Raw genomic sequence first — 57671 nt, 5'->3', positions numbered from 1 at the left:
CATGGAATTCCTCCAGTACGTGAACGGAGATACCGACACCCGTCTTCCCCAGTTGCGTAGGAGCCATGGGTGGGAAGATCCGTGGAACGTCGAGACCTGGTGTCTGGGAAATGAGATGGACGGACCTTGGCAGATGGGCCACAAGACGCCCGACGAATATGCCCGGACGGTGACCGAGGTGGCCAATGCCTTCCACCGCTTCGACGACAAGCTGTCCCTCATTGCGTGCGGTTCCTCATCGCGGTCCATGCCGACGTTCGGACGCTGGGAGCGCGTCGTCGTCGATGCAGCGTTCGACAACATCGACATGGTGTCAGCCCACGCCTACTACGAGCCCATAGATGATGATGTCGCCTCCTTCGCCTGTTGCGCAGAGGACATGGAGAGGTACATCCGCGATGTCGTCGCCACCCTCGACCACGTCGCGGCCATGCATCACAGTGACCGTCGACTCAAGATCTCCTTCGACGAATGGAACGTCTGGTATCAGAGCCGGTTTGGTGGGGAGAATGCTATCGGCATGGAGCATGCGCCGCACCTCATCGAGGACACTTACTCGGTCTTGGACGCGATGGTCGTGGGCTCCCTCCTCATCACCCTGCTACGTCATACGGACAGGATTGGTGTCGCATGTCAGGCACAGCTTGTCAATGTCATCGCTCCGATTCGTACTGAAGAGGGTGGTCGCGCCTGGCGGCAGACGATCTTCCACCCATTCGCGTTGATGTCACGACACGCTCGCGGGGTGGTCCTTGATACTCGCTGCGAGGGACCGGCAATCTCCACACAACGGTGGGGAGGAGCCGGTCAGGTGTGGACCGTGGCGACGTGGGATGCCGAGAACCATGATCTCGTGGTCTTCCTCGTAAACCGTGACCTTCACGAGAGAGCTCGGGCACGGATCGATCTGCGGGCCTTTGGTGACTGCAAGGTTGTCGAGTGCCTCGCTCTCGACGATGAGGACATTGCAGCCGTCAACACCGCAGACCAACCAAACCGCGTTGAACCGCGCAACGCTACCTGCGACATCACGTCAGGAATTCTCACTTTCGATGCCAATCCGGCGAGCTGGAATTGCCTGCGGCTGAAGACCTCGTCTAATGAGGACAGCTGATTTTCGGAATGGGTGGATCGATGTCGATCTGACCAACAAGGAAGGAAGAACACAGCATGATTGAAAATCTGACACGACGGGGTTTCCTCTCTGGCACAGTGGCGGCCGGTGCGATAGTCGGCCTGACTGCTTGCGGTGGCGGCAAGTCTGCCGGGGGTACGGCGAGCGACCAGGCATCGGGCAGTGGCGGAAAGACTTACGACGGTCCCAAGGTTGAGCTCACCTTCTGGAATGGCTTCACCGGTGGTGACGGTACCTTCATGAAGAAGCTCGTTAACAAATTCAACTCCAGTCATGACAACATCAAGGTCACCATGCAGTCCATGCAGTGGGCCGACCTTTACAAGAAACTCCCGACCGCTGTCACAGCAGGCAAGGCCCCTGACGTGGCTGTCATCCACCTTGACTCGGTGGCGACCATGGCGGCCCGCAAATCCATCCAACCTCTCGACGACGTCGCCAAGGCACTTGATCTGAAAGGCCCCGACTTTGCGAAGGTGCCGTGGGTAGCTGGAATCTACCGCGATGTACGGTACTCGATTCCGCTCGACGTCCATCCCATGGGCATGTTCTTCAACAAGACCGTCATGGACAAGGCTGGGCTGGATCCCAATAAGCCGCCGCAGACCCAGGGCGATTACATGTCTGCATTGGAGACACTCAAGTCCAAGGGGGTTGCTGGGCACTGGGCATCACCGTTCCAGTTCACCGGAGGAATGAGCGTCTACAGCTTGGTGGCCCAGTTCGGTGGAGGACTCTTCTCGGAGGATGCCTCCCATGCGACGTGGCACGAAGAGCCGGGCATCAAGGCCATGACGTGGTGGATGGATTTGGTCAAGAAGGGGTATTCCCCAGCCAAGGTTGCCCAGGATGCGGACTTCGTCGCCTTTCAGAACGGGAAGACCGCTTTCAACTGGAATGGCATCTGGTCGCTTAACACCTTGGCTGAGAACAAGGCTTTGGAGTGGGGGGTTGCCCCGTTGCCACAGATCGGTGAGCTTAAGGCTGTCTGGGCCAACTCTCACCAGTTCACGATCCCGACGCAGCGCAATGGGAACTCAAACCGTGTGGATGCTGCCAAGGTGTTCGTCAACTGGGTTTCCCAGCAGTCGCTGGAGTGGGCCAAGGGCGGCCAGATCCCGGCACGTAACTCGGTCCGCGAAAGTGATGGTTTCGCCAAGCTGACTGGACAGTCAACCTTGGCCAAGCAAATCAACGACGTGGTGTTTCCCCCAACCGTCCCTGGCATCAATGATGTCATCGGTGAGTTCTATCGCGCTGTCAACGAAATCGTGCTTGGTGGCAAGGGAGTTGAGTCGACGTTGAAGGAATCCGCCAGCAGAGCCGACAAGATTCTCGAGGAGAACCGAAAGAAGTATCAGTGATGTCGGTCTCAGTGGAAGGAACTACAAGGAGGAGACGTAAGAGCGTCGAGGGTTCTGCGGGGGTTGCGTTAGTCTTTCTCGCTCCCTACCTCGTCGTGTTCACGGTCTTCGTCGCCGTCCCCGCAGTGTACGGTATCTGGATCAGTCTGCATGACTGGGACTTCACCCTCCCGGCGCGTCCTTGGGTGGGGTTGCAGAACTATGCGGATCTGTTTGACCCACAATCGGTGCAGTACGAGCAGTTCTGGCGAGGCATGGCGAACACCGGTATCTTCACGGTGGCGAGTGTGCCTTTCCTTGTAAGCCTTCCGTTGGGGCTCGCAATCCTGCTGAACATGAAGTTCCCAGGGCGGACGTTCTTCCGGGCAGTGTTTTTCGCTCCCTATGTGCTCGGTGTTGCTGTCATCGGTGTCATGTGGAGATACCTGCTGGACGGCAACTTCGGTCTGGTGAACGCCATTTTCCACACAAACATACAGTGGACCACCTCCCAACCCTGGGCCTGGATTGGTCTGGTCGGTGTCACGGTCTGGTGGACGATCGGGTTCAACGCAGTGATCTACATGGCCGGCCTGGCCAATATCCCTCAGGAACAGTATGAAGCCGCGGCCATCGACGGTGCTGGACGGTGGCAGCAGTTCAAGTACGTGACCATGCCAGGGCTGCGGCCCGTGCTGATCTTCGTTCTTGTCACAACGGTGTTGGCCAGTGCCAACATGTTCGGCCAGTCCTACACCATCACCCAGGGTGGCCCGGCTGAGTCGACACGGACCGCAATCATGGTCATCACCGACCTGGGATTCAGCCAGAACCGTGCCGGTCAGGCCGCCGCGGAGAGCTACATCCTTGCTGCCATCCTCATTGTGATTTCAATCGCGCAGTACTACGCCACACGCGATCGCAAAGAGGCGAAGGACCGACGTCGGTTCCGTCATACTGCCCGGTCCAGGAAGGGCGAACTGTCATGAGGAAGACATGGAGGAATCCGTTGTTCTGGGTAATGATGGTAATTCTTACCGTCATCTTCCTCGGGCCTCTCGTGGTCATGATCCTCACCTCGTTCAAGACGAGCATCGAGGCAAAGCAAGTTCCTGCCACATCCTTTCCACACACCTGGACGTTGCGTGCCTACCGGCAGTTGCTGTTCGTAGATGATGCGAGTCCGGTTCTTCGATGGGTACTGAACTCATTTGTGGCTGCGACGGTCAATTCGGTACTGACCTGTTTGTTTGCCGCGATGGCTGCCTACGCCTTTGCCCGGCTGCGGTTGCCCGGGAAGAACGTCCTGTTCGCAATCGTCCTGTCGACGATGTTCGTGCCGGGGTTCATCTTCCTCATGCCGAACTTCGAGTTGATGTCGAAGCTTCAGTGGTTGGACTCGCTTCCAGCGATCATCTTCCCGGGAACCGCAGGAGCTTTCGGAGTGTTCTTCCTCAGACAATTCTTCGTGGCGCTGCCGAAAGAGTTCGAGGAGAGCGCGATGATTGACGGAGCCGGACCATTCACGACCTTCTTCAAGATCGTGCTCCCCAACGCCAAAGGAGCCTTGGCGACCCTGCTCGTGCTGTCTTTCCTGGGCAACTGGAATGACTTCGTCTGGCCAATTTATGTGTTGTTCAGCGACGCGAGTCTCACGCTCCCAGTCGGTCTGACCCGCCTGCAAGGAAGTTACACAATTGACTACCCGGTCATCATGGCTGGTGCGACGATGGCAGCCGTTCCGGTTCTCGTCATTTACGTAGTCTTGCAGCGGTACATCATCGAAGGCGTTGCCAGCTCCGGCCTCAAGGGGTGAGGATGTGATGTCGAAGCGGCCTTTCGCAGCGCTTGTGCTGGGGTTCTGTCTGATCGTGATGGGTTGTGACGCCGGTAACCGACCGGAACCGACTCCCCGCGTGACTCCGGGGATTGCTGCCGGCCAGATCATCACCCCAGTGTCGCGGAGCTTTGCCGACACCTGGGCCGACCCGTCAGTCATCAGGGGTGTGGATGGCTGGTGGTACGTCTATGCGACGTCAGACCCGCTGCGTGCCGGAGGGGCCCCTGCCCTAGGGCATGTTGCCAAGACAAGGGACTGGCAGCACTGGACGTATGTCGGACCGCTTCTCACCTCGGAGAACATGCCCGACTGGATCAGTCCGGCAGCCGGACTCTGGGCCCCGGATGTTCGTCGTATCGGTGACCGATATGTCCTTTACTTCGCAGTGACGGAGACAGCTCTCAACGCCGGGAAGGACGACTCGGCGATCGGCGTTGCGACGGCTCCCTCTCCAGTAGGGCCGTGGACAGTGAAACCGGAGCCGCTCGTCCCTCCTCACTCCGATGGACACGACGGGTGGTTCTCGACCATTGATCCAACTGGATTCACGGATGTCGACGGTACTCATTACCTTTACTGGGGTTCGTACCGTGGCGGGATCTTTGCTGCGCGAACTGCTCCGGACGGCCTGTCTTTGGAGACAAAACCAGTACAGGTTGCCCATTCTGACCGGTACGAGGCTCCCTACGTCGTCAAACATGGCGACCATTACTACCTTATGGCGTCCTCGGCGAATTGTTGTGCCGGGCCGAGTACCGGGTACTCGGTCTTTGCGGGACGTGGTCAGTCGCCGTTGGGCCCATTCCTCGATGCTGACGGCATCGCCATGACAAAGTCGAACTCAGGTGGGAGCATCGTCGTGACCCAGAACGGTAACAAGTGGATCGGTGCCGGCCACAACGCCGTTTTCACGGATTCGTCAGGACAGGACTACCTCCTCTACCACGCACTGGATCGGGTACGGCCGTGGCTTGGGGAGGCCGGAGGGATCAATCGACGTCCGCTCCTGGTCGATCGCCTGGAGTGGATTGACGGTTGGCCGATGGTTAACGGTGGTGCGGGGCCCTCTGACACACCCAGCTCCGCGCCGTTAACAGCCTCTCTACTAGGTGGAGAACCGTGGAATGCCTCGTCGCAATTCACCAATGCTCATCCGATCGACGCTGGAGGGGTCAATCAGGCCATGCGAATCGAAGGCGAGCGCGTCGTCTCACGAAAGAGACTTCCGGCGGACGGCGTGCGCCTGGAGATGGATGTGCTGCCTAAAAACTCGATCTCTGTGGAGCTGGCGGATGACGTCAGTGTCGAGGTGAACGCGGACTCCGGTGTGCTGAGGGGGAGACGAGATTCGTGGACTGGGTCAATGGAGTTCCCGAAGGACGGATCGTGGCGAACCCTTGTTGTCACCATTCATGGGCCGCAGCTGCGCGTGGCACTGAGACCGGCGGGATCAAGCGATGCATCGGCCTCCTTGGTCTTTCCGAAGGGTCGTCAGTTCGAGGGCGGCCCCTTGAAAATCTCCGGCCACGGTCTCGTGACCAACGTCGTCGCGGCCCGGATCCACAGCATCCATGACGACAGGGCACCCCAGCCAACTCCCGTCGGGACACCGCAGCGGGTCGATCTGGTGGCCGCTGTGAACGGAAGCAACGTCGAGTGGGCATGGATTCGCCGGCCTTCTGGCGTTCATGCGAAGGGTGGCGCGATCATTTGGCCAGTCACCGACGGAGACCTCGCGGGGGAGGGTGCCTCAGGTGGATTGCTGCTGCGTGATCCACCGGAGGGAGACTGGATCGCTCAGGTGAAAGTCGGTCTGGACCTTGGTTTGGACATGGTCCGTAATTATCAGCAGGCCGGGATGGTGGTCATCAACGGTGATGACGACTTCATCCGTCTTGGTGCGGTGGCTGTCGAGGGAACGCGCATCGTCGAATACGGACGCGAGATTACCGATGCGGATGGGTTCCGCAGTTACGGTGGGGCAGTGGTCGGTCGACCTGCGGGCGTGACATGGCTACGTGTTGCCCATCACGTCGACCATGGCGGTGAGCACCTCTACCGATCGGCGCTCAGCCATGACGGTCGCCATTGGACGTGGGGCGCCACGTGGACGATGCCTGCGGCCTCTCGCCCACGAATTGGGCTGTACACCGGGGGAGGGGAAAGCCCAGCAGTGGAGGCCCACTTCTCCGATCTCATCTTTGTGAATGCGTCGTGGCCTTCCTGAGCACCTCCTGTGGATATGAGGGGTGGCAAGGCCGATTGGACGGCGGGTTCCCTGACTGGGGGTTGACGCGATCCCCGTGGCGCCTGACCACGGTCGGATCCGACCCCGTTGGAGGGTGGGACTGCAGCCTCAAACCTTCTCCTCTGAGGGGAAAACGTTGCTGGACAGTGCATCGACTACTTGGCGCGGTCGTGGAAACTTGGAGTCATGAGTGAGTCGATGAATGGTCCCCGTGAGCCGCGTGAACCCAATCCCTTCCAGCGTGGTGGTGGGGAGGGAGGCTATCCTTCTCGCCCTGACGACAATCGCCAGAGCTGGGCGCAGGATGCCTACTGGTCGCGCAGTAACGATTCCTGGGCGACCCAGGGAAATCCGTCAACCACCCAGCCTCCTCCGTGGGAGGCTTCTGAGCAGCCGGCCCCGAGTGCGGGTGACAAAAACCCCGACCCGGCGGAGGGCTCGTCGCGATCGGCCCGTAAGGGCTTTCGTGGCGGCACAGTTGTTCTCGTCGCCGTGCTGGCGGCGGCTGTTGGCGGCGTTTCCGGGGGCCTTGTCGATCGCTCCCTGACAAGGAACGACGCCCCGGCTGTGACGTCGAGCCCTGCAACCCCCAACAGCGTCACCAAGGTGGTTCAAGGCTCATCCTCCGCCCCGGACTGGACGGCCACCGCCTCCGCCGTGTCGAACTCGGTAGTCGCCATCACCGTGAGGACGGGCAATGGCGGAGACGAGGGGTCGGGAGTCGTCGTCGACACGAACGGCAACATCGTCACCAACAATCACGTCGTTGCCGACGCGGTTTCGGGCGGCCAGCTGACGGTTTCCATGGGCAACAAGACCTACGAGGCCAAGGTAGTTGGTACGGATCCATCGACGGACCTTGCCGTCATCCGGGTGACGAACCCGCCGAAGTCCATGAAACCGATCGGTGTTGCTGACTCCAGCAAGTTGACCGTCGGGTCTCCTGTGATGGCCGTCGGCAATCCGCTCGGCCTGTCGGGGTCGGTGACGACCGGAATCATCAGTGCCCTCAATCGTCCGGTCACCACCATGAATCGCAGTAACTCACGGGATCTGCTGGGATCTCGAGATTCGTCGTCGGGCGTGGTCGTCACGAATGCCATCCAGACCAGCGCAGCCATCAATCCGGGCAACTCAGGTGGTGCTCTCGTCAATGCCAATGGTGAGCTCATCGGGATCAACTCCTCCATTGCGAGCCTTTCGTCAAGCCACTCCGAGCAATCGGGCAATATCGGAATCGGCTTTGCGATCCCGTCAAATCTCGCCAAATCGATTGCCGATCAGATCATTGACACCGGAAAGGCAACTCACGCCTTCCTGGGCATCTCCGTGCGTGACGTCGCTGGCAGCAAGGATGGTGTCCAAGTCCTCGGGGCCGGGATCGCCACGGTCTCACCCAACTCGGCAGCTGACAAGGGCGGGCTGCAGCGTGGCGACGTCATCACCAAGATCGACGACACCGATATCGTGTCCGGAGAGTCCCTGGTCGGTCTCGTGAGGTCGTTCAAGCCTGGCCAGAAGGTCAAGATCAGCTACATCCGTGGTTCGCAGCAGGCCACCGCCGACGTCACCTTGGGTACGGCGAAGTCCTGATACGGGTTACGCGACGTGGGAAGGGCCCCACAGCTGCTGTGGCTTCGGCGCTCTTCCCACGGGCGCAGGACTGGCGAGTCACATCAGATCGAGGACTGCACGAGCAGTTGCATCGTCGACGACGAGGTCCGTCGCCACCCTGGCACGCAGTGCGGCCAACAGCCCGACAGCCTTGGCGCGGCCAGCGACGACACAGAGCCGACGCGGTATGCGCTGCAACTGGAATGGGGCCAATCCGGTCGCTCTCTTGTTGAACTCGACGTCATAGGCGCCGTCAGCCTTGAGGAGGACGGTGTTGACGTCACCAACAACTCCGGACCGCATCAAATTCGCCTTTTCCTCATCGGTGATGTAACCGGCGGAATAGACGTGGGAGGGGACTGGGCTGTCGAGGGCTCCCACGCCGAACACGGCGAGGTCGAGCTCGCGGTGTGCCTTGAGTACTGCCTGAACGGAGCGCTCCTGCCACATCGCGGCCTTCGTCGTAGCATTGTCGAAGAATGTCGGGACTGGGAAATGAATGACCTCACCCCCAAACGCGGCAGCCATTCTGGAAAGGATTGATCCAACGTAAGGAATCCCTGAACTGGTGGGGTTGGCCGACCCATTCATCTGTACGACGCGCACTCCCTTGACGTCCTTGGGGACGACATAATGGGTGACGGCATCCAGGGTCGTTCCCCAGGCAACTCCTATCGCGGAATTGTCCTCGACCATGTCCGTAACCATCTGTCCGGCGATCCTGGCCACCTGGTCCAGGCGGTGAATCTCGGTCGTTCCTGATTTCACCGGCACGACAGTGGTGTTGACCCCGAACATCCTCGTCAGGGTGGAATCCAGGCCGTTACGTAACCCAGTCGGCTCTGACAAGGTGATACGCACAACTCCGGACTGACGTGCCTGTTTGAGAAGACGAGACACGGTTGAGCGGGATGTGCCGAGATGGCTGGCGATGGCATCCATTGTCTCGCCCTGCATGTAATACATGGACGCTGCTGTCCATACGTCATTGGACAATTCGTTCATGCCTCTCCCCTTGCCATGCACATAAGTGCAGAATTGCGATTCTCCGGCGCCGTAGATGTTTGACTGAGCCACGTCCAGCCCCCACAGGGTCGGGACGACGGTCCCCGTTTGCTGAATCCTACGGGATCGACCGCCACCGGCGAGTAAATCGGTGTCAATGGATGACGCCACGACGAAGGAGTCCTCATGCTTCTCGAAACCGCGGTGCCCGCCGCGACGATCTTCGGATCTGAGTTCTTGGGCACCATGATCCTCATTCTGCTGGGTTGTGGCGTCGTCGCCAACAATCTCCTTCCCAAGTGTAAGGGCAATCCCGCTCCCGGTTCCCTCCAGATCAACTGGGGATGGGGCTTCGGCGTGATGTTCGGTGTCTACGCAGCCTACAAGACCGGCGGGCACCTGAACCCGGCCGTCACCATCGGCCTCGCACTTGCTGGTAAGGACCTGGCCAAGGGTATCCCCGCCACCGCGAGCAACATCATCATCTACATCCTCGCCCAGTTCGCCGGTGCCTTCGTCGGTGCCGTGCTCTGCTGGCTGGCCTACAAGCAGCACTACGACGAGGACTGCGACCCGGCCCTCAAGCTCGGTACTTTTGCCACCGGCCCTGAGATCCGCAACCCGCTGTGGAACACCATCACTGAGGCCATCGGTACCTGGGTCCTCGTGCTGTGGGTCATCATTTCCGGCTTCACTCAGGGTGTGACCGTTGGCCCGCTCGCCGTCGCCCTGCTCATCGTCTCCATCGGTGCCTCTCTCGGCGGCCCCACCGGATACGCCATCAACCCGGCTCGTGACCTTTCTCCTCGTATCGCCCACGCCGTCCTGCCGATCAAGGGCAAGGGTGGCAGTGACTGGGGTTACTCCTGGGTTCCGGTTGTCGGCCCGACCATTGGTGCCGTTCTTGCCGCCCTCACCTACATTATCTTCTGGCACTGAGTAGGTTTCTCACTGTCACACCAGAGCTGATTTCGTATCAGTCGCAACCTCTCGGACAAGTCAACGTAGACAAGAAAGGCAACAATCATGAGCGACGAGAAGTTCGTGCTCGCCATCGACGAGGGCACCACCTCGACCCGGGCCATCGTCTTCAACCACTCGGGCCAGATCGTGGCCGTCGGCCAGCAGGAATTCGAGCAGATCTTCCCGCGTGCCGGATGGGTTGAGCACGACCCGATCGAGATCTGGGAAGCTGTTCGCGATGTCGTCGGACTCGCGCTGACCAAGGCCAACATCAACCGCCACCAGCTGGCTGCCGTTGGAATCACCAACCAGCGCGAGACCGCCGTGGTGTGGGACAAGAACACCGGCGACCCGATCTACAACGCCATTGTGTGGCAGGACACCCGTACCCAGAAGATCTGTGACGAGCTGGCTGGCGACGAGGGTGCTGACCGCTTCAAGCACATCTGTGGCCTGGGTCTCGCCTCGTACTTCTCCGGCCCGAAGGTCAAGTGGATCCTCGACAATGTCGAGGGTGCTCGCGAGAAGGCTGAAGCCGGCGACCTGTACTTCGGCAACATGGACACCTGGGTGCTGTGGAACCTGACCGGAGGCACCGAGGGCGGCGTGCACGTCACCGATCCGACCAACGCTTCCCGCACCATGCTCATGAATGTCAAGACCCTCGAGTGGGACGACTCGATGTGCGAGGTCATGGGCATTCCGAAGTCGATGCTCCCCGAGATCAAGTCCTCCTCCGAGGTCTATGGCTACGGCCGCAAGAACGGCCTGCTGATCGACACCCCGATCTCCGGCATCCTCGGTGACCAGCAGGCTGCCACCTTCGGCCAGGCCTGCTTCGAGAAGGGCATGGCGAAGAACACCTACGGCACCGGCTGCTTCATGCTGATGAACACCGGTGAGGAGGCCATCTTCTCCGAGAATGGTCTGCTGACCACCGTCTGCTACAAGATCGGCGACCAGCCCACCGTTTACGCCCTCGAGGGCTCGATCGCCGTTGCCGGGTCCCTGGTCCAGTGGCTGCGTGACAACCTCAAGATGTTCGAGACCGCCCCGGAGATCGAGGCTCTCGCCAACACCGTCGAGGACAATGGCGGCGCCTACTTCGTGCCAGCCTTCTCCGGCCTGTTCGCACCCTACTGGCGTCCGGACGCCCGTGGCGCCCTCGTCGGCCTGACTCGTTACGTCAACCGCGGCCACATCGCCCGCGCCGTGCTCGAGTCGACCGCCTACCAGACCCGTGAAGTCCTCGAGGCGATGAACGCCGACTCTGGTGTGCCGCTCACCGAGCTGCGCGTCGATGGTGGCATGACCGCCAACGAGGCCCTCATGCAGTTCCAGGCCGACCAGGTCAACGTGCCGGTGGTTCGCCCGGTGGTTGCTGAGACCACTGCTCTGGGCGCCGCCTACGCCGCTGGCATCGCTGTCGGCTTCTGGGAGGGTGAGAAGGACGTCACCGCCAACTGGGCCGAGGACAAGCGCTGGGAGCCCAAGATGGACCAGGATGAGCGCGAGCGTCTGTTCCGCAACTGGAAGAAGGCCGTCACCAAGACCTTCGACTGGATGGACGACGACGTCAAGGAGTGATCCTGAGTTGATCCCGATGGACCGATGACACCTGGTGCCCCGTGCTTTCGAGCACGGGGCACCATTGCGTTTTTTGGGGGCACTCGCTTTCGCGGGTGACTCTGCAGTTGTCCTCTGCGGGGTTCTCGCGACGGGCTCCTGTCACACGGACCTTCCTTCACCGGCCCCTCATGTCAGACTGCACGACGACCAGACTGCACGACGACCAGACTGAACAACGACCAGACCGCACGACGAAAAGTGTCAGCTCGAGCGAAGGTCGTAAAATCCTGGCCTCGGAGGAGGGACGAGTTGGGGGTTTCGTCACTGAGGTGGTGCGGCGGCAGAGAAGGTGCCTCACTTGACGATGATTCCGTCGGAAACTGTCGGTCGGCAGTTGGGTCGCTGCCAGAAAGCACATGTCGGAGAGCAGATGGTCGCCAGCCCCGGGCGTCGAAAAACGTCGTCAGGACCCGGTGACGGTGATATCTGCGATCCCACCCTGGAACCGCGAGGTCGATTTCGGAGGAAGCTCCGTCAGATAGATCAGGAGATGACGGGCCTTCGTCTTGCCGGATGGTTTCAACGTGACCGTCGATCCGGCCCCCGGCACCGCCGCCACCTGGGTCCACTCCTTGATCGTCGTCATGGGAGCTTCATCGGAGGAGACATCACTGGTCGGCTGCCACAAGGAAATATCCGTGCCGGATCCGACCAGTTGCACCTTCACCGATGTGACCTTGGTGACGCGTCCCAAATCAATGACCAGGCCGACGCCGGGCTTCAGGTTCCCGAGCTTCGCAGAGTTGTGATAGACGACTGTGTGCCAAGCCGTCGACGGGTCGCCGTCGATCGCGTGTCTGACCTCGTCGTGGTTCTCCTTGGCGTCGCCACCGTCCTTTTCGGGATCAAATTCCTGGACGCGCGTCACCTCGACGGTGGTCGGCTCGCTGGATGCCTCCGGGACGTTGCTGCCAGAATGACGCACCCCTGCGATGATAAGACACACGATCATGACCACGCCAACGGCAGCCGTGAGTACCGGTGGCCATCGACGGTTGTGAGGGCGCGGTTTGGCCAATACCAGCTCGGCACTGCCGTTCTCCGAGGACTCCTGCCCAGCGGGGGAGAGCTGTGTGGTGTGGGGGTCGTTGTTGCTCGTCCACGGCACTGGCCCTGCCTGACGCCCCCACTCTCCGGCAGCCGCGTCCGGGGACCAGTACCCCTCGTCGTCAGGTCCGTACTCCTCTGCCCGTTCTGGCTCATCCTGGTCCGGCGCAAGAGCGGCGGATTCGTCGGAGCGCCATGGCTCCTCCCCGGCACGGGAAGCCGGTCCTACCGGGAACCGGATGCGACGCTCGAGGTCAGCGGCGGCGTCAGCTGAGCCGAGGGTCCGACGCAGGGAATGCGCAATTTCATTCGCGGTGCGCAATGGCACCTCGTCATAACGGGGAACCTGCGAGAGGATCTGGTCGCAGAGGACATCGAGGGCTGGGGAGACTCCGGCGCGGACCTCACGTGGGGTGAGCCAGCCGTGGGAGTCAGTCGGGGCGGGCGGCAGTCCCCAGGACATTGTCGAGGCTGGCTCGACGGACGGGCGGTGGCCACGTCCGACTGGCCAGCGCGAGACCAGACAGGCATAAAGAACCCGTCCGATGTCTGTCACGTCGGCGACCTCACGGTCCGGCCAGGGACGAGAATTGTCGCCCGGCCGAGGATGCAACGCGGCTTCGACGAGCAAGCCACTGATCTTGAGATTTCCGGTCGAGGTGACGAGCACCGTTCTGGGGTTGATGCGTTCGTGGAAGACCCCTTGGGCATGCAAGGGTGCCATCGCGTCGGCGATTTCATGGGCAATCCATGCCGCCTCCAACGCCGAGAGGGGCCCGGTCTCCAACAGCTCCTCGACTGACTTTCCAGGGGCGTATTCGCTGACAACCCATGATGCTGGTTCGCTTGGTCCGGCGACGATGGCGTCGAGGACTCGCAAGAAGCGCGAATCGGTGGCCACGGCGGCTCGCCGGGCCGCGTCCAGGACAGCGGGTGTGCGACGACCGTGCGGGGCCAGAGCGTGAATCAGGACCGGGCGGTGCAACTTGGTGTCGAAGGCTCGCCAGGTCAGTGAGGACTCGGGATGGGAGAGCTCCTGGTCGAGACGGTAACGCTCGCCCAGAAAGGACCCTGGGAGAAGGTCGGGGAGGTCATCCGCGGCATGGAGACCCGAGTCATACCGACCGCCGTGACGATCGGCGGGGTCTTCGAAAGACACTGCCACCTCCTGCCCGATCGATCCGAATGTGCATCGTCAACGATACCGATCCGTGCCGCGAACCCCAGGATTGTCACTCGGCGAGGTTGCCCTCACCGGTGGGGAGGTGATGCTCAGAATCGTCGTCCGAGGCCGTGTCAGGATCCTCTACTGTCGAAGGGGAAGGTGTGGTGTCAGAAATGTCATCGGAGGTCGAGCCAGCGGTGGGGCCACTGGTCTGGGACTCACCGTTGGATTCGGCCTGACGCCGGGAACTCGCGGTCACCTGACGAATGCGCAGCACCGTGGCGATGATGAGCACCAGCGCCGACACCACAATGATGATCCAGCCGACATCGTCCATCTGAGTCGCCTTGACAACGAAACTGGTCTGGGACCCCAGGATGCGTCCTGATGGAGTCGACAGGTGTGCCTGCATCTCAACGACTCCATTTGAGCTTGCTTTCGGGGCGAACCTGATGGTTTGCGTTTCCCTGGGCTGGATCGTGACGACCTGGGTGTCCGGGATGTCGATGCGCTGCGGGTTTTCTGAGAAGACGACGACCTTGACGTGAACCGTCTGTGCGAGCGAGTTCGTGACCGTCAGGGGAAAGTCATTGGTCGAGGAGGACATCACGAACTGCGGGGCTGAATGCAGGACCAGGCCCTTGCCGGCCATGGCGTCCGCCGCTGGGCGCATGACGTCAGTAGCCCATGCCTCACGATCCTGGAGTGACGACGACAACGACCTGCTGACAAATTTCGCCGAGGTCAAGGAGGTCGCCTCCGTGGGGGCTCCCACGAGGTCGGACCAGTCGTCTGAATCGATCCCGACGTCGTGCTGGACGCGCCACCAAGGGTCCTTCAGGGTGATGTCACCGGCGCGTGTTCCCGGTAGCCGAAGGCCCGGCTTGGCTCCAGTGAGAACTGCCGAGAGATTCTGCAGGTGCAGCCAACCGACCGGCGCAGTGGCTTGAACATCGTTGACGGTGGTGACGAGGGTGACCGCCGGAATCGACTCGTGAGTCATGAGGAGGGCCTGGGACAGCAGCATCCCGCGCCGCTGGGGATCGCTGTTGGACTGTGGATGGCCGTCGGTTCGGGCGGTGTCGGCCAGACCGATCACCTTGACTCCGGACTCCTCCCGGACGCCGTCACGAGCCGATGCTGCACATGTCAGAACCAGTGCGGGGGAGAGTTCTTTGGTGAGGGTCTTGAACGAGGACTTGTCGAGCTCAGCCGCTGGGTCGACGACTGCCAACGGTAACTTCGCGGCTGGATTCGAGGGGTCGAGTGCGTGTTTCACCGTCAAGAGGACGTTGGGGCGGCCCTGCCGAACCGCTCCAATGACATCGGCATTTCCGTACGGTAGGCGATATGCCTGGCCGGTGGTCAGTAATGGTTCGACGAGGTCGAGCCATTCTCTGGCTGTTTGCTGGCCCTTGCCCTCGACGGTGGTTGTGCCCTTGCCAGCCACGCGATATCCCGAGGCCATCGCCCTGACCTCGTCGATGAGACTTGGATCGACGAGAACTGTTGCGTTACGGGTGTGTGCCGCTTCAGCAAGAGGCTTCAGTCGATGGGTGATGTCATCCGCGAGCGACTCGTCGGTGAAGGTGCCGTCGATCCTGCGGGTGGGCATGGTCGAGAGCACGATGACGGGGGCGAGGTTCGCGCTGGTGTGAGCATCTGAGAGCACCGTGAGTACTCGTGCTCGTCCGACAGTTCTGCGCGACTGGTTCTCGGGGGACGCCTGCACGTGGACGCCGATCGCGTCAACGGCGTTGGGTGAAGTCAACCCCATCTGGGCTGGTGTTCCAGTCACGGTGAAGGACTCGCTGTCGCCTGGTTTGAAGGTCTGGTTGGCCTCTGGGTCAGTGATGTTGAAAATTGACGCCTCGTTGGGCTCCCGATACCACCGCATGCCAACCGGCACGGTGGCGGGGGATGCCAGCAGGTCAGAAAGGTCCCGGGTGTCGTTGATCTGGTCCTGGGAGCGCCAGAACGACGCTTGAACCCATGTCATCGACACCGAAGAGGTATTTGTCACCGTCCCCTTGATGGTGATGGGAGTTTTGGGATCCCCTGTCGGTGGGCTGACAGAAGTAATCGTCACCTTGACCAATTCTGTCGCAGTACGTGCCTGGGCAGGGGAAGATCCCGCGAAGACGGTCGTGAGGACCATCAACAACCCCAGCAGCCAAGCGGCTGGGCGAAGGCGGGAAACAGGTGACACGTTTGTCATGGTAGTTGGCCGGGGACGGGATTGAACCGTGGTCCGCGTGAGGTTCAGTGCTCTTGCTCGGCCCACCACGCCAGCAGTGCGGCCTTTGCCTCGCCAGGAGTGTGCGGGCCTTCGTCGAGGCGGAGGTTGAGGAGGAACTTGTAGGCCTTGCCGACCGCTGGGCCGGGCTTGATGCCCAGGGTGGCCATGATCTCTTCGCCGTCGAGGTCGGGACGAATCGCAGCCAGCTCTTCCTTGGCGGTGAGGTCGGCGATGCGCCTCTCGAGGTCGTCGTAGGCGAATTCCAGCCGCTCGGCCTTGCGACGATTCCGGGTAGTGCAGTCAGAGCGGGTCAGGATGTGCAAACGCTCCAGTTGGTCGCCAGCATCACGGACATAACGACGCACCGCCGAGTCCGTCCACCCCTGGTCGCCGTAGCCATGGAAGCGCAGGTGCAGTTCGACGAGTTTTGACACATCCTTGACGACCTGGCTGGGATAGGTGAGGGCCTTGAGACGTTTGCGGGCCATCTTTGCTCCCACGACGTCGTGGTGGTGAAAGCTCACCTTGCCGCCGGGCTCGAACTTACGTGTCGGCGGTTTGCCGATGTCATGCAGCAGAGCAGCCAGACGACCGGTGAGGTCGGGCTCGTGACCGCGGCGCTTCTCGAGGTCGATGGACTGGTCTAGAACTGTCAGGGAATGCTCGTAGACGTCCTTGTGACGATGGTGCTCGTCGCGTTCTAGACGCAAGGCTGGCAGCTCGGGGAGCACATGGTCAGCGACGCCAGTGGCGACCAGGAGGTCGAGGCCCGCACGCGGGTGGTCAGTGAGGAGGGTCTTGGAGAGTTCGTCATGGACACGTTCGGCGGAGATGATCTCGATGCGTGGGGCCATGTCAGTCATGGCGGCACGGACCTCATCGGTGACGGTGAAGCCGAGCTGGGAGGTGAACCGTGCAGCTCGCATCATGCGCAGCGGGTCATCGCTGAACGACCGCTCTGGCGGGAAGGGAGTGCGCAAAACTCCCGCCACGATGTCGGCGAGTCCGGCGTAGGGATCGGAGAATGTTCGAGTCATGGCATGCAATGCCATCGCGTTGACCGTGAAGTCGCGACGGATGAGATCGTCCTCGAGGGTGTCTCCGTAGACGATCTCGGGCTTGCGGGAGTCAGGGTGGTACGCGTCTGCGCGGTAGGTGGTGACCTCCACCACCCAGTCGTCGATCTGGGCGCCGATAGTCCCGAAGGCTCGGCCGATGTCCCATGTCGCATGGGTGCAGCTGCGAAGAATTGCCTCCGTCGTGTCGGGGCGAGCGTCGGTGGTGAAGTCAAGGTCGTGTCCAAGACGGCCCATGAGGGCGTCGCGGACGGACCCCCCGACGAGATAAAGGTCGTGACCCGCCTGCGCAAAGACCTTGCCCAGTTCAGCGACCAGCGGCACCTGCTCAAAAAGCACATCGATGCGGTGTTGGAGCAGCTGCGGCACGGTCATCCCCGACTCATCGGGGGTTGGGTGCAGGGCGGTGGGCAGCGTCGAGGGGCTGTTGACGTTTTTTTCAGGCATGGCGGCAGACAGCCTACGCGACATTGGCTTTTGCGGCGGTCACGAAGCTGGCGAGCTGGAAGGGAAGTGCTGAAGCCAGCGTGATCGGAAACCGTGTCACGGGGATGGTCAACAGCCTTGTCAGGACAACTTGCGACCGCGTGAACTCTGGTGGTTGGTGCCGCGGGACTTGCCAATGCGGGCCAGGGTGCGCACTCGGGACCACTCGCAGAACAGGGAGAACAGCACGACGCACGCCAGCGTCACTCCAGCCGCCCAGCCGGGTAGATGACGGTACGCGGCCACCCACAACACGAGGGCAAGAACGCTCAGGGACAGGTAGGCGCGATTCACCATGACACCGAGTTTACGGGGTGTGACGAAAAGTGCCGACATCATGTGTGTCGGGCAGATCTCGTGACGAGGATCGATGCGACGCGGCGAAAATGTTCAGCGAAGGTCATGGGGCCAGTTTCGGGAGCCAACATGTCCGCATGCCATGCTGAGACCATGCGTCCTGATCCGAATGCACCTGTGGTTGTGGCCGTTGACTCGTTCAAGGGCTCTCTGAGCTCCGGCAAGGCGTGCCGGGCGGTACAGCGAGGGTTTTCCGCAGCTGACCCGAGGCGTGAGGTCATGACGATTCCAGTTGCTGACGGCGGTGAGGGAACTGTGGAGGCTGTTCTGGCAGCTGGGTTCCACGCCGTAACCGTCAAGTGCCACGGGGCGACCGGTGACCTTGCCGAAGTCGACTATGCCTTGCGCGACAACCAGGCAGTCATCGAGATGGCCACCTGTTGTGGTCTGGAGAGGGCTGACAGGGTGTCCGGACCACCGACCCCTCGACGCGGGTTGGTGGCATCCAGTCGCGGCCTCGGGGAGGTCATTGCGGCTGCGCTGCGCAGTGGAGCGACTGACATCACCGTCGGGGTCGGCGGCTCGGCCTCCACCGATGGCGGTGCGGGGATGCTGGAAGCCCTCGGGGTGCGCTTGCTCGACAAGAACTTGGCGCCCATTTCTCCCGGCGCAGCGGGGTTGCCGGAACTCTCGCGCCTCGATCTGTCCGGGTTGAACCGAAAGCTGTCGGGAGTGAAGCTGACCGTGGCATGTGACGTCACCTCACCGCTGCTGGGGCCGAGCGGTGCAGCAGCAGTTTTCGGTCCGCAAAAGGGACTGGACGAGGAAGGGATCGAGGTTGCTGAAGCTGGTCTGACCAGGCTCGCTGATCTCATGGAGGCGGCCATTGGTAGCGCGTACCGGGACGCCCCTGGCTCTGGTGCCGCTGGTGGAGTTGGCTGGGCGCTCCGTTGTCTGGGCGCGAAGTACCGTCCAGGAGCAGCTGCAGTGCTCGGATGGGCAAAGGCGGTGTCAAAAATTTCCGAGGCAGGGTTGGTCATCACCGGGGAGGGACGGATCGACCGGCAGACTCTCCTGGGGAAGCTCCCCGACACCATCCGCAAGATTGCTCTCGATGCCGGGGTGCCGGTGTGGGCAGTCTGTGGAAAATGCGACCTCCCCGGGGACAAGCGCGGGGCATTCCAACGAATCATCTGTTTGTCGGACATCGAGCCGGATCCGGATGAGTCGATGGCTAAGGCCGGATTGCTGCTCAGCCAGGCTGTGGAGCAGGCGGTGCGGGAGGAACTCGGACGCTGACCCTCTCCCCTGCTGACGACGCACGTTCGGCAGAGCCATCCACGACCATTCCCAGGATTTCGGTCTCACGGTCGGTGATGAGAGAGAGTGACCCCTTCACATCGCGGTGGCGGCGAGCCCCAGATCGATGTCCTCGGCAATGAGAATTCTCATCGTCATGCGCGTTCTTCCGTCACCCCGGTGACGGCGTTGGTGCCTTGAAGGGGAAAATCGCACCGGAGCGGGAAGTTGTTCTGGGATCGTTGGAAGAACCCTCAAGGAGTCGTGGCCACCGCCAATGTCCATGCCGTTGGTCAACGGGCAGCGGGCAAGAGCCGTGATGTCGTAGGCGGGGCTCCATCGTCCGATGGTGGGCATGGTGTCGCTCAATGGGATGAAGACGTTGTCGAAGAACGCCAGTCCGGTGATGACCAGACCAGGAACGTGCATGGCGACCTCGAGGCGTACGTTGTCCGGGCGGGTCAGGCCCAGGGGCATGTCGATGGTGGTCGACGGTGAAGGAGATGTCGTTCACCGCGTGAACAATTTCCCTGGCTGAGCGACAGAATGATTTCGACACGCCCTTGATGGTCAGCGGGGTGTGATTTTTCGTCATCAGCCGTTCCTGCCCTGTCGTTCCATTGGGAAGGACTCTTGCCGAGGGAGAAGTCCAGGACCGCATTTGAGAGTCGTTTCGGGGCACGGTGTCACACCATGGTGATGGCAGGTGTCATGTCGTGATGAAAACGGCCCGCCGGATCAAAAGGCTCCACGGATTCTCGCGGCGTCGAAAGCGTCCTTGCACTCACGGCGCAGGGCGCGCAGCACGTCATGATGCTGGTTCGCGATGCACTTCGTCATCACCTGGAAGGTCATGGTGTCGCCGGTGATGTCGCCGACTCCCAACACCAGGGGCTTGTCGAGCAGGGTGCCTTCGAATTCGACCGCAATATCGTCGAGGACCTTCCGGATGACCCGGATGACTTGATTCGGGTCCTCCAAGGCGTGCACCTTGATGTCGGTGAACGAGGTCGTCCATCCTTGAGTCACATTGCCGACCTTGGTGATTTCCCCGTTTCGAAGGTACCAGGCGGCACCGTTCCAGTCCCTGATTCGGGTCACGCGCAGGCCGACGTCCTCGATCAGGCCCTCCACCTCGTTGATCTTCACCGCGTCACCGACGCCGTACTGGTCCTCGAAGATGATGAAAAGTCCCGCCAGGACATCCTTGACGAGCGTCTGCGCGCCGAAGGCCAGGGCTACGCCGACGATTCCGGCGGAGGTCAGGATTGGGGTGATCTTGATGCCAATGGTGCTGAATCCCGACAGCAGGGCGACGATGATGATGATGGCAACGCCGACATTCGAGAGCAGTCCGCCGACGGTCGTCGTGCGCTGATTCTGCCTGTCGAGAGTCGCACCTGTCGCTTCGGCGAGGATGCGGCGGGTGCGCCCGGGCATGGTGGCCTCGCGCTTTTCCGAGCGCGACACCATGAGGCGAATCGTCCAGTCGACGCCCTTGCGTAGCAGCCAGCGGGCAACTATCGCAAGGGCGATGATGATGAGGATGTGGATCAGCGTGTCCCAGGTCCACACGTCGGATTTCAGCGGAGGCATGGTCTCCCTTCGCGGTCGGGTTCAGGTGACAGATGTGCTCTTGGTAACACTTCTACCTTCCCACTCCGGGCAAGAAAAAGCCCTCCCTAGACGCGTCCGAGCCATCAACATGACAGGATCAAGGCATGAGTGACGACAACGTCTCCCCTGCAGCACGCCTTCCCGGCGGTGATCAGCCGGCCGCAGAGCGACCGCTGGATCCGCAAGACCTGCCCGAGCATCTGGCCGAGCCGACACAGATGCCTTCGACTGGCCCTCAGGTTGCCCAGGCCGTGGTCGAGGCCGTCGGCGGCACTCCGCGCGCCGACGGCATGGTCGATGCCGCTGAAGAAGTTCGTATCGACGTCCTGTCCTTCGCGGACGCGCCTGCACCGGGATGGTCAACCTGGTCGACGGTGAGCTTGCACGCCGAGCCGAACTCAATAGCCCTTGTCGACGGGACCAGCAGTGACATTCGCGCCGAACTCATGGTCGTGGGCGCTCCCGGCTCCGACGTCATGGGCAAGGTTCTGGGGTCATGCGCCTTTGCGGTGCTGCGTGACCACTGGCCGATGGCCCCGGGAATTGTCTTCGGCGACGTCGTGTCGATGTACGCGCCGAATTCCACCACCCCGCACCTGATGTGGTGTCATCCATTCACCACCCCTCAACTCGACCGGGTGGAAATTGGTGATCTCAAGGTGCACTGGCTCCTGGGCGTCCCGATCACCGAGGCCGAACGTCAGTGGCTGGAGGTCAACGGCTTCGACGATTTTGTCGATCTGCTGGATGCCAAGGCGGTGAATTACACCGACCTGCAGCGTCCGTCGGCGGTGTGACGTCTCAGGCTGACTCCCGCCAGAGCACTTCGTTCGGTATGACGAGGTGGCGTTGGGGGAGTTCCTGACCGCGAATCTGTGCAACCACCATGTCTGCCAGGGCGGCTCCGGTCGCCCTGGCATCACTTCGTACGGTTGACAATGGCGGATCGCTGAGGGTCGCAGCCGGCGCATCGTCGAACCCGACGACGCCAACATCCTGCGGTACTCGCCGCCCAGCTTCGTTGAGGACGCGGATCGCACCGGTGGCGAGTAGATCGGAGGCCGCGACGACTCCGTCGAGATCCGGGTAGCGCTGGAGGAGCTCGGACATTGCCCGTTCGCCTGCGGTGAGGGTCCACCCATCGACCGTGGTGTGCCCGAGCGCGGCATTTCTCGCACCTTGGTGGAACCCGTCGAGACGCAACGGGGTGACTGGTGCCCAGGAAGGCCCACCAATGGCGACCACTTTCGACCGACCAGTGGCCACCAGCCGTTCGGTAATGGCTCGGGCGCCTCCGACGTTGTCCGTGTCAGCGGAGGGGATGTCCGATCCCGGGAATGGCGTCGATGCGGTCACGAGCGGGATATTTGTCGCCATGAGGCGTGCAACGAGCGGATCCTCGTTGGTCATGGCGACCAGAATCGCCGCGTCGAAGGATCCTCCGGCAATCAATGACCCCACACGTTCTGCCGAGCGAGGATCATCGACGAGGGCAAGCAGCATCTGGTAGCCGTGCTCCGACAAACGAAGATTCGCGCCGGATGCCATCGGGGACAGGGTCGGCTCGGTGTAGAAGACATTGACGTTCTCGCGAGCGACGAGGACCACGGTGTCAGTTGACTGAACCCGTAGTGACCTTGCTGCCCGATTGGGTACGTAACCGGTGGTGATGATCGCGTCAGCCACGGCACGAGCAGTTGCGGGGGCCACATTGGTGTGACCGTTGAGAACTCGTGACACCGTCGCATGGGATACGCCGGCCACCCGAGCCACGTCATGCATGGTGGGCCGACCCGTGTCCTCGCTCATCGGCAATCCTCCTTTTGTCCCCGGATCGTCATCGGCGACGCTCCGATTGTGGGCCCCCACTTGTCGGAGTGGGGTGACATGTCGTAATGTACACGTGTACACGACGTTTGTGGCGGACTCCAAGGCGGTCTCCCCCACACGCCGGTCAACATCCCGAGGATGCGGGCTCTCCGCGTCCCGACGCTCAAGGAAGAGGGTTGACATGATCACACGCCGTACTCGTCGGGTGGCCTCTGTGGCTGCGATGGTCGCCGGAACGCTCGTTCTCGGTGCCTGTGGCAGTTCTTCGGAGGGATCCGGGTCGTCGAGCCAGAGCGCTTCGCAGGCCGCTGCCACATCTGCGTCCGGCCCGGTCACCATTAAGTACCTGCATCGTCTTCCCGACGGCGAGGGCATGACGAAGGTTGCTGACGTCGTCAAGAAGTGGAACTCCGAACACCCCGACATCAAGGTCGAGACGACGAAGTTCCCGGGCAAGGCCAACGAGCTCATGCCGAAGCTCGAGGCCGACGTCAAGGCCGGAACCGCCCCTTGCCTGGTGCAGGCCGGATATGCCGAGGTTCCGGACATGTACGTCAAGGGCCTGGTCCAGGACGTCACCAGCGAGGCTGAGAAGTACAAGGACCACTTTTCCGTCGCCTACGGGCAGATGTCGGTCGGCGACAAGGTCGTCGGTCTCCCCCAGGACACCGGCCCGCTGGTCTACGTCTACAACGAGGCTGAGTTCAAGAAGCTCGGCATCGAGGTTCCGAAGACCTCCGATGAACTGCTCGCCGCTGCCAAGAAAGCCGCTGCCAAGGGCAAGTACATCCTCGGGTTCGAGCCCGATGAGGCCCAGAACTCGCTGTCCGCCCAGGCGGCTGCCGGTGGTGCCGTCTGGTACTCCGCCGAGGGTGACAAGTGGAAGGTTGACACCAACGGCGACAAGACCAAGGTCGTTGCTGACTTCTGGCAGAAGGCCCTCGACGACAAGAGCGCCCTCACCGACGCCCGTTGGAGCGACGCCTACACGAAGGCTCTCGTCAACGGAAAGCTCATCGGCAATATTGCTGCTGCCTGGGAGACCGGCTTCATGCTCGACGCCCTGGACAAGACGCCTTACAACGGCCAGTGGCGTGTGGCTCAGTTGCCGCCCTTCGGTGGCTCTGAGCTGACCGGTCCTGACGGTGGTTCCGGCGTGGCGGTGGTCAAGGGCTGCAAGTACGCCGCCCAGGCGATGCAGTTCAACGACTGGTTCAACACCCAGGTCGATGACCTTGCCACCCAGGGGCTGGTTCCCGCCGCCAAGGGCCAGGTAACCACCCCCGAGAAGATGAAGAAACAGTTCGGCGGACAGGACGTCATGGCTGAGCTCGCCAAGGCCAACGAGAAGCTCGCTCCTAAGTTCGGCTACATCCCCGGATTCGCCGTTGTGGGCACAAAGATGAATGAGAAGGCTGCCGATGCCGCAGCCGGCAAGGCCAAGGTCTCGGACATCTTCCAGACCGCTCAGGACACTTCGGTCAAGGCGCTCAAGGACGCCGGCCTTCCGGTCAACGAGTGATGTCGACTGGGGTCGGGATCAATTCCCGGCTCCAGATCCCATCTGTCGCATGACGAGCGCGGATCGGGAGGACGATTTTCGTCAGCTCGGGGCCTCTCGAGCTCCAAGAGGCCCCGACCCTCACCCCAGCAGACATTTTTGGTCCGCCACGGACGCGGTTCCCGGTGGTCGGCAATTGGCCACCTCACGAACGGTGCGAGACGATCCACACCGTGACAATTCCTCACAGGAGACGTCATGTCCTCAACCACGATGGCCAGTCGAAAGGCCAGACACGAGGCGCTGACCGGCTGGCTCTTCGCGTTGCCGTTCACCGTCGTCTTCATCATCGTGTTCATTGCCCCCATCATCGAGAGCATCCGGGCAGGCTTCCACAAGCAGGTTGCCGAAGGCGGTGGGCTGTTCGGTGGCGGCCAGACGGTGGAGAAATTCGTCGGTCTGCAGAACTTCCAGGAGGTGTGCACAAATCCGGCCTTCTGGCACGGTATTGGTCGTGTCATGCTCTTCGGAATCTTCCAGATCCCGATCATGATCCTGGCGGCGCTGTTCCTGGCCTTGGTCATCGACTCCCACTTGGTGCGCCATCCCGGATTCTGGCGCCTCTCCTACTTCCTGCCCTACGCGATTCCGGGCCTCGTCGGCGCAATCATGTGGACCTACCTCTACCTGCCCGAAATCTCCCCGTTCGCCGGGCATCTCGGCTTCAGTCTGCTGAGCTCCCACGTCATCCTGGGCTCAATGGCCAACATGACGACGTGGACGTTCACCGGCTACAACATGCTCATCTTCTTGGCCGCCTTGCAGGCCATCCCGTCGGATCTCTACGAGGCAGCTCGCATCGACGGTGCTTCCGGATGGCAGATCATGACGAAGATCAAGATCCCGATGGTTCGCGGTGCTGCGCTGTTGGCCGTCCTGCTGTCGATCATCGGCACCGTCCAGCTCTTCAACGAGCCGACGGTTCTGGCCACCGTGGCAACCTGGATGCCGCGTGACTACACCCCGATGATGATGGCCTACAACACCATGAACGGAAATATCAGCCCGAGTGGTGCCGGACCGGCCTCGGCAGTGTCCATCATGATGGCGTTGGTTGCTGGAGTGCTCGCAATGATCTATGCCCTCGTCCAGAGGAAGGCGGACTGACATGGCACACGACAAGACCGCCGTCACCAAGGACGGCATTCGCTATCGTCCGTCGCTGGCGGGGCTGCCGCCGCGCTCCATTGCTCCCTCCAAGACAGCTAGGACGATCACTTTCGTGATCCTGGCCTTCGTGGCCTGCTACTTCTTGCTTCCCATCATCTGGTTGGTCGTCGCATCAACCAAGAACAACACCGATCTCGTGAGCACCCCCGGATTCGCCTTCGGCGAGTTCAACTGGGCCACCAACTGGCATTCCCTGATGGCCTGGACCAAGGGGATGTTCCCGCGTTGGGTCCTCAACTCGCTGGTCTACTCGACCGTGGCAGGTGCTGTTGGGACGATCATTTCTGTCGCCTGCGGGTATGCGATGGCAAAGTTCCAGTTCCCGGGGCGCCGGGTGCTGCTCGTCGTCATCATGACCGGCCTGCTGATGCCGGTGGCACTGCTCACCGTTCCGCTCTACCTGTTGTTCATCAAGATGCATCTGGTCAATACCGTGTGGGCGATGATCATCCCGTCGATGGTGAGCCCCTTCGGGGTCTTCCTCGGCAACGTTTACGCCGATTCGTCGGTTCCGACTGAGCTTCTAGAGGCTGCTCGCATCGACGGGGCTGGCGAATTCCGAATCTTCTCCACGATGGTATTGCGCCTGCTGGCTCCTGCCATGGTGACGATCTTCCTGTTCATTTTCGTCGCCACGTGGAACAACTTCCTATTGCCGTTGATGATGATCACCAACGAGAGTCTGCAGCCGGTGACCCAGGGCCTCTACGGCATGATGGCCTACTTCGCCCCGGACAAGGGTGCCGTGATGCTGGCCTCTGTCATTGGTGTCATTCCGCTGGTGATTTTGTTCCTGGTGCTCCAGCGTTACTGGCAGTCCGGACTTGCCGCCGGCGCCGTCAAGGGCTGATGCCAGCTGGGGGCCGATAGGACTTCAGCAGCATGGATTCCATCCTCGGTGGGGTTCCCCCTATGGGGACCCTCGGACCGGTCAAGGGCAGCGTCGCGCCCTGAGGACGCTTGCTCCACCTGTCCCTTTCCTGCCGTGTATAAAAAACATCGGGCCGGTCACTGTCAATGCAGTGACCGGCCCGATACGTCGTTGGGGCGGCGAAAATCACTCAGCGGCGCTGGGGTGAGTCATGTCGGCGGGAACGACCCACTTGTCGAAGTCCTCCTCGCTCATGCCACCGATCGTCAGAGCGGACTCACGCAGGCTGATGCCCTTGTGATGCGCGTTCTTGGCGATCTTTGAAGCCAGGTCGTAACCGATGTGACGGTTGAGAGCCGTGACCTGCATGAGGTTCTTGTCGAGATTCTCCTTGATCTTGTCGGGGTTCGGCTCGATGCCGTAGGCGCAATGCTTGTCGAAGCTGATGCACGAATCGGCGATGAGGCGGATCGACTCCAGGCAGGCGTGAGCCATGACGGGCTTGAACACGTTGAGCTGGAAGTTGCCCTGAGAACCGGCGAAACCGACCGTCGCGTCATTGCCGAACACGCGGGTGGCGACCATCGTCATGGCCTCGCACTGGGTCGGGTTGACCTTGCCAGGCATGATCGAGGAGCCGGGCTCGTTCTCGGGGATGAGGAGCTCACCGATGCCGTTGCGGGGGCCGGATGCGTACCAGCGAACGTCGTTGGCGATCTTCATGAGAGCGTCGGCGAGAACTCGTAGGGACCCGGAGACCTGCACCAGAGCGTCGTGGGCGCTCAGTGCGGCGAAGAGGTTGTCGGCCTGCTTGAACTCGATGCCGGTCTCCTCGGTCGCATGCTTGGCGACGGTCGGGCCGAAGTCGGGGTGAGCGTTGAGGCCGGTGCCGACAGCGGTGCCGCCGATGGCCAGCTCGCGAGCGCGGGAGTCGGCGTAACGGATGCCGTCGAGGGCGAAGTCGATCTGGGCGACCCAGCCGCTGATGACCTGGCCGAGCCGGATCGGGGTGGCGTCCTGCAGGTGGGTGCGGCCAACCATCACGACGTCGTCGTATTTCTTGGCCTTCTCGTCGAGGGTGTCGCGAAGCTGCTGGACGGCGGGGTACAGGCGCTCATTGAGAGCGCAGACGACGGCGATGTGCATGGCCGTCGGGAAGGTGTCGTTGGAGGACTGGCCGCGGTTGACGTGGTCGTTCGGGTGGACCGGCTTCTTCGAGCCGCGCTCGCCCCCAGCCAGCTCGATGGCGCGGTTGCTGATGACCTCGTTGGTGTTCATGTTGGACTGGGTGCCCGAACCGGTCTGGAAGACGACCAGTGGGAACTCGTCATCGAGCTTTCCGGCGATGACCTCGTCAGCGGCCTGGACGATGAGGTCGGCGACGTCGCCCGGCAGCTCACCCAGTTCCTTGTTGGCCAGTGCCGCGGACTTCTTGAGGGTTCCGAGAGCACGGATCATGTCTCGGCCCCAGACGAAGGTGTCACGACCGATCTCGAAGTTGTGAAGGGAGCGCTGTGTCTGGGCGCCCCAGTAATGCTCGGCGGGTACTTCGACCTCGCCCATGCTGTCTTTCTCAATGCGCATCTCTGCCATGCCGCAAGCCTACTTTGCAGGTGGGTGACGGGACTGGGTGGGGTGTCGGGATTTTTCGTCAATGAGTACTGGTGGCGGGAATGACGCAGGGTGTCTACTCCTGACAAATGATCTGCCGGAATGTCACGGTTCCGTGGGGGGCACGGACGAAAACTGTCATCTCGCTGGAGCCGTGAGCATTGGGGTGCAGGCATCACGTTCGGATCGACGGTTTTCGGTGGGACGGGACGAGGCCCGGGCCGTCGACTTGGGAAGATGCCTGTGGATAACGCCGAATCCCGATCGCAGGGTTATCCACAAATTTCACATTGGATGACTGAAACGCCCGCCCGGAAACGACAACTGAAGATATGGAACTAGTTGACATCCTTGAGGCCAGCGGTGGCGTGGCGAAAATCAGTTCAGTGGGCCGAGTTGCGCGACAGGCGCGTAAAGCCGCACGAGAAGGTTGGGTCATCAGGCCCCTGCCACGCATCGTCATGACAACGGATGCAGTGCGGCGACCTGATGCCTGGATGCGGGCCGTCATGCTGTGGCGACCAAATGCAATCTTCACCGGGCGTGCCGCTCTCTACTTGGCGGGAATGAGAGACGTTGATGTCACGGAGATCGACGTCATAATCCCGCATGCGATGCCCCGGCTGCCAAGGAGGAGTTGGCTACGTTTTCACCGAGCCGGACGCGAGTCGATCATTGACGACCGTAATGGATTCAGGACGACTCATGCCTATACGTGCTTCTGGTTGGCCCTTCGGGGGGACTGGGAAGCGGCCACGGCATCCCTCCGCGCAGGATGGGTGAGTCCTGAGGAGCTCCGAGATGCCCGACGTCGCTTGGCCCGTAAGGTGTCGCCTGGAACCACCAAAGAGGTTTTGAGGCAGCTCCTCGATCGACCCTGGTCGGTAGCTGAACGGGAGCTTCATGCGCTCTTGCACGAGTATCGAGTCAACGGGTGGAGGGCGAATGAGAGGTTGTGGATCAACGGACGCGTGCTCTTCCCCGATCTCTGGTTCAAGCACGAGAAGGTGATCGTCGAGGTTGATGGCTACACCTTTCATGGGAAGCCCCGGGATTACGAGATGACTGCTCGGCGTCATGCGCTCCTGGCGGGGGCTGGGTGGCGTGTCATCCGCGTGACACCGATGATGATCCGCGAAGCTCCGGAGCTGGTTCTTGACACCATCAGGTCAGCATTGTGGCGTCGACATCAGGGGGTACTCGTCCCGGTGTGAGGCGCGGCTGCCGGTGCTTGAGCTGGGAGCATTGCAGCGTGCCCTAGATGGGTTGACGCGGGTGCGAAAACTGTCATCTCAAGAAGGGGCGGAGCAGGTTCGTGTAGATCCCCTGGAGCACTGGAGACTTTTCATGCTGCACAGTGAGAATCGGCCACATGTCGAAGGTTGTCAGTCCTGAGAGAAAAGGGACGAGGCGGACAGACACGAGCCGTGGTCCTCCGAGGCGTCATGAAGGGGCATGGTCGATGATTCGCGGGTCATGGAAATGGCAGCCGAACCGCGATGCATGTCGTCAAAACGACGATCCTTGACGAGTTTTGCTGTGCCAAGGCTGCTGGGGGATTTCGTGCCTGCGGTAGAGGAGGTCTTCCGGGGATTAGAGGAAGTTTTCGGGGATGTCGATGGATGCGCGCCCTGCACAAGGAGAGCGGAGGGTGCGTCGGGAGCTGGAAGACTCGCTGCGTCGAAACGAGGGGCAGCGACTTCGGACGGAAGGGGTTCGTAATTGTCAATCCCCGAGGATTCGGGGACGTCTTCACCTGAATCTGGGGCAGGAGGCGACGAGCACTGCGAATACGACGGTGTCGGAAGGGTCTGATGAGGGTGAGGACGTGCAGGTTCGTCGTGCTTCTCGGAGTCGTCAGAAATACCTGAGAGCGCGTCGGTCAGGGCGGTGAAGGAATCGCTGAGCAACTTGTCAGCTGAGAGGTCCGACAGCGGGTCAGTAACTTTCGCCGATGTGTGAGGCCGCCGCTCGATGACCTTCTTCTGCCCCAAGGAACCAGGACTCAGGATCCGCAGTTCTTGGTCGTCCGAGCCAGATTCGTGTTCGTAATCCCAACCGGTCTTGCGTTTTTTCTTGTCCTTCTGCGCCTGGACGATCCACATGATCACCGTTGCGAACAGCACCAAGCCGATGATCCCATCGAAGGCGCTGTCTTTCATGATGAAAAGGAGAATGGTGAGGAAGACTATCGCCGACGAGTGTCTGCTAGCTGACGAGCCCTTGCCCGAGGTGCCCTTGCTACCGGTGGCCATGTCACGAGGATACGTGATTGGTGTCCCCGACACCCTGCCGGCAGAAATGGGAAAGGATCACCTGAAGTGACCGTGTGCCGTCCTAGCTGCGTGCGAGAACGAGACGATTCCTAGGATTACTCACATGACACACGATCCCGTGACACAACGAGCTCCTCGCAAGGCCGTCATCATGGCTCGAGGCTTGGGAACCCGCATGCGCAAGGCCGCTGTGGGCGTCTCCCTCACTGCAGAACAGGCAAGCGCCGCACAGGCAGGCGTCAAGGCAATGATCAGTCTGGATGGCCGTCCGTTCCTCGATTATGTGATTTCTTCCCTCGCAGATGCCGGGTTTGACCAATTCTGTCTGGTGATCGGTCCGGAGCACGATCTGATTCGCAATTACTACGACTCTTGCGAGAAGTCACGAGTCGAGATCACATATGCGATTCAGGAGCAGCCGCTAGGTACTGCTGATGCGGTTGCAGCCGCCGAGGACTTCGCCGGTGATGACAGAGTCCTTGTTGTGAACTCGGACAATTTCTACCCCGAGGACGCTGTTGCCAGGCTTCGCGAAGTACCCGCATCTGCGACGCTCGGCTTCACGAAGCGTGCCATGATCGATCAGTCCAACATCGACCCGGAGCGTATTCGTGCCTTCGCTCTGCTGGATTCTGACGATTCTGGTCAGCTCACCGATATCATCGAGAAGCCGGCCCCCGAAGTTGTTGACGCTGCTGGGGAGACCGCGTTGGTCTCGATGAACTGCTTCCTGCTTACCCCGAGAATTTTCGAAGCCTGTCGTTCCATCGAGAAGTCTGCGCGTGGTGAGTACGAGATCGTCGATGCGGTGCGGTGGATGGTCGAGCAAGGCGAGCGGTTTGCCGTTGTTCCCGTCGAAGCGGGCGTTCTTGACATGTCGAACCGTGGAGACATCGCCTCGGTGGTTGACGCGCTCGGTGGTCGCGAGGTGAAACTATGACGCGGTGGTTCGTTCCAGGGCGTATCGAGGTCCTCGGGAAGCACACCGATTACGCCGGTGGGTCGACGTTGGTGGCCGCAGTGGATCGCGGCGTTACAATTTCGGTGGAGCCAGGGGACAGGGGGCTCACGGCATCGACCGACGCAGCTCCCGGTGAGTTGTCGTTGAAAGCTGGCTACGATCCAAAATTGCCGGCAGGGCATTGGGGCAGGTACGCCCAGGCCGTACTCGATCGCCTGACGGCCAATTTTGGAGACCTGGCCCCGGCGAGGATCCGGTTGACCTCCGACCTGCCGCTTGCCAGCGGGATGAGCTCCTCGTCAGCTCTGGTCAGCGCGATTGTGCTTGGTCTGGCCGATTTCAACGGGCTGTCGGATACCACTGCTTGGCAAGACAACATCACCGATGACGTTGACCTGGCAGGATACCTGGCCTGCCACGAGAACGGCATGACCTTCAAGAACCTTGCTGGTGCCGCTGGCGTGGGAACTTTTGGCGGCTCAGAGGACCACACGGCGATGGTGTGCAGCGAGGACGGTCAACTCGGGCAATTCCGCTTCTGCCCGATCCGACTGGAGAGACGAGTCCCGTTCCCCGAGGACATGTCGTTCGTCGTCATTGTTTCTGGGGTGGCGGCTGAGAAGACCGGAGCTGCGCGGGATCTCTACAACGCAGCGTCCCTGGCAACTCGGGAGATCGTCAGTCGGTGGAATTCGAACACTGGTCGTCATGACGCGGTCATCGGCGATGTCCTTGCCGTTGATCCTGACGCCGAGAAGCTTTACGAGGTGGTGCGGGATCGAGAGGACCTCACCCGACGCCTGGATCATTTCCTGACCGAGTCCGAAAAGATCATCCCGGAGGCGTCCAAGGCGCTATCGTGTGGCGACCTCGAGGAGTTCGGTCGAATGGCCCAGGAATCTCAGCGAGCGGCCGAGGATCTTCTTGGCAACCAGGTTCCGCAGACCGCCGTCTTGGCGCGCATCGCGCATGATCTCGGAGCGGTTGGTTCAACCTCCTTTGGTGCTGGTTTTGGCGGCTCGGTGTGGGCGTTGGTTCCGTCCGCGGAGGCGAAGGAGTTCGCCGAAAAATGGATCACCTCGTATCGCGACGAGTACCCGGAAGAAGCGTCCCAAGCGACGACTGTCGTCACCCGTCCGGGACCCTCTGCTCGGCGCCTGGACTGAAAAGCCGGGAGTCCGCTCATCGCCATCTCGCCATCGCGCAGGTGTGGTGAGCGGATCTTCGCGACCGCGGTCGTCCTGGAACCTGAAGGCGTTTTCCAACTTATTCTTGAGTCGTGGCGGACGAGATCGAATTTGGCACTGGCGGCTGGCGAGCGATCATCGCGGATACCTTCACTCGTTTCAATGTTGAGCGAGTCGCTCAGGCGCTTTCAGACCGTATACATGACGAGAATCAACAGCAGCGCCCGGTCGTTATTGGGTACGACCAACGCTTCCTCTCCCCAGAATTCGCATGGTGGGCGGCAGAAGTGCTCGCGGCCAATGGGCTCACCGTTCGGATCATTGACCGGCCTGCCCCGACCCCGATGATCATGTGGACTGTCCGCGACCTGGACTGTGCCTATGGCATGGCGGTCACGGCCTCCCACAACCCCGCGACGTACAACGGACTCAAGGTGTTCACGGAGGGCGGTCGTGACGCCAAGGTGGAGATCACTGAACCCATCCAGCGTCGCGCCAATTCCATCGGCCCAGCCGACATCAAGCGCGTACACCGCGCTGACGCCCTTCGTGACGGGTTGGTCGAGGTGCAAACCTCGATGAACTGGTACATCGACGCGATCCTCGACCATGTCGACCTCGAAGCGATTCGACACGCCCACCTCAAGGTTGTCCTCGACCCGATGTTCGGAGTCTCTCGCACCTGCCTCCAGACCATCCTCATGACGGCTCGTTGCGACGTCGACACCATTCACGAGCGCCGCGACACCCTCTTTGGTGGGCGTCTCCCCTCCCCGAACTCCAAGACTCTGCAAGCGTTGACCCAGGAGGTCGTCGAGCGGGGAGCCGACATCGGCATCGCCACCGATGGTGACGCTGACCGACTCGGTATCATCGATGATCAGGGACATTTCCTCCACCCCAACCAGATCTTGGTCCTGCTGTACACGTACCTGTTGGAGGACAAGGGCTGGAAGGGCGGGTGCGTGCGCAACCTCGCGACGACACACCTGCTCGATCGCGTTGCCGAGGCCCACGGGCAGACGTGCTACGAGGTTCCGGTCGGTTTCAAGTGGGTGTCGTCCAAGATGGCTGAGACCGGCGCTGTGATCGGCGGTGAGTCCTCGGGTGGTTTGACCGTCAAGGGACACATTGCGGGCAAGGATGGCGTCTACGCGGGCACCCTGCTGGTGGAAATGATCGCCAAACGGGGCAAGAAGCTTTCCCAGATCTACGCCGACATCGAGGAGCGTTACGGTCGCCTCGAGATGGTGGAGGATGACTTCTCCTTCGCGTCCGAGGACAAGGAGGCGCTCAAGAAGCGCATCTACGAGGAGAAGGATCTTCCCGACTTTGGCCTCGAGATTGACCACATCAGCGACATGGACGGAGTCAAGGTGTACTTCGCCAACGGTGGGTGGATCATTGTTCGCTTCTCCGGTACCGAGCCCCTGCTACGAGTGTTCTGCGAGATGCCGGACGCTGAGATGGCCCGTGCGTGCATCGACGAGGTCGTTGAACACTATCAATTCGAGTGACGGGGCGGCCCTGCTTACGCCAAGGGGCTGGGCCCGGCGACCCGGGCAGTTGGCCTGGTGCTGGGTTTTCCCGCTTGGTGTGTGGTTGCGACAGAGGTGTGACGTGACCACACACCAAGCGGGGATTTTGCCCGGTATGGGGCTCGGGGGCAGGGGGCACGACGCGCGGATGAGGTGAGGATGTGGCTTGTTGCTATCCACGCAGCCCAGGGACGATCAGCCCATCATTCCCCGGTCCAATGACGATCCACCCGCTTCGAAATGTCACAGGTGATCTCGTAACTGATGGTTCCGAGCTGCTCGGCCATGTCGTCGGCGGTCAGGACCTCGTCTTCCTGGGTTCCGATGAGAACCACCTCATCACCCACGGTGGCAGTCGGATCGGGGCCGAGATCGACCATGAACTGATCCATGCACACCCGACCGACGATGGGGTGGACAGCGCCTCCGATGAGCACGCGCCCCTTGTTCGACAACGCCCTCGACAGCCCATCGGCGTATCCGACAGGCACGGTGGCGATTTTTGTCGTCTCGCCTGCGGTCCAAGTCCTTCCGTAGCCAATAGTGTCGCCCGGATTGACAGTTTTGACGAAGGTGACGTGACTCACCCAGGACAAAGCAGGGCGCAGTTCGGCGCGATCAGCGTGCGGGTCGGGGTCGTATCCGTAACCGACGATGCCTGCGCGCACCATCGACGTTCGTCCCAGGTCATGCCCAAGGATGGCGCCGGAGTTGGCAAGGTGCACCAATGGGAAGGGTCCGCGCTCCGCCTCGATCCGGGATACAGCATCCATGAAGGTGCTTATCTCGCGTCGCGTGAAGTCCTCTCCCTCGGGGACGTCACTGATGGGCAGGTGAGTGAATACTCCCTCGACCTCGACGTTCTCGGCACGATCCGCGGCGGCCGTGAGTTCGCCAAGTTGTTCCGGCCGCAACCCAATACGCCCCATACCGCTATCGACGGCAATGTGGATCTTGACGGTAACTCCCCGTTTCCCGGCGGCAAAGTTCACTGCATCCAGGGTGTCGAAATCCACCACCGTGAGACGCATGCCGGATTCGATAGCGGCATCGAGGTCCCAGGGGTCAACGGGGGAGAGCTTGAGGATGGGGAGTGTGATGCTGGCTTCCACCAGCTCTTGGCCTTCCGCGACAGTGGCGACGGCGAGCCAGTCAGCGCAGTGATGTTTTTCGACATAGCGGGAGACTTCGACGGCGCCGTGCCCATAAGCATCGGCCTTGACGGCGAAGAGGACCTTCCGGTCACCAGCCCGTTTCCTGACGACGGCGAGGTTCGCAGCGATGGCAGACAGATCAACAATGGCGTGTGAGGGCGACGGGCATCTTGACATGTGTCATAACTCCTTTGAGCTGTCAGAAATTGCGATGCGGTCAACGGATAGGGGAGGGCGGCGCCGGCAAGCATGACGGAATGATGGAACTGTCCACGTCCGCGTGGCTGGCGGACGGCCCCATTCCGGGCACTCCATTGCGGGACGGTTGCACCAGTGTGTCATCGTGCCTCGCACTCGGGTCCAGTTCCCTACCAGCCAAGATTTGGTGCGACCCCGATAGAACGTGCTGGTCATCATCGTCGCTCAACTGTCCCTCTCTAATCGGTATCGTCGGTCCCCGCGTCGTCGCGGATGGCGTGGTGACGGTCGAAGAACCAACCGATTCCGAGAATGAGGAACCAGAGAGGCGTGAGTGCGAGAGCACGGGCGGTGTCAGGTTCCTGGGCCAGCAACACGAGGGTGAAGACGAAAAACGCCAGGATCGCCCAGCACATGCCGCGCCCACCAGGCATGGGGTACTTCGACGCTGAATGGGCGTCCGGAGCAATCTTTCGGTACTTCATGTAGCTGATGACGATCATGCTCCAGACAAAGATGAACAGCACTGAGGAAATTGTCGTCACAAGAGTGAAAGCCTCGACGAAGGATTCTGACGCCGCCAGGATAAGCGCCGTGCTGAGAACCAGGACGGTGACGACGAGCCCCCATCGCGGGACGCCATTTTTACTGAGGCGCCCAAACTGTCTCGGAGCCATCCTCTTATGCGCGAGGCCAAAGAGCATCCGTGAAATGGAGTAGATCCCGGAGTTCGATGACGATGCGGCGGACGTGAGTACGACGAAATTCATCACGCTGGCGGCCCCAGTGAATCCGACGAGTCCCAAAACCTGTACGAACGGGGATGAATCCGGGCGGACCTCGTTCCACGGCACGGCCGTCATGATCGCGGCCAGAGCGCCGATGTAGAAGATGAGGATTCGTGCCGGAACAGCACTGATGGCTCGGGGAAGCGTCTTTTCAGGGTCTTGGGTCTCGGCTGCGGTTGTGCCGATGAGTTCAATCCCTACGAATGCGAAGGCCGCCATCTGGAATCCAGCGAAGAACCCACTCCATCCATTTGGCATGAATCCACCGTGATCCCACATGTTGGTGAATGATGCGGCGCCCCCAGAGGGGGACTTTAATCCAATGATTGCCAGCACGATGGCAAGAATGATGAGTGAGATAATCGCGATGATCTTAATCAGTGCGAACCAGAACTCCAGTTCACCGAACATTTTAACAGTGAGGAGATTTAAACAGAGAAGCAGGAAGAGCGTCGCAGCTGCTAGTAAGGTAGCAAGGCTATGGTTTTTGATCCAGAAATCCCAGTAAGTGGTGATTCCAATGAGTTCGGCCATTCCAGTGACAATCCAGCAGAGCCAGTAAGTCCATCCCAGGAAGAATCCTGCCCAAGGGCCGATCAGATCGGCTGCGAAATCCTGGAAGCTCTTGTAGTCAAGGTTGTACATGAGCAACTCGCCCATGGCTCGCATGACGAAGTAGAGCATAGTTCCGATGATGAGGTAGGACACGATAATGCTTGGTCCGGCAGCGTGGATGGCTTTGCCGGATCCTAGGAACAGGCCGGTCCCGATGGCGCCACCGATCGCGATGAGCTGGATGTGGCGGTTGCTCAGATTGCGGTGGAGGTGCACTTCGTCGTGCTCCTTGGGATGTGGTGAATCCGCAGTCAGGGAAGCCTCACTCGTCGGCGCTTGAGGGTTCCCTGAAGCGTCTGGATTTTCGCCAAAACCAGTCATATGTCGCCTCCGTGAAATGGACGTCAGAGTCGCGCGGTGAGGGTGAATCGACAGTGTCTCAGCCTTCCACGATGCAATTTGTTTGCAGCATAGCACCGGCCGGTCGGCCCCTGGTGATCGTCATTTAAAGGATGGCCAAATAGTCGTGGTTGGAGTGCGGTGCCATGCTCGTCGATTTCTAATCATTATGATGGTCAATTCGCCAATGAGATGGCTATCAACCCATATCAACAACCATTGACCCCGTCAGGACAGCTACCGTGTCTGTGTGGTCAAGAACCTCGATCGAGGCTGGCCGCTTCCAGAGAGCATCTCTGGCCCGCGGGGCGTGTCTGCTCTGCGGACCAGAGGTCGATGACGGTCAGCGTAACCCCTCCTTGCGCTGCGTGCGGTGGCGGTAGACGAAGTACATCGAAGCGATGAAGACGAACCAGATCGGCGTGATGAGCACTGCAATTCGCGTCGTCGGATCCAAGGCGAGGATGACGAGGCTGATCGCGAAAAATGTCAGCACGACCCAGCACATCGGGACGCCACCAGGCATCTTGTACACCGAGTCCTCGTGCAGATCGGGGCGCTTATGGCGGTACACGATGTAACAGACGACGATGAGGGACCAGCTGAACAGGAACAGCAGAGCGGCAACGGTCGTCACGAGGGCGAAAGCCTGCATGATCGAGTCCGAGGTGTACAGGAAGATGATGCCGCAGAGCAGCAGCAGGCAGGATGCGACAAGTGCGTTGCGCGGGACGTTGTTGCCCGACAGTTTTCGGAACTTTGACGGAGCTTGACCATCGAGAGCCAAGCCGTACATCATCCGCGATGTGGAGTACAGCCCCGAATTGTCTGACGATGCCGCGGCGGTGAGCAGGACGAAATTCATCACGCTGGCGGCAGCTCCGAAACCGGCCAGGCCAAACAGCGACACGAACGGGCTGACACCAGGCACCACCTTGCGCCAGGGGATGACGGTGGTGATGGCCAACAGGGCGAGCACGTAGAACAGGGCCAACCGCACAGGAATGGCGTTGATCGCCTTGGGAAGGGTAGTGCAGGGATCCTTCGTCTCGGCGGCGGCGGTGCCCACGAGCTCGATGCCGACAAAGGCGAAGAAGGCAATCTGGAATCCGCCGAGGAATCCCATCACTCCGTTGGGGAAGAAGCCACCGTCGTTCCAGAGGTTCGCAATCTTGGATGGTCATGCCGGGACTCCTTCCTCGGATTCCGTCGGTGCCGTTGCCGGGGGCAGTGGGCTGCCGTCGAACAGTCCGTCGAGGGACTTGGGGTCCTCGGCGATGCGGGTGACGGCGTCGCGCAGGTCCATGCCGTCACGACGGGACAGTCGCAGTACGGCGTGGCCGGCCCCCTTGCCGCCCAGTCCTGCGGCAAAGACGTTCTCGACGACGGCGTGGGTCGTCACGGAGTCGATCCCCATGCGCAGCAGGACGGACCGTTCGATCGATGGTGTGGTGTGGGTGCGGGCGAGGTCGACGACCGGGGTCATGACCTGCTCGCACAGCTGCCAGAAGCGTTCCTTGAGAGCAGCGTCATCGAGGTCGGCGAGCTCGGCACGCAGGGCCTCGTAGCGTTCGACGCGCTCCTGATCCGGGTCGGACATCATGCTCCTTCCTTGGCCAGATCAGCGCCGATCTGGCGGACGGCATCGGTGGTGGTGTTGGTCTCGTCGGCCAGGAACTCCAGCTCGGCGTCTCCCCACACCTCCGGAGCCATCACCTGGCTGGCGTGGCGCAGGTAGCTGCGACGCAGCTTGTCGAGGTCGAGGGCACGGGTGCCGACCTGGTCGAGACGTTCCGGAATGACGATGGCCTTGCCGGGGATGTTGCCGGCAGGGTCGCCACGACGGACCTCGATACCGCGCGAGCGGGCGAAGGACAGCTGGCTGTTGTGGTGCTTTCCGGCGCCGGTGTACTCGGTCTCCTGGACGACGACGATCTGGTCGCGATCCATCTGACGAGCCATGGCGACCGCGGCCGTCAGGCTGGTGTTTTCGGCCGGGCCCCGCTCCAGACCTTCGATCTTCGTCAGGAGCTCGGTCATGTAGAAGACCTCGCCCTGGGAGACCAGCTGGTAGCCGTCCATGTACCGCAGCGGACGAGCGGCGTTGCGTGGGACGTCGACGCGGTCGGGCCAGGTGGCGAAGGGCACGCCGAAACCGGTGTGGCAGGTGGTGAACGACTTGTTGTTGAAGTCGTGGTCGGAGGCCATGTGCAATCCGGTGAGATCCACCGAGACGGCGACGACCTGGGTCTCGTCACAGCCCACCTTGCGCAGGCCACGGGCAGTTCCGGTGATGTTGCCGCCACCGGCGTTGGTGACGACGACGGCGTCGGGCTGGCGTCCGTAGCGCTGCTTCACCTCGTGACCGATCTCGGCGCCGAGGGTCTCGATGCCCGCGATGCCGTACGGCGTGTAGAGGCTGGCGTTGAAATAGCCAGTGTCCTCCAGTGTGCGCAGCAGCACGTAGAAAAGTTCCGGTCCGACCGTCAGTTTGATCACTTCAGCGCCGTAGGCCTCACAGGCCCGGGATTTTTCGACAATCTCGGGTTGGCCGACGTGACGGGAGTCGTAGATCTCCTGGATGACGATGCACGCCAGTCCGCGCTGAGCGGCCTGGGAGGCGACGGCGGCACCGTAGTTTCCGCTGGTGGCCGTCACCATGCCGGCAAATCCCTTGACCTCCGCCTCGTGGGCGCTCAGGGACGCACGACGAGCCTTGAAGCTGCCTGACGCATTGGCGGCCTCATCCTTGAGAAGGATCCGAGCACCCTTGCCGGGTTCGGCGATCTCGCGGACGGCGTCGGTCAGACGATGCAGCTCGTACAGCGGGGTGTGACCCACCTTGGTCTCGGCCTGGATGCGAGCGACGTCGTCGAGGTCATAGCCAGGGGAGGGCATCAGGGCGTCGTAGTCGAAGACCAGGTCACCGCGCTGGAAGCTGTCGTAGTCCAGGGCGAGGGCACGCCGCATGATTTCGCTGCGGCGAGCCATGACGTCGTCATAGGAGTTGCTCATGACCGGTCCTCCTTCCCGTGGGACGTGATGGGTTCGTGCTTGGTGCCGATCGTCAACAGCTCGGGCACGGTGTTGCCAAAACTGTGGCTGTAGCTGGGATTGACGCAGCCGAGGACACCGGTGTGTTGCCGACCGATGATTGACGTGATCGTGACCTCGTCCCCAATGCGTGCCTCCTCGTCGAGGAACCCACTGATCCACTGGACGAGGGGAGTGGCGGCGGTGTCAGCCGGCACCGCGGCGGCGCGCTCGGAGGGCTGCAGGATGATGGTGCGAACCTCCACCCAGGAGCCCTTGGGAATCGGGCCGTTCGCCTGCGGGGCGGTGTTGGGCGTGTCTGTCATGGTGACCTCGCTCAGCGACGCTCGTAGGCCGACGGTCCCATGAGGGCACACGGCGAGGGCAGGTCGATGATGCGCTTGAGTCCGGGGGTGGCGGCGACGATGCGTGGGATGGTGTTGACGCAGATACCCGCGGTGGCCTTGCCGCCAGCGATCTCCGGTCCGGTCGACATCGAGATGTCCGGGACGCCGGTGATGGTGATGAAGTCGCCGGTCTCCTGTCCCTCGGCCTCCGGGGCGACCTGCTGCGGATGGATGAGTCGGATGACCTCTTGGTCCCCGCAACGGCCGACTGCCGTGTGGTTGCACCCGGCGACCTGACCCGGCTCGACGGTGCGGTCGCGGGCAGGACGGGCAACCTTGGCGATGATGGGCTCGATGTTCTGCTCGACCGAGTCGACCCCGAGGCCGAGGGCGTCGCTGAGGAGTCGGATGGATTCCGGGAAGCCGACGTGGCCGACGATGGAGCCGTCGGCGACTCCGGCCTTGAACTCCTCGGGGGTGTGCCGACGCCCTGGGTGCGAAGCACGGCCTCGCCGTAGGGGGCGAGGTCGTTCACGCGGCGGGCCTCGATGTGAGTGACCTCCTGGCCGCCGGAGCACAGGGCGACGACGAGGTGGTCGAGGACGAATCCGGGGTTGACGCCAACACCAACAGCTGAGACGCCGTGCGACTTGGCGAGTTCGTCGAGTTCCTTGGCCATCTCGGGGTTCTGGGCCTCGGGGCAGGACATCTCCTCGGCGATGCTGACGACGTTGATTCCGGCAGTGGTGATGGTGCGAAGGTCAGCAATCTGGTCGCGTACCCACGAGGTGGTGGCGATTGTGACGACGTCGACCTTGTCGGAGTCGAGGATGGTGGAGGGATCGGTCGTGACATGGACTCCGAGGGAATCGATGCCGAGCACTTCGCCGACATCCTTACCGTCCAGGGCCGGGTTGACGTCGATGGCCCCGACAAGATCCAGTCCATCCTTGGACGTGATGAGTTTGGCCATTCCCTGGCCCATGGCTCCCAGACCCCACTGGACGACTCGGATGGGATTAGTGGCGGTCATTGTGGTTCCTCCTGACGACGATGTCTGGTGCTGAAGCGAGCCGACTTCCTTACTGGTCACTGTCTGGCACCGTGCATGCACTGTGCTGGCGGCATTTCTGCAGTCGAAGGGGGCCTGCCCTGGCCTGCGTTCGTGCAGGTCGACGGTTCTTCGTTGATCCGTCCGGGCTCTACTTTGTCACTGGATGTTTGTGCAATGTCTCCTGCTACAGATGTGCGCAGAGCTGGACCGACGGCTTGTCAATGTCCTGCAGATCGACCCGCGTGCCACCTGGGCCAAGGTGGGCAAGGTCCTGGGCATGTCACCAACGACCGTTGCCCACCGTTGGCAGCGTCTCGTCGATGACGGAATCGCCTGGATAACCGCTTGTCCGAACCTCGATCAGCAGATGACGGCCATCGTCGAGGTCGACTGCCACACCGAGAGCCTGCCCCAAGTCATCAAGACCTTGTGCGCGAATCCCATGATCGTCAGTGTCTACGAGACGACGGGGGATCGTGACCTGTTGCTCACCGTCGTGGCGCCCGATCTTCCCACTCTCTCCGACATGGTCATCGACTGGATCGGCGGGCTGCGCGGCGTCCACGGGTCACGTAGCGCGCTGGTGACGTCGGTGGTCATCGCTCGGACTCTTGGCGCATCAATGCTCTCACCAAGTCGGAGAGAGCCCTTGCCAAAAGCCCCCGGCCACGGGAGCTGTGGATGCTGCCGCCAGACGATTTGGATCGTGAGCTGGCCCAGTTGCTTGCGGCTGATGGACGTGCCAGTGCGACCTCCCTGGCCAGGACCTTGGACATTCCGGCCAGCACCCTGCATCGCCGGTTGCAAAAACTGCTCACCAACCGGAAGATCCAGCCCAGATGTGATGTCTCCCCGGAGCTGGGCGGGTGGAATTTGGAGTGCACCTGGACGGCCACCATCCCCCTCAATCACAAGACGAGAGTGCTGGAGTTGCTGCGTCAGCAACCGGCGCTGCGGTCGTGCATGTGGATCACTGGCAACAACAATTTGCGAGTGAACTTCCGGGTGGAGCGCCAGAACGGGATCGGCATGATCGAGTCGGCGATCGCGGAGGCGATACCAGGTCTCGCTCCGGCTGAAACCATCGTCTACATGCGTAGTCACAAGTCGATGGGATGGATTCTGGGCCGTACCGGCCGTGCCACCGGGGAGTTCATCTGCCCTCCGCTGATCGGGGATCACGAGAGAGGCGATCACTAACAGTGCCAGCTCCGGATGAACGGATCTCGAGGTTTGCAGGACGATTTTGAAAGAGTCAAGAGCTCGCCTTGCTGACTGCTGGGTTGAGCCGTGCAAGTGCTTATTCTCTAGGTGTTACCCGCAGCTGGTTGGCGATGACGTCGACGAGCACACTGTCAAAGGAGAAAGTGCAATGCGTGTTGGTATTCCCACGGAGATCAAGAACAACGAGTTTCGTGTGGCTGTTACCCCTGATGGGGTTCATTCGTTGGTGAGTCATGGTCATGAGGTGTTGGTGCAGGCTGGCGCAGGCTTGGGTTCGGGGATCCCGGACGACGAGTATGAGGACGCTGGCGCAAAGATCATCGACGACGTCGACAAGGTGTGGGACGACGCAGAGCTCATCCTGAAGGTGAAGGAGCCCATCGAGGACGAATATCATCGCATGCATGAGGGGCTGACCCTCTTCACCTACCTGCATCTGGCCGCGGATCGTCCGCTCACCGAGGAGCTCTTGAAGCGCAAGGTCACCTCGATCGCTTATGAGACGGTCGAGTTGGATGATCATTCGTTGCCGTTGCTGTCCCCGATGTCGGAAATTGCCGGCCGACTCGCAGCCCAGGTCGGCGCGAACTGTCTCATGCAGCCTGCCGGCGGAAATGGCGTGCTCATCGGCGGTGGCTCCGGTGTCCGCAACGGTCGAGTGACGGTGCTCGGCGGTGGCGTCGCCGGATTCTGCGCTGCTCGCGTTGCTGACGGCATGGGCGCCGACGTCACCATTTATGACGTCAACGTCGCCCGAATGCGCTACATCGATGAAGTGACCGGCGGACGTATCCGCACTCAGTTCTCCAGCCCGCTGGCCGTCAAGGAAGCCTGCAAGGAGTCGGATCTGGTCATCGGATCCGTGCTGGTTCCTGGCGCTCGTACCCCGCACCTGGTCGACAACGAGACCGTCTCGCAGATGATGCCGGGCTCGGTGCTCGTCGACATCGCCATCGACCAGGGCGGCTGCTTCGAGGATTCCCACCCGACGACCCATGCCGAGCCGACCTTCAAGGTCCACGACTCGGTGTTCTACTGCGTCGCCAACATGCCGGGCGCTGTCCCGCACACCTCGACCTACGCACTGACCAACGCCACCATGCGTTACGCGGTCCTCATCGCCGAGGAAGGTTGGAAGGATGCCTGCAAGAAGCGCAAGGAGCTGGCTCGTGGCCTGACGACTCACGACGGCAAGCTCTACACCGCTGGCGTAGGAAAAGCTCTCGACATGGACGTCTCCTGCATCTCCGAACTTCTCTGAGGTGCTGAATGATCATGGGGCGGTATCTTTAAGATACCGCCCCATGATCATGTCCAGGTGTGGGTCTCACACCAGCAAGGGTGTGAGGGACTTCTTATCGGCCGAGGTGCAGAAGGCCGCCTGCAAGGCACTGCGCTGCACCGAGAGAGCATCGTCGCGATTCCAGCTGAGAACCTGGGACGCCAACGCCACTTCCCGTGACGTCGTGGTACGACTCATCAGACGATTATCGCAACTGACGGCCACATTGAACCCAGCCCGCCACAACACACACAACGGATGATCAGCGATGCTGCGGCAGATGCCGGTCTGGGTGTTTGAGGATGGGCAGACCTCCAATGGCACCCGCTGGGACAACACCCGTTGGGCCGTCGGACCCCAGCCGGATGCGTCGCGGTCCTCAACGATGCGCACCCCGTGACCGAGACGCTCTGCCCCGTGGTCGAGGGCGTCGCGAACCGACTCCGGGCCGGCTGCCTCGCCCGCATGGACGGTGAGGTGGATTCCGGCCGCTCGGACGCGCTCCAAAGCATCGGCGAAGGGAGCAAGTGGGAAGCCGTCCTCGGGTCCGGCGATGTCGACGCCGACAACCCCGGGAGCATGGTTGATGGCGAGGTCGACGACATCGTCCGGGACGTCGAGATGTCTCATCAGGCACAGGATCTGCCGCACGATGATGGTTTTGCCCGATTCGGAGGCGGACGTCATTCCCTCCAGGAGGCCGGCCTGGACTGCCTCGGTGGCCTCCGCGGCGGTCAGACCACCTTCGAGATGCTGCTGGGGAGCCCATCGAGTCTCGGCGTACACGACTCCGTCGGCAGCCATGTCCTCGACGAATTCTCGCGCTATGCGGCGCAAGGAGTGAGCATCCTGCATGAGGGCGACCGTCTCGGTGAAAGTGTCGAGGTACCGCGCCAGGGAACCCGAGTCGGCGGCCTCGAGGAACCAGTCGGCAAGCCCCTCAGGCGTGTTGGCAGGGACGGGTCGGCCGCGCTCGGCAGCGAGGTCCAGAACCGTCGCCGGGCGTAACCCGCCGTCGAGATGATCGTGCAGCACGACCTTGGGGAGACTCATCGCTTCAGCCGAATCCATGCGACGGAGTCTATCGACGGTGCTTCCGTTCCGAAGTCGCCTTCGGCAATCCCAGAGCTGATGCGCGAAATTCCCCGCCACAGGGGTAGTCCTGGATCTGGACTGACGTGCGGCTCGGGGAACTGACGAAAATCGTCATGGGGGGCGGGGAGTGGCGTCAGCCTGGCGGAGGAAACTGGTGGTCCGGGTGGGCGCCGGTGCCGGGCAACGCTCCAAGAGTTGCCGCTTGCTGGAACATCGGGGCATGAAATGGCTCCGGGAGCCGAAGCCCCGGGGCCTTTTGCACAGTCAGGCGCGCTGATCCAGCGGTACGTAGTCGCGCAGGTCAGCTCCGGTGAAGATCTGACGCGGACGCCAGATCTTGTTTCCGCCGGTGGCCACCTGCTCGCGGTACTGGGCGATCCAGCCGGGCAGACGACCCAAGGCGAACAGTACGGTGAACATGTTCATCGGGAAGCCCATGGCCTCGTAGATGAGACCGGTGTAGAAGTCGACATTCGGGTAGAGCTTGCGTTCCTTGAAGTAGTCGTCGCTCAGTGCGGTCTCCTCAAGCTCCTTGGCGATTTCGAGAAGATCCTCGCGACCGGTGTGGAGCTCCATGATGCGATCAGCGTGCTTCTTGATGATGGCGGCACGCGGATCGTAGTTCTTGTAAATGCGGTGGCCGAAGCCCATCAGTTTGATGTCGGATTGCTTGTCCTTGACCCTGCGGACGAACTCCTTGGTCGTCATGTCGGAGTCGCGGATGTACTGCAGCATCTCGAGGACGGCCTGGTTCGCGCCACCATGCTTCGGCCCGGATAGCGCATTGACGCCGGCGGCAACTGCGGCGTACATGTTCGCACCCGACGACGCAACCATGCGGACTGTCGAGGTCGAACAGTTCTGCTCGTGATCAACGTGCAGGATGAGGAGAGTCTCCAGGGCCTTGGTGATCTGGTCGTTGAACTCGTAAGGCTCGGTCGGGAAGCCGAAGCTCATCCGGATGAAGTTCTGAACGTAGCTCAGCGAGTTGTCAGGGTACAGGGTCGGCTGGCCCATCGAGTTTTTGTAACCGAAGGCAGCCAGGGTCGGGGCCTTGGCGATCAGACGGGTGGTGGCAGCCTCGATCTGCTCCGGATCAGTTCCCGACGACTTCTGGGAGAAGGTGGACAGGGCCATGATGCCTGCGGCGAGCACCGGCATGGGGTGGGAACGACGGGGGAAGCAACGGAACAGGTCGCGCATGCGCTCATCGATGAGGGTGGTGCGACGGATTCGCTCCTCGAACCCCTCCAGCTGGGCCTTGCTCGGCAGCTCACCGTAAAGAACGAGGTAAGCGGTTTCGAGAAAGGTGGACTGTTCGGCGAGCTGCTCAATGGGGTAGCCGCGATAGCGCAGAATGCCCTTCTCACCGTCGATGTAGGTGATCTGAGACTCGCAGGACGCCGTGTTGACGAATCCGGGGTCGATCATGACGTTGCCGGTCTTGTTGAGCAGACCCCCGATGTCGTAACCCACCTGGCCGTCAGTGGCGACGACCTTGCCGAAATCGAGTTGGGTGTCTTCGTCGACAAACCTTGCACTCGAACCCATCGTGCGATCCTTCCTGGCGGCCGCGTCCGGACATCACCGGTGGCCGGGTATACGTGGACGGGTGGCACTACGGGTTCGTTCCCGAGCGTCACCACGGTGTGAACTATGGCACAGCCAAGGCTACGGCTCGCCGGTGCAAATCACCAAGAAACCGGCATATTGGTCGGCATGGTTGAGGGTTCCCCGGGTCGGGTGACAGTTTTCGACACCGGCCCGACGGACCCCCGGCTGACGAGACGCGCGTGGGGGTGGCCCGCCCATCGGCGAGCCACCCCCACACGGAGTTGGACTCAGTCCCTCGTCATCAGTCGAGGACGGTGTAGGTGATCGGGGTCGTTCCCTGTCCGAGATCGGCGATCTCGGCGAAGGAGGCACGAGAAAGGTCGACGCAGCGACCGGCGACGTACGGGCCGCGGTCGTTGATCCGGACGACCACCGAGCGACCGTTACGGACGTTGGTGACGCGGATGTGAGTACCCAGGCTCAGGGACTTGTGGGCAGCGGTCATGGCGTTCGGGTTGAACTGTTCACCTGAGGCGGTCGACTGCGGCTCGTCGTAGAACGACGCGATGCAGCGTCCGCCAACGCGACCCGAACCCTTGTTCGAGGCGCCGTCCTTGGCGTGGTGACGCGACGGACGGGTTGTGTCGCGGCTGGTGTCTCCACCCTTGTGCTTGACCGGTTCGGCGTGCTTGATGGGCTGGGCGGCGGGCACCTTGCCGCTCAGGTGGGTGCGGTAGACCCAGCCGGTGTGGCCGTTGGCGCGGACCTCGACCCAGTTGCCGCGGGCGTTGCCGGTGACTTTGACGCCGGTTCCTTCGGCCAGGGAGGTGACGATGCTGGCCTTGGGGGTCGGGGCGGTGCGCACGTTGACGCCGCTGGTGGTGTGGGTGGAGGCGCCGTCCTTGGCGTGGTGACGCGACGGACGGGTTGTGTCGCGGCTGGTGTCTCCACCCTTGTGCTTGACCGGTTCGGCGTGCTTGATGGGCTGGGCGGCGGGCACCTTGCCGCTCAGGTGGGTGCGGTAGACCCAACCAGTGCGGTGGCCGGCGCGAACCTGCACCCAGTTCCCGTGAGCCTCGCCGGTGACCTCGACGCCGGCGCCGTCAGCCAGCTGGTCAATGACCTGCCCGGACGGAGACGGAGCCGTGCGCACGTTAACGCCGCTGGTGGTGCGGGTGGCAGCGTTGTCGAGGACCGGACGGCTCTTGTCACGGCTGGTCGAGGAGCCGCTCGTGGCGTCAACCGTCGGCTTGGAGGGGGCCGGAGCCACCTTGCCGGTGGTGAGGTAACGACCGTAGATCCAACCCGACTTGCCATTGACGGAGACAGGGAGCCAGCCGCCGTCAGGACGACCGGTGACCTGGACCTCCTGACCACGCTCGGCAACGGTGAGGACCTTGCCGGCATTGGCGGAATTGTCACGAACGTTGACCGGGACGGTCGCGATCATGGTGTCGGGGAGCGGGTCGGACCCAAAATGTACCGGGCGGATGCTCTCCTCAGTGAGGAAGCGCTGGTAAATCCAGCCGGTGGTTCCGTTCACGGCGACGGGGATCCACCCGCGCACCTTCTCGCCGGTAACCTGCACCGACTGGCCACGGGCCACGACGGTGAGGACCTTGCCGGAGTTGGAGGATGCAGAGCGCACGTTGACGTCCGTTGTCGCGTACATCGTCTGCGTGTTAGCTGCGTGTGCGACCGCACCGATGACGGCGGGTGCAACAACGCTGATACCGGAGGTGAGGGCGATGGTGGCGGCAGCACCTCGGACTGAGCGCTTGGGGCGGATCACGGTGTGACTTCCTCTCGCCAATGAAGGCATCGGGGCTTTCGATCCCGGCGTTTCCGGGACGGGTGGGACATTAGGAATTGCCGACCGGTGGACTCAAAGACATCGAGGGTTTGAGCGTGTCGCGTCAACCGCTGTCAAGGAGCTCTGATTGCCGGAGAAAACCGCCCTATGGAGCCAAAAACGGCGTCAAGGAGTGAGGGCGCCCTGACATGGCAAAACCCTCTACCTCGAATCGAGGTAGAGGGTTTTGCCATGTCAGGAGGACTGACTCAGAGCGCGCTGAGCTTCTGCCAGCCCTTCCAGTCGTAGCACCAGCAGCCGATGCCTTCGGGGGGCTTGAGCTGGCGGTTGGATCCGGTGCAGATGACGGGATCCCCGGCCGCGCAGAGATTGAACAGCCACTTGGCGCTCTCGGTGGACATTCCGACGCAGCCATGCGAGACATTGGCACTACCTAGAGAACCTGCGGACCATGGGGCGGCGTGAATGAACTCACCGGTGTAGGTGAGACGCATGGCGTACTTCACCTTGAGGTGGTAATAATCAGAACTCCCTTTGGGGAAGCCGACCGTCGAGGAGTCCATGACCCTGGTGCGATCACGCTCGATGATGACCTTGGTGCCAGATCGGGTGGTCGTGTTCCCGCCGGGCCTGCCCGTCGTCACCGGGATGGAACGTGCCACCTTGCCGTTGACGACGACATCCATCTTGTGTTTGTTGATGTAGATCTTCAGGATGTGGGAATCGCCGACGCGGAAGGAATCGTCGATGTCGCGGGTGATCCAGCGATGGCTTGATGTGGGTAGCCCCTTGAGCTTGCCGCGCACGCTGACCTTCGTGCCGGCCTTCCAGAAGTCCTTCGGGCGCCACATGAGCTGGGACTGGTCAAGCCATCCCCATGACCCCTCCTGTTTAGGGGAGACGTCGATCTCCATCGCCTTCTGGATCTTGGCGCGCATGCCGGCGTCAATGACGTCCTTGCGGAACTTGATGATGACGGGCATACCGACGCCGACGGTGGCGTCGCTGTAGGGCATCTCGACGACGTTGACATCCCCGTCGAGGCTCTTGATCTTCTTGGTGACGGTGGTCGTCGGTCCGGCATGGGAATCCGTGTTCGTCAGGGTCGCCGTCACGGTGTAGTGGGTGTTGAGGCTCCAGGGTTCCTCTGGGGTCCACATTCCGTCCTTGAGGGTTCCCTTAACCTCGTCGTCATCCTTGTCGGTGACCTTGACGTCCTTGAGAGCACCGTTGACGACGGCGAGCTTCAGGGTGTCACCAGGTTGCAGCTCGGTGATCGGGTGGTCCGAGGTGAGCGTCAGAGCTGCTGGGGTCGGGGTCGGAGTGGGCGTCGGGGTCGCGGACGACCCACCGGCGGTGCCGCCGGAACCAGAACCGTCCTTGTCCAGGGGCGTCTTGGCGCAAGCTGCAACGGTCATTGGCAGAGTCACGGCACCTGTGGCCAGAACCGAACGCCGGGTCAGTCTCGACGGCACAGTACCTCCATGTTTTGTGTGTGCGAAATGAGAGCCATGGTCCATTTCGATGGGAAGACGAACGGGTTATATCGTACAGCGCCGGACCGGCGACTTCCCAAACGTCAACTGGGCCGAAACGGGAACGTTCACTGCCCGCTGATCAGCCTCGGACGGTCCTTTCACGAGGGGCAGTCATGGCCTCCAGATACTCTTGCATGGACATCACCGTGTGAAACTGACCTGGAGGCATCTCATGTCTGACGGCGACCCGACCCCGCCCCGCCAGCACCCCGACTGGCTGACCTGGCTGATCGTCGTCATCGTGACGATCATTGGTATGACGATCCTCGGGCTGTGGGCGTGGGCCATGGCTCGGTGATCTGTGGTGGCAGTTGGAGCTTGTCTGTGCGGTTGTAATGAAGTGAGAACGGATCCCGCCACGACGCATTCCCGTAGTTAGTATGCCGACAGGAAGGCCGGCACCCTCCCAGCCGGAATGTGAAGATGCGATTTCTTTCAGGTAATCCCGTGAAGACCGCTGTTGTCATTACGATTGCTGCGGCCAGTCTGTCCTTGACCGCCTGTGGTGGGAATTCCGACACCTTCAAGGCTGCCGACAAGGCAACAGGCGTCGCCACCAGTGCAACCCCTACTCCTGCACCGGATCCGATCTTCACGAAGGGAAAAGTCAACAGGGATGATTTTTCTCAGGACCTCACCGAAGGTGTGAAGAAGATGAGGACGTATCACATGGAAGGCTCCATGGGTGTCGCAATGTCTGGTGAGAAGCACACCATGAAGCTGTCCTCCGACTACGACGGCCATGATCAGTCGGCTCCGAAGGCGCATGTCCTCGTGTCTGCTCCCGATGAGGGGAAGGATGCAGACGTTGTCATCCTGGGCAAGGACGTCTACCAGAAGAGCGGATCGAAGTGGGTCAGGAGCTCCAAGACTGGTGTCAGTATGGGCCAGGCCGATGTCGCGAAGACCGTCCGCGAGTCCACCAATGCGATGGAGTCCGTGACCTATGTGGGTGAAGACTCCCGCGGGCATCGGTTCGACGTCGTGCTCGATCCGGCCAAGATGAGCGGGGGAGAGGCGGCCGCCGCCATGAATCAGAAGGTGAAAACGACGTACTGGCTCGACGATGCCAAGCGGGTCGTCGGGATGAAGATGTCGACGGGTGCCGAGGGGGCTGGCGTCACGATGGACATGACTCTGTCGAAGTTCGCGGAGCCCGTCAGGATTCCCAAGGTGTCATGAAGAATCAGTGATTCTGGGTCGTCCTGCCGTCAGGGTGGGACCATCCAGTTGTGCCTGGGAGCGCCTAACATCGAGGGTGGAAAGGCCGGCACACCCCCAGCCGGACAAATGCATGCGAGTGTTTTCAGGTACCCCGTTGAAAGTTGCTGCCCTGGCCCTGGTCACAACGATGAGCTTGTCTCTAGCTGCGTGTGATGGCGGATCAAAGGCGGATGACAGTCACGCCAGCTCCGCAGCAGCTGATCCGCTGTTCAAGAAGGGGAAGGTCGACAAGGCGAGGTTCATCAAGGAGGTCAAGACCTCCATGGCGACGGTGAAGACCTACCGCATGGAGACCTCTCTGGACGGCTCGATGAATGGCCAGAAGATGAATATGAAGGCCACCACGGACTACGACGGCACGGATTCTTCCAAGCCCAAGGCTCACATGGTCACGACCAACCCTGAGTCGAGCGGGACCCTCGAGCAGGTGATCATTGACGATCAGACGTACACCAAGCAGGGGTCGAAGTGGCAGAAGACTCCCTCTCAGACCAAGAGCAAGAAGAACGATCCCGGCGACATGACGGTTGGATTCACCCAGGGGATCGACAACCTGACTTACGTCGGCAAGGAATCCCGAGGTCATCGTTACGACGCCACCGTTCCGGCGGCCTCCGGTGGTGCCACCCCGAGCGCGTCGTCGAGTACTGACCAGAAGAAGACCACTGGCAAGGTCACCTATTGGCTTGACGATGCCAAGCGGTTCAAGGGCATCAAGATGTCGATGCCGTCAGGGCAGGGCGGGGACATGGCTGTTGATGCCACCTTCTCCAAGTACAACGAGAAGGTGGAGATCCCGAAGGTCGCCTAAGTGCTGCCTCCCGACCCCCTGACGATAATCGTCAGGGGGGCCGGTTCGATCAGACAAGGGTCGGCCGGGTCGATCCTGCTCACCGAGTTGACGCGACGATCGACCTGGTCGACCTTCAGTTCGTTCGCGATCAAGTCACGTGCCTTGCTGATGTGGGCGGCCAGTCCCCGCGCCTGGGTCGCGTCGAGGCGGGCAGGATCGAGCCACTCGTCGAGGTCGTCGGTGAGGAAGACCGGCATCCGATTGTGGACCTGGCCAGCGGCGTCACGGGAGGGAGCGGTGATGATCGCTACCGTCGTCTCGAAGCCGGCGTCGATTTTTCGCGTCGCGGCGATGGCTGCTGCACTCAGGAGTCCGGACCCATGTATGTAGTGGGGAATTTTGTCACCGCGCTCCCCGGTCCACTCGAAATACCCCGTCATGGGAACGACGCAGCGCTGGGAGGCCATCGCGGTGCGAAACATCCCATTGGTGGCGATGGTCTCGAGGCGTGCGTTGATGGGGCTGGGCCCTGGATTCTCCGCCCAGCCGGGCCGGAACCTCCCACCTCGCGGGGGCGAGGACCCGGGTGACGTCCTTCTGGTGGAGGGTAAGAACGATCGTCGACGGGGCGATGGAGTACCGCGGCTGCCAAGGGATGGCGAGGTCACCGCCATAGAGGCGCGCGACCTTGTCGCCGTCCATTCCGAGACTGAAACGTCCGCACATGTGAACCAGATTGCCACGGGCTCGGCTGGTCGGACCTGCGCGTCACGAGGAAGCGTCGCGTAATGAACCTGGCTAGGTGTCCGGGATCAGCGCACCTCGTCGGACACCGTTCGTCCCACCGGCGACATCGTCAGCCACCACTGCTCGCGGGGACGACGGTGAGCGGAGTCGACGAGGGAAGGCATCGTCTCCATCTTGCTGGGGCGCATGTCCGATTCGTTGACACCGATGAACCACGGCCCGTCCTGGTGGGCGGCCAACTCGTCGTCAATGAGGTTGAGAGCGCGATACGCGAGACGATTGGCCAGCAACCGGTCGAAGGGAGAGGGCGACCCACCTTGCTGCATGTGCCCCAGCACCACCTGGCGCACGTCGTACATGCCGTGGGATTCCTCCTCCAGCAGTCGAGCGATGAAGTCGGTGGTGTAGTTGCGAGAGGCGTTCTCGTTGCGAACGGCCAGGAAGAGACGTCGCCCGTGGGCGAAGGACTCCCGCAACCAGTGGACGTCATTGGCCAGATCGTCCAGGGAGATGCCGTCCTCATTGGTGTAGATCCGCTCGGCACCGGCGGCGATCCCGGACATCAGGGCGAGGTATCCGCAGTCGCGCCCCATCGTCTCGACGACGAAGCACCGACGCGAGGCGATGCCGGACTCCTTGATCTTGTCCATCGCCTCGACGATGACGTTGAGGGCGGTGTCGGCACCGATGGACAGCTCGGAACCGGGGAGGTTGTTGTCGATCGAGGCCGGGATGCACACCGTTGGGATGCGGAAGGCGGGGTAGCGGTCCCGTTCCGTCGTCATGGTGTGGATGCCTTCGTAGGCCGAGTATCCGCCGATGACGAGCAGGGCGTCGATGTGGTTGTCCTCCAGTGCGCGGCTGACGGCGTAGAGGTCACGGGTGCTCGGGGTTTCGCGGCGGGTGCCCAGCTCAGCGCCGCCTTCCCCGGCCCAGCCCTCGACGTCGCCCCAGGCCAGTTCCGACATGTCCCCGGCAGCCAGGCCGACGAATCCGTTGTGGATTCCGATGACGGTGTGGCCGCGAGAAATGCCCAACCGGACGGCCGCGCGGGCAGCAGTGTTCATGCCCGGGGCAGGGCCGCCGGCATGCATGATCGCAATCCGCTTGCGGTCGGCGTCCTCGACTCCCTCGGTCTCGGTGCGAGCCGGCTCGCTGAGCTCGGTGAAGATGGCGTCCATCTCGACGAAGGAGCGTCCCCTCATCCTCATGGCCTCGTTGTAACGCCCCTGCTCGATGAGACCGGGCACCGACTTGGTGTCGGCGACGGCCTTGACCAAGGGTAGACGGTGGATACGGTTCGCGCCGGTTCCGATGACGCGTCCCTCGGCCTCCGGGGTCGTCGAAAGGACCTCGTGAACGGCGTGGTAGCCGAGCCAGGTGGAAGCCCAACGGTCGTAGGCAGAGGGGCGTCCGCCGCGCTGGACGTGGCCCAGGATGGTGACGCGGGCGTCCTCCCCGAGCTTGTCCTTGAGGACCTGACGGACGTACTCGGAGGTGATGCGGTTACCGGCGCGATCGGTGGCTCCTTCGGCGACGATGACGATCGAGTCCCGGCGCCCCGACTGTCGGCCGCGCTTGAGCTCGGCACACATCCGATCCTCCCAGCCGTCCTCCGGTGGGCGCTCCGGGATGAGCACATAGTCGGCTCCACCGGCGACTGCCGCCATGAGGGCGAGATAGCCGCAGTGACGACCCATTACCTCGACGACGAAGGATCGCTGGTGGCTGGCGGCGGTGGAGGTGAGGTCGTCAATGGCATCGACGATGCGGTGCAGAGCCGTGTCCGCGCCGATGGTCATGTCGGATCCAACGAGATCGTTGTCGATGGAACCGACGAGTCCCGCGATCATGAGGGAGGGGTGCTCGCGGGCCACCTCGGGGCTCACCCGACCCGTGTCGACAAGTTCGGCGACGAGATCGGTCCACTCGGTGCGCAACACGTCCAAACCAGTGAGCGAACCATCGCCACCAATGACGACGAGACGATCGATTCCGTGCTCCAAGAGGTTCTGAACGGCCTTCAGCCGACCTGAGCGTTCACGCATCGCCTTGCAGCGGAAGGTGCCGATCACGGTGCCGCCACGGTTGAGGATCGAACCGACGTCATCCCATCCGAACTTCCGGATGCCGTCGCCTCCGTCGATCATGCCTTGGTAGCCCTCGTAGATCGCATAGACCTCGGCTCCCACGCTCAATGCAGAGCGCACCACGGCGCGGACAGCGGCATTCATGCCCTGGGCGTCGCCACCGCTGGTCAGGATGCCGATGCGCAACCCACGACCGTCGGGGAGGGTGGGGGTAAGCCTCAATTCGTCATCAACACGCACAGTTCAATATTGCCGCGTCAGAGTGGCCGGAGGGTGAACTGTGACGGTGGGGACGGTGAGTCGGGGATTTTCGTCATCGGTGCGGTGAGCGTTCGGTGTTGCGGCGGGGAGGGGAACCCTCGGGCTAGCCATTTTCCCCAGGGCACAGGTCGTCAGGACTCAGGAGTGCTCGTCGGGAACCGTCTCGAGGTCGTCCATCCAGGCCCGGGCCACGGCGTCGGACGGCATTCGCCAGTCACCGCGCGGGCTCAGGGACCCACCGGCGACGACCTTGGGTCCGTTGGGCAGGGTGGAGCGCTTGAACTGGTTTCCGACGAATCGACGCAGGAACAGCCGTGTCCAGTCCTTGATGGCTGACAGGTCATAGGAATGGCGGTCCTCGTCATGGAACCCGGGTGGCCAGGACCCCACCGAGGCGTCACGCCAGGAGTGGTGGGACAGAAAGACGATCCGGCTGGGACGCATCCCGTGGCGCAACAGGTGGTAGAGGGTGAAGTCCTGCAACTCGTAGGGGCCGATCTTCGCCTGGGTGGACTGGATCTTCTCTCCGGGGCGAGCCGGGACGAGCTCGGGGGAGATTTCCGTCCCCAGCACGGACTCCAGGACGACATTGGTGGCTTCGTTAAACTGGCCCGACGAAATGCACCACCGGATGAGATGCTGGATGAGGGTCTTCGGCACGCCGGTGTTGACCCCGTAGTGGCTCATCTGGTCGCCGACGCCGAAGGTGCACCACCCCAGGGCCAGCTCGGACAGGTCTCCGGTCCCCAGCACGATGCCGCCTCGCTGATTGGCGATGCGGAAGAGGTAGTCGTAACGCAGACCAGCTTGGACGTTCTCGAAGGTGACGTCATAGACGTCAGCCCCGTCACCGGCCGGGTGCCCCATCCCCCTGAGCATCTGGGTGGCTGCCGGGCGGATGTCCAACACCTCGCAGGGAATGCCGAGTGCCTGGCACAGGTCCAGGGCGTTGTTCTTGGTGTGGTCGGTGGTGGCGAACCCTGGCATCGTGAAGGCGAGGATGTCGGTGCGGGGACGGCCCATCTGGTCCATCGCCTTGGCTGCGACGAGCAGGGCATGGGTGGAGTCCAGGCCACCGGAAACACCGATGACGACTTTGGGTGACCCGATTGACTCGAGGCGACGACGCAGCCCGTAGACCTGGATGTTGTAAGCCTCGTAGCAGTCCTGGGCGAGCTGGTCTGGCTCGTTGGGGACGAAGGGGAACCGGTCGACGGGTCGCTCGAGACCGATGTCCTCATGAGGCGGGGCGAGGGTGAAGGTACTGGTCCGCCAGCCCTTGTCACGAGAATGGGAGAGGGCATTGTCGTCGAAGGAACCCTGACGCATCCTCTCCTGACGCAACAGATCGAGGTCGATGTCAGCGAGGCAGTACCCCGGCTCGGGGGAGAACCGGTCGGTGGCCGCCAGTAAGGAGCCGTTCTCGTAGATCATCGTCTGGCCGTCCCAGGACAGGTCGGTGCTCGACTCCCCAGGGCCAGCGGCCGCATAGACGTAGGCCTGTAGATTGCGCGAGGACGTCATCTTGCACAATTCGTGACGCTGGCGCGATTTTCCGACAGTGATGGGAGATCCCGAGAGGTTGACCTCGAGGACGGCCCCCGCGAGCGCGGCCTGGGACGACGGGGTGACCGGAACCCACAGGTCCTCGCAGACTTCCACGTGGAAGGTGAGATCGGGCAGGTCGGAGGCCTGGAAGAGCTGGTCCGTGCCGAAGGGGACATCGATCGATGCCACGTGAGATTTCTGTCGCCCCGACAGGTCGATGATCCCGCTGGTGCCGGCGCCGGCGGCGAAATGACGCTTTTCGTAGAACTCCCGGTAGTTGGGGAGATAACTCTTGGGCACCACGCCGAGCACCTGGCCGCGGTGGACGACGACCGCACAGTTGTACAGCCGGTTTCCTCGCTGCAGGGGGGCCCCGACGACTACCACCGGGAAGAGGTCGCGGGATGCCTGACGCAGGGTCTCGATGGCGTCGAGAACGGCGTCCAGGAGGACGTCCTGGAGCAGCAGGTCGTCGATGGCGTAGCCGGTCAGGCAGAGTTCGGGGAAGACGGCGACGGCCACGTCGCGGGAGTCGAGCTCCCGGCAGGTGTCGAGAATACCCGCCATGTTCGATGCCGGGTCACCAATGTGCACCGTCGTGGTGCATGCTGCGACTCGTGCGAAGCCTTGGTCATATGCCGAGTGGAAATTCCCCTTCATGGGGCCAGTCTCGCAGACGCTGGGGTGGGAAAGCCCTGTTCACCCCAGCTCGTTGTTCCGCGGGGGTTCGCGTCGGCTCCGGAGACGGTGATGCGGCAATGGGGGCTCTCTGCGTCATTTGACGAAGGATGTCAGGTTGGATGCGGCCGAGATCCATGCGATGTTCTGCCCCCCAACCCCATCCAGCCGGTGAGCATTTCGACCCGCTCGGCGACGTACCGACGGAGGGATCCGACCATCGTTGTGCAACGAGCGTTGCACTCGACTAGCCAGGATGCGGCCTCTAAACTCAATACCGTTAAGTTA

The 57671-nt window shown here is 61.9% G+C and carries 44 protein-coding genes and 3 pseudogenes (1 of these 47 only partly in view); 23 read left to right on the top strand and 24 right to left on the bottom strand.

Going from position 1 to position 57671, the window contains the following annotated elements; translation table 11 throughout:
• The 6 genes from arfA to HMPREF9153_RS04850 all read left to right on the top strand — a co-directional run.
• Positions 1–1114, top strand: partial view of an arabinosylfuranosidase ArfA gene (gene arfA / locus HMPREF9153_RS04875; protein WP_036979611.1) — the 3' portion only. Its footprint begins 404 nt before the window's first position; the window shows 1114 of its 1518 coding nt (coding positions 405–1518); the start codon falls outside the window, past its left edge; the stop codon is at positions 1112–1114.
• 56 nt (positions 1115–1170) lie between these two features.
• Entirely contained in the window at positions 1171–2499 is a 1329-nt protein-coding gene (locus HMPREF9153_RS04870; RefSeq protein ID WP_004809976.1) for an ABC transporter substrate-binding protein, read from the top strand.
• Positions 2499–3467, top strand: a complete 969-nt coding sequence (locus HMPREF9153_RS04865; RefSeq protein ID WP_004809974.1) for a carbohydrate ABC transporter permease — start codon at positions 2499–2501, stop codon at positions 3465–3467. Before HMPREF9153_RS04870 ends, HMPREF9153_RS04865 begins: the two co-directional genes overlap by 1 nt.
• Complete coding sequence (locus HMPREF9153_RS04860) at positions 3464–4294, top strand: carbohydrate ABC transporter permease (RefSeq protein ID WP_004809972.1); 831 nt, start codon at positions 3464–3466, stop codon at positions 4292–4294. The genes HMPREF9153_RS04865 and HMPREF9153_RS04860 overlap by 4 nt, the downstream gene beginning before the upstream one ends.
• 7 nt (positions 4295–4301) lie before the next feature.
• Complete coding sequence (locus tag HMPREF9153_RS04855; protein WP_004809970.1) at positions 4302–6545, top strand: glycoside hydrolase family 43 protein; 2244 nt, start codon at positions 4302–4304, stop codon at positions 6543–6545.
• 207 nt (positions 6546–6752) lie between these two features.
• A complete protein-coding gene (locus HMPREF9153_RS04850) occupies positions 6753–8159 on the top strand; it encodes a S1C family serine protease (protein ID WP_004809968.1) in 1407 nt (468 codons plus the stop codon).
• Between the two features lie 78 nt (positions 8160–8237).
• On the opposite strand, the gene HMPREF9153_RS04845 is transcribed toward HMPREF9153_RS04850, so the two are convergent.
• The gene (locus HMPREF9153_RS04845; protein ID WP_021108110.1) at positions 8238–9185 is read right to left on the bottom strand and encodes a sugar-binding transcriptional regulator; all 948 of its coding nucleotides are present in this window, start codon (positions 9183–9185) and stop codon (positions 8238–8240) included.
• A gap of 186 nt (positions 9186–9371) precedes the next feature.
• Here HMPREF9153_RS04845 and HMPREF9153_RS04840 point away from each other — a divergent pair, with 186 nt between their 5' ends.
• Both HMPREF9153_RS04840 and glpK read left to right on the top strand, forming a co-directional pair.
• Entirely contained in the window at positions 9372–10124 is a 753-nt protein-coding gene (locus HMPREF9153_RS04840) for an MIP/aquaporin family protein (protein WP_004809964.1), read from the top strand.
• An 87-nt stretch (positions 10125–10211) separates the two neighbouring features.
• A complete protein-coding gene (glpK, locus tag HMPREF9153_RS04835; protein ID WP_004809962.1) occupies positions 10212–11735 on the top strand; it encodes a glycerol kinase GlpK in 1524 nt (507 codons plus the stop codon).
• Between the two features lie 445 nt (positions 11736–12180).
• Here glpK and HMPREF9153_RS04830 read toward each other — a convergent pair whose 3' ends face one another.
• Both HMPREF9153_RS04830 and HMPREF9153_RS04825 read right to left on the bottom strand, forming a co-directional pair.
• Positions 12181–13989, bottom strand: coding sequence for a protein kinase family protein (locus tag HMPREF9153_RS04830; protein ID WP_004809958.1), 1809 nt, complete (start codon positions 13987–13989; stop codon positions 12181–12183).
• A gap of 67 nt (positions 13990–14056) precedes the next feature.
• Positions 14057–15988 (bottom strand): DUF6049 family protein, encoded by a 1932-nt coding sequence (locus tag HMPREF9153_RS04825; RefSeq protein WP_174266659.1) that lies wholly within the window; start codon positions 15986–15988, stop codon positions 14057–14059.
• Here HMPREF9153_RS04825 and HMPREF9153_RS12410 point away from each other — a divergent pair.
• On the top strand, positions 15987–16232 hold the full coding sequence (locus HMPREF9153_RS12410) for a DNA-binding protein (RefSeq protein ID WP_174266660.1): 246 nt from the start codon (positions 15987–15989) through the stop codon (positions 16230–16232). The two genes, HMPREF9153_RS04825 and HMPREF9153_RS12410, sit on opposite strands and share 2 nt — an antisense overlap.
• Positions 16233–16251: 19 nt before the next feature.
• Here HMPREF9153_RS12410 and HMPREF9153_RS04820 read toward each other — a convergent pair whose 3' ends face one another.
• Together HMPREF9153_RS04820 and HMPREF9153_RS04815 are read right to left on the bottom strand one after the other, a co-directional pair.
• Positions 16252–17751, bottom strand: a complete 1500-nt coding sequence (locus HMPREF9153_RS04820) for a CCA tRNA nucleotidyltransferase (protein ID WP_023032122.1) — start codon at positions 17749–17751, stop codon at positions 16252–16254.
• A gap of 120 nt (positions 17752–17871) precedes the next feature.
• Positions 17872–18126, bottom strand: coding sequence for a hypothetical protein (locus HMPREF9153_RS04815; protein WP_036902130.1), 255 nt, complete (start codon positions 18124–18126; stop codon positions 17872–17874).
• A 66-nt stretch (positions 18127–18192) separates the two neighbouring features.
• Between HMPREF9153_RS04815 and HMPREF9153_RS04810 the strand changes: the two genes are divergently transcribed.
• Positions 18193–19386: a glycerate kinase gene (locus HMPREF9153_RS04810; protein ID WP_021108107.1), complete on the top strand. Its 1194-nt coding sequence runs from the start codon at positions 18193–18195 to the stop codon at positions 19384–19386.
• Between the two features lie 96 nt (positions 19387–19482).
• On the opposite strand, the gene HMPREF9153_RS12705 is transcribed toward HMPREF9153_RS04810, so the two are convergent.
• Complete coding sequence (locus HMPREF9153_RS12705; protein WP_004809948.1) at positions 19483–19863, bottom strand: hypothetical protein; 381 nt, start codon at positions 19861–19863, stop codon at positions 19483–19485.
• Between the two features lie 261 nt (positions 19864–20124).
• The gene (locus tag HMPREF9153_RS04800; protein ID WP_004809946.1) at positions 20125–20982 is read right to left on the bottom strand and encodes a mechanosensitive ion channel family protein; all 858 of its coding nucleotides are present in this window, start codon (positions 20980–20982) and stop codon (positions 20125–20127) included.
• A gap of 125 nt (positions 20983–21107) precedes the next feature.
• On the opposite strand from HMPREF9153_RS04800, the gene HMPREF9153_RS04795 reads away from it, so the two are divergent.
• Complete coding sequence (locus HMPREF9153_RS04795; RefSeq protein ID WP_002526085.1) at positions 21108–21800, top strand: suppressor of fused domain protein; 693 nt, start codon at positions 21108–21110, stop codon at positions 21798–21800.
• A gap of 4 nt (positions 21801–21804) precedes the next feature.
• Here HMPREF9153_RS04795 and HMPREF9153_RS04790 read toward each other — a convergent pair whose 3' ends face one another.
• On the bottom strand, positions 21805–22785 hold the full coding sequence (locus HMPREF9153_RS04790) for a LacI family DNA-binding transcriptional regulator (protein ID WP_174266658.1): 981 nt from the start codon (positions 22783–22785) through the stop codon (positions 21805–21807).
• Positions 22786–23038: 253 nt separating this feature from the next.
• Between HMPREF9153_RS04790 and HMPREF9153_RS04785 the strand changes: the two genes are divergently transcribed.
• The 3 genes from HMPREF9153_RS04785 to HMPREF9153_RS04775 all read left to right on the top strand — a co-directional run bounded on the left by HMPREF9153_RS04785 (position 23039) and on the right by HMPREF9153_RS04775 (position 26414).
• Positions 23039–24355 (top strand): ABC transporter substrate-binding protein, encoded by a 1317-nt coding sequence (locus tag HMPREF9153_RS04785; protein WP_174266657.1) that lies wholly within the window; start codon positions 23039–23041, stop codon positions 24353–24355.
• A gap of 252 nt (positions 24356–24607) precedes the next feature.
• Positions 24608–25501: a carbohydrate ABC transporter permease gene (locus HMPREF9153_RS04780; RefSeq protein ID WP_174266656.1), complete on the top strand. Its 894-nt coding sequence runs from the start codon at positions 24608–24610 to the stop codon at positions 25499–25501.
• A gap of 1 nt (position 25502) precedes the next feature.
• Positions 25503–26414, top strand: coding sequence for a carbohydrate ABC transporter permease (locus HMPREF9153_RS04775; RefSeq protein WP_004809933.1), 912 nt, complete (start codon positions 25503–25505; stop codon positions 26412–26414).
• Between the two features lie 207 nt (positions 26415–26621).
• Here HMPREF9153_RS04775 and fumC read toward each other — a convergent pair whose 3' ends face one another.
• Positions 26622–28028 carry a class II fumarate hydratase gene (gene fumC, locus HMPREF9153_RS04770; RefSeq protein WP_004809931.1) on the bottom strand — a complete coding sequence of 469 codons (1407 nt, stop codon included), beginning with the start codon at positions 28026–28028 and terminating at the stop codon, positions 26622–26624.
• A 350-nt stretch (positions 28029–28378) separates the two neighbouring features.
• Between fumC and HMPREF9153_RS04765 the strand changes: the two genes are divergently transcribed.
• Positions 28379–29260, top strand: coding sequence for an endonuclease domain-containing protein (locus HMPREF9153_RS04765; protein WP_004809929.1), 882 nt, complete (start codon positions 28379–28381; stop codon positions 29258–29260).
• Positions 29261–29431: 171 nt separating this feature from the next.
• Here HMPREF9153_RS04765 and HMPREF9153_RS04760 read toward each other — a convergent pair whose 3' ends face one another.
• Complete coding sequence (locus HMPREF9153_RS04760; RefSeq protein ID WP_023032117.1) at positions 29432–30301, bottom strand: hypothetical protein; 870 nt, start codon at positions 30299–30301, stop codon at positions 29432–29434.
• Positions 30302–30425: 124 nt separating this feature from the next.
• Here HMPREF9153_RS04760 and HMPREF9153_RS04755 point away from each other — a divergent pair, with 124 nt between their 5' ends.
• The 3 genes from HMPREF9153_RS04755 to HMPREF9153_RS04745 all read left to right on the top strand — a co-directional run bounded on the left by HMPREF9153_RS04755 (position 30426) and on the right by HMPREF9153_RS04745 (position 33987).
• Positions 30426–31262, top strand: a complete 837-nt coding sequence (locus tag HMPREF9153_RS04755; RefSeq protein WP_004809923.1) for a nucleotidyltransferase family protein — start codon at positions 30426–30428, stop codon at positions 31260–31262.
• On the top strand, positions 31259–32449 hold the full coding sequence (locus tag HMPREF9153_RS04750) for a galactokinase family protein (protein ID WP_004809921.1): 1191 nt from the start codon (positions 31259–31261) through the stop codon (positions 32447–32449). The genes HMPREF9153_RS04755 and HMPREF9153_RS04750 overlap by 4 nt, the downstream gene beginning before the upstream one ends.
• 113 nt (positions 32450–32562) lie before the next feature.
• Positions 32563–33987: a phosphoglucomutase/phosphomannomutase family protein gene (locus tag HMPREF9153_RS04745; protein WP_004809919.1), complete on the top strand. Its 1425-nt coding sequence runs from the start codon at positions 32563–32565 to the stop codon at positions 33985–33987.
• Between the two features lie 224 nt (positions 33988–34211).
• On the opposite strand, the gene alr is transcribed toward HMPREF9153_RS04745, so the two are convergent.
• The 7 genes and pseudogenes from alr to ord form a co-directional block, all read right to left on the bottom strand.
• A complete protein-coding gene (gene alr / locus HMPREF9153_RS04740) occupies positions 34212–35339 on the bottom strand; it encodes an alanine racemase (protein ID WP_004809917.1) in 1128 nt (375 codons plus the stop codon).
• 260 nt (positions 35340–35599) lie between these two features.
• On the bottom strand, positions 35600–37084 hold the full coding sequence (locus tag HMPREF9153_RS04735) for an amino acid permease (protein WP_004809914.1): 1485 nt from the start codon (positions 37082–37084) through the stop codon (positions 35600–35602).
• A 361-nt stretch (positions 37085–37445) separates the two neighbouring features.
• Positions 37446–38282, bottom strand: a pseudogene (locus HMPREF9153_RS04730) (amino acid permease); the annotation flags it as partial.
• Positions 38283–38705, bottom strand: coding sequence for a D-ornithine 4,5-aminomutase subunit OraS (oraS, locus tag HMPREF9153_RS04725; protein WP_004809911.1), 423 nt, complete (start codon positions 38703–38705; stop codon positions 38283–38285).
• Entirely contained in the window at positions 38702–40117 is a 1416-nt protein-coding gene (ortB, locus tag HMPREF9153_RS04720; protein ID WP_004809910.1) for a 2-amino-4-oxopentanoate thiolase subunit OrtB, read from the bottom strand. The genes oraS and ortB overlap by 4 nt, the downstream gene beginning before the upstream one ends.
• Positions 40114–40461, bottom strand: coding sequence for a 2-amino-4-oxopentanoate thiolase subunit OrtA (gene ortA, locus HMPREF9153_RS04715; RefSeq protein WP_004809908.1), 348 nt, complete (start codon positions 40459–40461; stop codon positions 40114–40116). The genes ortB and ortA overlap by 4 nt, the downstream gene beginning before the upstream one ends.
• An 11-nt stretch (positions 40462–40472) precedes the next feature.
• Positions 40473–41515: pseudogene (gene ord, locus HMPREF9153_RS04710) on the bottom strand (2,4-diaminopentanoate dehydrogenase).
• Between the two features lie 211 nt (positions 41516–41726).
• Between ord and HMPREF9153_RS12700 the strand changes: the two are divergent.
• Positions 41727–42736 (top strand): annotated as a pseudogene (locus HMPREF9153_RS12700) (Lrp/AsnC family transcriptional regulator).
• A gap of 172 nt (positions 42737–42908) precedes the next feature.
• Positions 42909–44021, top strand: a complete 1113-nt coding sequence (gene ald / locus HMPREF9153_RS04695) for an alanine dehydrogenase (protein ID WP_004809902.1) — start codon at positions 42909–42911, stop codon at positions 44019–44021.
• 66 nt (positions 44022–44087) lie between these two features.
• Here ald and HMPREF9153_RS04690 read toward each other — a convergent pair whose 3' ends face one another.
• From HMPREF9153_RS04690 to HMPREF9153_RS04675, 4 genes are all read right to left on the bottom strand, one after another.
• Entirely contained in the window at positions 44088–45113 is a 1026-nt protein-coding gene (locus HMPREF9153_RS04690) for an adenosine deaminase (RefSeq protein ID WP_004809900.1), read from the bottom strand.
• Between the two features lie 288 nt (positions 45114–45401).
• The gene (locus HMPREF9153_RS04685; protein WP_004809898.1) at positions 45402–46688 is read right to left on the bottom strand and encodes a citrate synthase; all 1287 of its coding nucleotides are present in this window, start codon (positions 46686–46688) and stop codon (positions 45402–45404) included.
• Between the two features lie 304 nt (positions 46689–46992).
• Positions 46993–48483, bottom strand: coding sequence for a septal ring lytic transglycosylase RlpA family protein (locus HMPREF9153_RS04680; RefSeq protein ID WP_036979606.1), 1491 nt, complete (start codon positions 48481–48483; stop codon positions 46993–46995).
• A gap of 269 nt (positions 48484–48752) precedes the next feature.
• Entirely contained in the window at positions 48753–49922 is a 1170-nt protein-coding gene (locus tag HMPREF9153_RS04675) for a L,D-transpeptidase (RefSeq protein WP_036901535.1), read from the bottom strand.
• Positions 49923–50214: 292 nt separating this feature from the next.
• Here HMPREF9153_RS04675 and HMPREF9153_RS12695 point away from each other — a divergent pair, with 292 nt between their 5' ends.
• The 3 genes from HMPREF9153_RS12695 to HMPREF9153_RS04665 all read left to right on the top strand — a co-directional run bounded on the left by HMPREF9153_RS12695 (position 50215) and on the right by HMPREF9153_RS04665 (position 52077).
• Entirely contained in the window at positions 50215–50340 is a 126-nt protein-coding gene (locus tag HMPREF9153_RS12695) for a hypothetical protein (protein ID WP_004809892.1), read from the top strand.
• 149 nt (positions 50341–50489) lie between these two features.
• Positions 50490–51224 (top strand): hypothetical protein, encoded by a 735-nt coding sequence (locus HMPREF9153_RS11825; protein WP_004809890.1) that lies wholly within the window; start codon positions 50490–50492, stop codon positions 51222–51224.
• 112 nt (positions 51225–51336) lie between these two features.
• On the top strand, positions 51337–52077 hold the full coding sequence (locus HMPREF9153_RS04665; protein ID WP_004809888.1) for a LolA-like protein: 741 nt from the start codon (positions 51337–51339) through the stop codon (positions 52075–52077).
• On the opposite strand, the gene HMPREF9153_RS04660 is transcribed toward HMPREF9153_RS04665, so the two are convergent.
• The 3 genes from HMPREF9153_RS04660 to HMPREF9153_RS04650 all read right to left on the bottom strand — a co-directional run bounded on the left by HMPREF9153_RS04660 (position 52074) and on the right by HMPREF9153_RS04650 (position 57365).
• Positions 52074–52733 (bottom strand): SOS response-associated peptidase, encoded by a 660-nt coding sequence (locus tag HMPREF9153_RS04660; protein ID WP_237726224.1) that lies wholly within the window; start codon positions 52731–52733, stop codon positions 52074–52076. The two genes, HMPREF9153_RS04665 and HMPREF9153_RS04660, sit on opposite strands and share 4 nt — an antisense overlap.
• A 138-nt stretch (positions 52734–52871) precedes the next feature.
• Entirely contained in the window at positions 52872–55118 is a 2247-nt protein-coding gene (locus HMPREF9153_RS04655) for a 6-phosphofructokinase (RefSeq protein WP_171023562.1), read from the bottom strand.
• Between the two features lie 177 nt (positions 55119–55295).
• A complete protein-coding gene (locus HMPREF9153_RS04650; RefSeq protein ID WP_004809876.1) occupies positions 55296–57365 on the bottom strand; it encodes an NAD(+) synthase in 2070 nt (689 codons plus the stop codon).
• Positions 57366–57671: the final 306 nt, after the last annotated feature.

Origin of the sequence: Cutibacterium avidum ATCC 25577, assembly GCF_000227295.1 — a bacterium.
Classification (GTDB): domain Bacteria; phylum Actinomycetota; class Actinomycetes; order Propionibacteriales; family Propionibacteriaceae; genus Cutibacterium; species Cutibacterium avidum.
Note: the sequence above shows the minus strand (reverse complement) of the source record. Positions and strands in the feature narration are given on the sequence as shown.

Excerpts from the sequence above, each read along its gene's own strand:
- HMPREF9153_RS04870 (WP_004809976.1), top strand. The coding sequence starts at position 1,171 with ATGATTGAAAATCTGACACGACGGGGTTTCCTCTCTGGCACAGTGGCG.
- HMPREF9153_RS04865 (WP_004809974.1), top strand. The coding sequence starts at position 2,499 with ATGTCGGTCTCAGTGGAAGGAACTACAAGGAGGAGACGTAAGAGCGTC.
- HMPREF9153_RS04860 (WP_004809972.1), top strand. The coding sequence starts at position 3,464 with ATGAGGAAGACATGGAGGAATCCGTTGTTCTGGGTAATGATGGTAATT.
- HMPREF9153_RS04855 (WP_004809970.1), top strand. The coding sequence starts at position 4,302 with ATGTCGAAGCGGCCTTTCGCAGCGCTTGTGCTGGGGTTCTGTCTGATC.
- HMPREF9153_RS04850 (WP_004809968.1), top strand. The coding sequence starts at position 6,753 with ATGAGTGAGTCGATGAATGGTCCCCGTGAGCCGCGTGAACCCAATCCC.
- HMPREF9153_RS04845 (WP_021108110.1), bottom strand. The coding sequence starts at position 9,185 with ATGAACGAATTGTCCAATGACGTATGGACAGCAGCGTCCATGTATTAC.
- HMPREF9153_RS04840 (WP_004809964.1), top strand. The coding sequence starts at position 9,372 with ATGCTTCTCGAAACCGCGGTGCCCGCCGCGACGATCTTCGGATCTGAG.
- glpK (WP_004809962.1), top strand. The coding sequence starts at position 10,212 with ATGAGCGACGAGAAGTTCGTGCTCGCCATCGACGAGGGCACCACCTCG.
- HMPREF9153_RS04825 (WP_174266659.1), bottom strand. The coding sequence starts at position 15,988 with ATGACATGGGTTCAAGCGTCGTTCTGGCGCTCCCAGGACCAGATCAAC.
- HMPREF9153_RS04820 (WP_023032122.1), bottom strand. The coding sequence starts at position 17,751 with ATGCCTGAAAAAAACGTCAACAGCCCCTCGACGCTGCCCACCGCCCTG.
- HMPREF9153_RS04815 (WP_036902130.1), bottom strand. The coding sequence starts at position 18,126 with ATGTCGGCACTTTTCGTCACACCCCGTAAACTCGGTGTCATGGTGAAT.
- HMPREF9153_RS04810 (WP_021108107.1), top strand. The coding sequence starts at position 18,193 with ATGGGGCCAGTTTCGGGAGCCAACATGTCCGCATGCCATGCTGAGACC.
- HMPREF9153_RS12705 (WP_004809948.1), bottom strand. The coding sequence starts at position 19,863 with ATGCCCCTGGGCCTGACCCGCCCGGACAACGTACGCCTCGAGGTCGCC.
- HMPREF9153_RS04800 (WP_004809946.1), bottom strand. The coding sequence starts at position 20,982 with ATGCCTCCGCTGAAATCCGACGTGTGGACCTGGGACACGCTGATCCAC.
- HMPREF9153_RS04795 (WP_002526085.1), top strand. The coding sequence starts at position 21,108 with ATGAGTGACGACAACGTCTCCCCTGCAGCACGCCTTCCCGGCGGTGAT.
- HMPREF9153_RS04790 (WP_174266658.1), bottom strand. The coding sequence starts at position 22,785 with ATGCATGACGTGGCTCGGGTGGCCGGCGTATCCCATGCGACGGTGTCA.
- HMPREF9153_RS04780 (WP_174266656.1), top strand. The coding sequence starts at position 24,608 with ATGGCCAGTCGAAAGGCCAGACACGAGGCGCTGACCGGCTGGCTCTTC.
- HMPREF9153_RS04775 (WP_004809933.1), top strand. The coding sequence starts at position 25,503 with ATGGCACACGACAAGACCGCCGTCACCAAGGACGGCATTCGCTATCGT.
- fumC (WP_004809931.1), bottom strand. The coding sequence starts at position 28,028 with ATGGCAGAGATGCGCATTGAGAAAGACAGCATGGGCGAGGTCGAAGTA.
- HMPREF9153_RS04765 (WP_004809929.1), top strand. The coding sequence starts at position 28,379 with ATGGAACTAGTTGACATCCTTGAGGCCAGCGGTGGCGTGGCGAAAATC.
- HMPREF9153_RS04760 (WP_023032117.1), bottom strand. The coding sequence starts at position 30,301 with ATGGCCACCGGTAGCAAGGGCACCTCGGGCAAGGGCTCGTCAGCTAGC.
- HMPREF9153_RS04755 (WP_004809923.1), top strand. The coding sequence starts at position 30,426 with ATGACACACGATCCCGTGACACAACGAGCTCCTCGCAAGGCCGTCATC.
- HMPREF9153_RS04750 (WP_004809921.1), top strand. The coding sequence starts at position 31,259 with ATGACGCGGTGGTTCGTTCCAGGGCGTATCGAGGTCCTCGGGAAGCAC.
- alr (WP_004809917.1), bottom strand. The coding sequence starts at position 35,339 with ATGTCAAGATGCCCGTCGCCCTCACACGCCATTGTTGATCTGTCTGCC.
- HMPREF9153_RS04735 (WP_004809914.1), bottom strand. The coding sequence starts at position 37,084 with ATGACTGGTTTTGGCGAAAATCCAGACGCTTCAGGGAACCCTCAAGCG.
- oraS (WP_004809911.1), bottom strand. The coding sequence starts at position 38,705 with ATGATGTCCGACCCGGATCAGGAGCGCGTCGAACGCTACGAGGCCCTG.
- ortB (WP_004809910.1), bottom strand. The coding sequence starts at position 40,117 with ATGAGCAACTCCTATGACGACGTCATGGCTCGCCGCAGCGAAATCATG.
- ortA (WP_004809908.1), bottom strand. The coding sequence starts at position 40,461 with ATGACAGACACGCCCAACACCGCCCCGCAGGCGAACGGCCCGATTCCC.
- ald (WP_004809902.1), top strand. The coding sequence starts at position 42,909 with ATGCGTGTTGGTATTCCCACGGAGATCAAGAACAACGAGTTTCGTGTG.
- HMPREF9153_RS04690 (WP_004809900.1), bottom strand. The coding sequence starts at position 45,113 with ATGGATTCGGCTGAAGCGATGAGTCTCCCCAAGGTCGTGCTGCACGAT.
- HMPREF9153_RS04685 (WP_004809898.1), bottom strand. The coding sequence starts at position 46,688 with ATGGGTTCGAGTGCAAGGTTTGTCGACGAAGACACCCAACTCGATTTC.
- HMPREF9153_RS04675 (WP_036901535.1), bottom strand. The coding sequence starts at position 49,922 with ATGACCGTTGCAGCTTGCGCCAAGACGCCCCTGGACAAGGACGGTTCT.
- HMPREF9153_RS12695 (WP_004809892.1), top strand. The coding sequence starts at position 50,215 with ATGTCTGACGGCGACCCGACCCCGCCCCGCCAGCACCCCGACTGGCTG.
- HMPREF9153_RS04665 (WP_004809888.1), top strand. The coding sequence starts at position 51,337 with ATGCGAGTGTTTTCAGGTACCCCGTTGAAAGTTGCTGCCCTGGCCCTG.
- HMPREF9153_RS04660 (WP_237726224.1), bottom strand. The coding sequence starts at position 52,733 with ATGGCGGTGACCTCGCCATCCCTTGGCAGCCGCGGTACTCCATCGCCC.
- HMPREF9153_RS04650 (WP_004809876.1), bottom strand. The coding sequence starts at position 57,365 with ATGAAGGGGAATTTCCACTCGGCATATGACCAAGGCTTCGCACGAGTC.